At 64.7% G+C, this 57377-nt stretch carries 52 protein-coding genes, 1 tRNA gene and 1 pseudogene (1 of these 54 running past the window's edge); 17 read left to right on the top strand and 37 right to left on the bottom strand.

From position 1 onward, the window contains the following. The 8 genes from B7X49_RS02590 to B7X49_RS02555 all read right to left on the bottom strand — a co-directional run. On the bottom strand, positions 1 to 509 hold the 5' end (the start) of the coding sequence (locus B7X49_RS02590) for an RsmB/NOP family class I SAM-dependent RNA methyltransferase (RefSeq protein ID WP_286703760.1). 784 nt of this gene lie to the left of the window's left edge; 509 of the gene's 1293 nt are visible here — the first part of the coding sequence; it begins with the start codon at positions 507 to 509; its stop codon lies off the left edge, out of view. A gap of 174 nt (positions 510 to 683) precedes the next feature. Continuing rightward, a complete protein-coding gene (gene guaB, locus B7X49_RS02585) occupies positions 684 to 2183 on the bottom strand; it encodes an IMP dehydrogenase (RefSeq protein ID WP_286703759.1) in 1500 nt (499 codons plus the stop codon). A 121-nt stretch (positions 2184 to 2304) separates the two neighbouring features. Continuing rightward, positions 2305 to 3213 carry an energy transducer TonB gene (locus B7X49_RS02580; RefSeq protein ID WP_286703758.1) on the bottom strand — a complete coding sequence of 303 codons (909 nt, stop codon included), beginning with the start codon at positions 3211 to 3213 and terminating at the stop codon, positions 2305 to 2307. Continuing rightward, a complete protein-coding gene (locus B7X49_RS02575) occupies positions 3176 to 3691 on the bottom strand; it encodes a glycine zipper family protein (protein WP_286703757.1) in 516 nt (171 codons plus the stop codon). Before B7X49_RS02575 ends, B7X49_RS02580 begins: the two co-directional genes overlap by 38 nt. A gap of 117 nt (positions 3692 to 3808) precedes the next feature. Beyond that, positions 3809 to 4954 carry a molecular chaperone DnaJ gene (dnaJ, locus tag B7X49_RS02570; RefSeq protein ID WP_408734952.1) on the bottom strand — a complete coding sequence of 382 codons (1146 nt, stop codon included), beginning with the start codon at positions 4952 to 4954 and terminating at the stop codon, positions 3809 to 3811. A 107-nt stretch (positions 4955 to 5061) separates the two neighbouring features. After that, entirely contained in the window at positions 5062 to 6993 is a 1932-nt protein-coding gene (dnaK, locus tag B7X49_RS02565) for a molecular chaperone DnaK (RefSeq protein ID WP_029312204.1), read from the bottom strand. Positions 6994 to 7144: 151 nt separating this feature from the next. Further along, on the bottom strand, positions 7145 to 7750 hold the full coding sequence (locus tag B7X49_RS02560) for a nucleotide exchange factor GrpE (protein ID WP_286703756.1): 606 nt from the start codon (positions 7748 to 7750) through the stop codon (positions 7145 to 7147). 205 nt (positions 7751 to 7955) lie between these two features. Then, a complete protein-coding gene (locus B7X49_RS02555) occupies positions 7956 to 10211 on the bottom strand; it encodes a glycosyltransferase (RefSeq protein ID WP_286703755.1) in 2256 nt (751 codons plus the stop codon). Positions 10212 to 10240: 29 nt separating this feature from the next. Between B7X49_RS02555 and B7X49_RS02550 the strand changes: the two genes are divergently transcribed. Continuing rightward, the gene (locus B7X49_RS02550; RefSeq protein WP_286703754.1) at positions 10241 to 10678 is read left to right on the top strand and encodes a hypothetical protein; all 438 of its coding nucleotides are present in this window, start codon (positions 10241 to 10243) and stop codon (positions 10676 to 10678) included. Between the two features lie 13 nt (positions 10679 to 10691). On the opposite strand, the gene B7X49_RS02545 is transcribed toward B7X49_RS02550, so the two are convergent. Genes B7X49_RS02545 through B7X49_RS02530 form a run of 4 tightly spaced genes read right to left on the bottom strand, consistent with a single transcriptional unit; the run spans position 10692 to position 12665 of the window. After that, the gene (locus B7X49_RS02545) at positions 10692 to 10955 is read right to left on the bottom strand and encodes an SDR family oxidoreductase (RefSeq protein WP_286838176.1); all 264 of its coding nucleotides are present in this window, start codon (positions 10953 to 10955) and stop codon (positions 10692 to 10694) included. Between the two features lie 56 nt (positions 10956 to 11011). Beyond that, positions 11012 to 11371 (bottom strand): SDR family NAD(P)-dependent oxidoreductase, encoded by a 360-nt coding sequence (locus B7X49_RS02540; RefSeq protein WP_286838173.1) that lies wholly within the window; start codon positions 11369 to 11371, stop codon positions 11012 to 11014. Continuing rightward, positions 11368 to 12135: a class I SAM-dependent methyltransferase gene (locus B7X49_RS02535; protein ID WP_286703752.1), complete on the bottom strand. Its 768-nt coding sequence runs from the start codon at positions 12133 to 12135 to the stop codon at positions 11368 to 11370. The genes B7X49_RS02540 and B7X49_RS02535 overlap by 4 nt, the downstream gene beginning before the upstream one ends. Further along, positions 12132 to 12665 carry a hypothetical protein gene (locus tag B7X49_RS02530; protein ID WP_286703751.1) on the bottom strand — a complete coding sequence of 178 codons (534 nt, stop codon included), beginning with the start codon at positions 12663 to 12665 and terminating at the stop codon, positions 12132 to 12134. The genes B7X49_RS02535 and B7X49_RS02530 overlap by 4 nt, the downstream gene beginning before the upstream one ends. A 68-nt stretch (positions 12666 to 12733) precedes the next feature. On the opposite strand from B7X49_RS02530, the gene B7X49_RS02525 reads away from it, so the two are divergent. Both B7X49_RS02525 and rnhA read left to right on the top strand, forming a co-directional pair. Beyond that, positions 12734 to 13693 carry a homoserine kinase gene (locus tag B7X49_RS02525; RefSeq protein ID WP_286703750.1) on the top strand — a complete coding sequence of 320 codons (960 nt, stop codon included), beginning with the start codon at positions 12734 to 12736 and terminating at the stop codon, positions 13691 to 13693. Further along, positions 13683 to 14135 (top strand): ribonuclease HI, encoded by a 453-nt coding sequence (gene rnhA, locus B7X49_RS02520; protein ID WP_286703749.1) that lies wholly within the window; start codon positions 13683 to 13685, stop codon positions 14133 to 14135. The genes B7X49_RS02525 and rnhA overlap by 11 nt, the downstream gene beginning before the upstream one ends. Before the next feature lie 267 nt (positions 14136 to 14402). Here rnhA and B7X49_RS02515 read toward each other — a convergent pair whose 3' ends face one another. After that, complete coding sequence (locus B7X49_RS02515) at positions 14403 to 14792, bottom strand: tautomerase family protein (RefSeq protein WP_286703748.1); 390 nt, start codon at positions 14790 to 14792, stop codon at positions 14403 to 14405. 78 nt (positions 14793 to 14870) lie between these two features. Between B7X49_RS02515 and B7X49_RS02510 the strand changes: the two genes are divergently transcribed. After that, positions 14871 to 15374, top strand: a complete 504-nt coding sequence (locus B7X49_RS02510; RefSeq protein WP_286703747.1) for an OsmC family protein — start codon at positions 14871 to 14873, stop codon at positions 15372 to 15374. A 252-nt stretch (positions 15375 to 15626) separates the two neighbouring features. On the opposite strand, the gene B7X49_RS02505 is transcribed toward B7X49_RS02510, so the two are convergent. Further along, positions 15627 to 16520, bottom strand: a complete 894-nt coding sequence (locus B7X49_RS02505) for an N-formylglutamate amidohydrolase (protein ID WP_286703746.1) — start codon at positions 16518 to 16520, stop codon at positions 15627 to 15629. 83 nt (positions 16521 to 16603) lie between these two features. Between B7X49_RS02505 and B7X49_RS02500 the strand changes: the two genes are divergently transcribed. Further along, the gene (locus B7X49_RS02500) at positions 16604 to 16948 is read left to right on the top strand and encodes a YbjQ family protein (RefSeq protein ID WP_029312216.1); all 345 of its coding nucleotides are present in this window, start codon (positions 16604 to 16606) and stop codon (positions 16946 to 16948) included. A 23-nt stretch (positions 16949 to 16971) separates the two neighbouring features. On the opposite strand, the gene B7X49_RS02495 is transcribed toward B7X49_RS02500, so the two are convergent. From B7X49_RS02495 to B7X49_RS02485, 3 genes are all read right to left on the bottom strand, one after another. Then, on the bottom strand, positions 16972 to 18516 hold the full coding sequence (locus tag B7X49_RS02495; RefSeq protein ID WP_286703745.1) for a PEP-CTERM sorting domain-containing protein: 1545 nt from the start codon (positions 18514 to 18516) through the stop codon (positions 16972 to 16974). A 202-nt stretch (positions 18517 to 18718) separates the two neighbouring features. Next, complete coding sequence (gene mfd / locus B7X49_RS02490) at positions 18719 to 22165, bottom strand: transcription-repair coupling factor (protein WP_286703744.1); 3447 nt, start codon at positions 22163 to 22165, stop codon at positions 18719 to 18721. After that, positions 22162 to 22458, bottom strand: coding sequence for a succinate dehydrogenase assembly factor 2 (locus B7X49_RS02485; RefSeq protein WP_286703743.1), 297 nt, complete (start codon positions 22456 to 22458; stop codon positions 22162 to 22164). Before B7X49_RS02485 ends, mfd begins: the two co-directional genes overlap by 4 nt. 42 nt (positions 22459 to 22500) lie before the next feature. On the opposite strand from B7X49_RS02485, the gene recG reads away from it, so the two are divergent. Both recG and B7X49_RS02475 read left to right on the top strand, forming a co-directional pair. Further along, positions 22501 to 24561 carry an ATP-dependent DNA helicase RecG gene (recG, locus tag B7X49_RS02480; RefSeq protein WP_286703742.1) on the top strand — a complete coding sequence of 687 codons (2061 nt, stop codon included), beginning with the start codon at positions 22501 to 22503 and terminating at the stop codon, positions 24559 to 24561. Continuing rightward, the gene (locus B7X49_RS02475) at positions 24558 to 24980 is read left to right on the top strand and encodes an NUDIX hydrolase (protein ID WP_286703741.1); all 423 of its coding nucleotides are present in this window, start codon (positions 24558 to 24560) and stop codon (positions 24978 to 24980) included. The genes recG and B7X49_RS02475 overlap by 4 nt, the downstream gene beginning before the upstream one ends. Here B7X49_RS02475 and B7X49_RS02470 read toward each other — a convergent pair. The 8 genes from B7X49_RS02470 to B7X49_RS02435 all read right to left on the bottom strand — a co-directional run bounded on the left by B7X49_RS02470 (position 24933) and on the right by B7X49_RS02435 (position 33422). Further along, entirely contained in the window at positions 24933 to 26660 is a 1728-nt protein-coding gene (locus B7X49_RS02470) for a Na/Pi cotransporter family protein (protein WP_286703740.1), read from the bottom strand. The two genes, B7X49_RS02475 and B7X49_RS02470, sit on opposite strands and share 48 nt — an antisense overlap. 181 nt (positions 26661 to 26841) lie before the next feature. Next, complete coding sequence (locus tag B7X49_RS02465) at positions 26842 to 29280, bottom strand: TonB-dependent receptor (protein WP_286703739.1); 2439 nt, start codon at positions 29278 to 29280, stop codon at positions 26842 to 26844. Positions 29281 to 29544: 264 nt separating this feature from the next. Further along, positions 29545 to 30027: a 1,2-phenylacetyl-CoA epoxidase subunit PaaD gene (paaD, locus tag B7X49_RS02460; protein ID WP_286703738.1), complete on the bottom strand. Its 483-nt coding sequence runs from the start codon at positions 30025 to 30027 to the stop codon at positions 29545 to 29547. Between the two features lie 21 nt (positions 30028 to 30048). Then, complete coding sequence (locus B7X49_RS02455; protein ID WP_286703737.1) at positions 30049 to 31017, bottom strand: glycosyltransferase family 2 protein; 969 nt, start codon at positions 31015 to 31017, stop codon at positions 30049 to 30051. 11 nt (positions 31018 to 31028) lie between these two features. Then, on the bottom strand, positions 31029 to 31934 hold the full coding sequence (locus B7X49_RS02450; protein ID WP_029312226.1) for a polyprenyl synthetase family protein: 906 nt from the start codon (positions 31932 to 31934) through the stop codon (positions 31029 to 31031). Further along, a complete protein-coding gene (locus B7X49_RS02445) occupies positions 31931 to 32197 on the bottom strand; it encodes an exodeoxyribonuclease VII small subunit (protein ID WP_029312227.1) in 267 nt (88 codons plus the stop codon). The genes B7X49_RS02450 and B7X49_RS02445 overlap by 4 nt, the downstream gene beginning before the upstream one ends. 39 nt (positions 32198 to 32236) lie before the next feature. Then, the gene (locus B7X49_RS02440; protein ID WP_286703735.1) at positions 32237 to 33166 is read right to left on the bottom strand and encodes a histone deacetylase family protein; all 930 of its coding nucleotides are present in this window, start codon (positions 33164 to 33166) and stop codon (positions 32237 to 32239) included. Between the two features lie 7 nt (positions 33167 to 33173). Next, a complete protein-coding gene (locus tag B7X49_RS02435) occupies positions 33174 to 33422 on the bottom strand; it encodes a sulfurtransferase TusA family protein (RefSeq protein WP_029312229.1) in 249 nt (82 codons plus the stop codon). Positions 33423 to 33508: 86 nt separating this feature from the next. Here B7X49_RS02435 and B7X49_RS02430 point away from each other — a divergent pair, with 86 nt between their 5' ends. After that, entirely contained in the window at positions 33509 to 34402 is an 894-nt protein-coding gene (locus B7X49_RS02430; RefSeq protein ID WP_029312230.1) for an ROK family protein, read from the top strand. A 3-nt stretch (positions 34403 to 34405) separates the two neighbouring features. Here B7X49_RS02430 and B7X49_RS02425 read toward each other — a convergent pair whose 3' ends face one another. Then, a complete protein-coding gene (locus tag B7X49_RS02425; protein WP_286703734.1) occupies positions 34406 to 34777 on the bottom strand; it encodes a hypothetical protein in 372 nt (123 codons plus the stop codon). Between the two features lie 143 nt (positions 34778 to 34920). On the opposite strand from B7X49_RS02425, the gene B7X49_RS02420 reads away from it, so the two are divergent. The 6 genes from B7X49_RS02420 (at position 34921) to B7X49_RS02395 (ending at position 41194) form a co-directional block, all read left to right on the top strand. Further along, complete coding sequence (locus tag B7X49_RS02420; RefSeq protein ID WP_029312232.1) at positions 34921 to 35589, top strand: tetratricopeptide repeat protein; 669 nt, start codon at positions 34921 to 34923, stop codon at positions 35587 to 35589. Continuing rightward, complete coding sequence (locus B7X49_RS02415) at positions 35586 to 36944, top strand: PQQ-binding-like beta-propeller repeat protein (protein WP_286838163.1); 1359 nt, start codon at positions 35586 to 35588, stop codon at positions 36942 to 36944. Before B7X49_RS02420 ends, B7X49_RS02415 begins: the two co-directional genes overlap by 4 nt. After that, positions 36941 to 38311 (top strand): ribosome biogenesis GTPase Der, encoded by a 1371-nt coding sequence (der, locus tag B7X49_RS02410; protein WP_286703733.1) that lies wholly within the window; start codon positions 36941 to 36943, stop codon positions 38309 to 38311. Before B7X49_RS02415 ends, der begins: the two co-directional genes overlap by 4 nt. Positions 38312 to 38427: 116 nt before the next feature. Further along, positions 38428 to 39270: an undecaprenyl-diphosphate phosphatase gene (locus tag B7X49_RS02405; protein WP_029312235.1), complete on the top strand. Its 843-nt coding sequence runs from the start codon at positions 38428 to 38430 to the stop codon at positions 39268 to 39270. Then, the gene (locus tag B7X49_RS02400) at positions 39270 to 40442 is read left to right on the top strand and encodes an MFS transporter (protein WP_286703732.1); all 1173 of its coding nucleotides are present in this window, start codon (positions 39270 to 39272) and stop codon (positions 40440 to 40442) included. Before B7X49_RS02405 ends, B7X49_RS02400 begins: the two co-directional genes overlap by 1 nt. Beyond that, the gene (locus B7X49_RS02395) at positions 40442 to 41194 is read left to right on the top strand and encodes a GDSL-type esterase/lipase family protein (RefSeq protein WP_286703731.1); all 753 of its coding nucleotides are present in this window, start codon (positions 40442 to 40444) and stop codon (positions 41192 to 41194) included. The genes B7X49_RS02400 and B7X49_RS02395 overlap by 1 nt, the downstream gene beginning before the upstream one ends. A gap of 7 nt (positions 41195 to 41201) precedes the next feature. Here the strand turns inward: B7X49_RS02395 and B7X49_RS02390 are convergent, their stop codons facing one another. From B7X49_RS02390 to B7X49_RS02355, 8 genes are all read right to left on the bottom strand, one after another. Continuing rightward, a complete protein-coding gene (locus B7X49_RS02390) occupies positions 41202 to 42974 on the bottom strand; it encodes a glycoside hydrolase family 15 protein (protein ID WP_286703730.1) in 1773 nt (590 codons plus the stop codon). Positions 42975 to 43022: 48 nt separating this feature from the next. Further along, positions 43023 to 44312 carry a ribose 5-phosphate isomerase A gene (gene rpiA / locus B7X49_RS02385; protein ID WP_286703729.1) on the bottom strand — a complete coding sequence of 430 codons (1290 nt, stop codon included), beginning with the start codon at positions 44310 to 44312 and terminating at the stop codon, positions 43023 to 43025. After that, the gene (gene pgl / locus B7X49_RS02380) at positions 44300 to 45040 is read right to left on the bottom strand and encodes a 6-phosphogluconolactonase (RefSeq protein ID WP_286703728.1); all 741 of its coding nucleotides are present in this window, start codon (positions 45038 to 45040) and stop codon (positions 44300 to 44302) included. The genes rpiA and pgl overlap by 13 nt, the downstream gene beginning before the upstream one ends. Next, a complete protein-coding gene (locus B7X49_RS02375) occupies positions 45037 to 45858 on the bottom strand; it encodes a Cof-type HAD-IIB family hydrolase (RefSeq protein ID WP_286703727.1) in 822 nt (273 codons plus the stop codon). Before B7X49_RS02375 ends, pgl begins: the two co-directional genes overlap by 4 nt. Further along, positions 45855 to 47459 carry a glucose-6-phosphate dehydrogenase gene (gene zwf, locus B7X49_RS02370; RefSeq protein WP_286703726.1) on the bottom strand — a complete coding sequence of 535 codons (1605 nt, stop codon included), beginning with the start codon at positions 47457 to 47459 and terminating at the stop codon, positions 45855 to 45857. Before zwf ends, B7X49_RS02375 begins: the two co-directional genes overlap by 4 nt. A 2-nt stretch (positions 47460 to 47461) precedes the next feature. Then, entirely contained in the window at positions 47462 to 48460 is a 999-nt protein-coding gene (gene gnd, locus B7X49_RS02365) for a phosphogluconate dehydrogenase (NAD(+)-dependent, decarboxylating) (protein WP_286703725.1), read from the bottom strand. A 36-nt stretch (positions 48461 to 48496) separates the two neighbouring features. Continuing rightward, positions 48497 to 51325: a bifunctional transaldolase/phosoglucose isomerase gene (locus B7X49_RS02360; protein ID WP_286703724.1), complete on the bottom strand. Its 2829-nt coding sequence runs from the start codon at positions 51323 to 51325 to the stop codon at positions 48497 to 48499. A gap of 142 nt (positions 51326 to 51467) precedes the next feature. Further along, a complete protein-coding gene (locus B7X49_RS02355; protein ID WP_286703723.1) occupies positions 51468 to 52244 on the bottom strand; it encodes an ROK family protein in 777 nt (258 codons plus the stop codon). 163 nt (positions 52245 to 52407) lie between these two features. Here B7X49_RS02355 and lepA point away from each other — a divergent pair. From lepA to B7X49_RS02340, 3 genes and pseudogenes are all read left to right on the top strand, one after another. After that, a pseudogene (gene lepA, locus B7X49_RS02350) lies at positions 52408 to 54122 on the top strand (translation elongation factor 4). After that, entirely contained in the window at positions 54122 to 55513 is a 1392-nt protein-coding gene (locus B7X49_RS02345) for a DNA recombination protein RmuC (protein ID WP_286703722.1), read from the top strand. The pseudogene lepA and the gene B7X49_RS02345 overlap by 1 nt, the downstream one beginning before the upstream one ends. Positions 55514 to 55582: 69 nt before the next feature. Then, positions 55583 to 55672: transfer RNA gene (locus B7X49_RS02340), tRNA-Ser, on the top strand. A 449-nt stretch (positions 55673 to 56121) separates the two neighbouring features. Here B7X49_RS02340 and B7X49_RS02335 read toward each other — a convergent pair. The 3 genes from B7X49_RS02335 to B7X49_RS02325 all read right to left on the bottom strand — a co-directional run. Then, positions 56122 to 56460, bottom strand: coding sequence for a hypothetical protein (locus tag B7X49_RS02335; RefSeq protein ID WP_286838159.1), 339 nt, complete (start codon positions 56458 to 56460; stop codon positions 56122 to 56124). Between the two features lie 434 nt (positions 56461 to 56894). Then, the gene (locus B7X49_RS02330) at positions 56895 to 57161 is read right to left on the bottom strand and encodes a hypothetical protein (RefSeq protein ID WP_286838158.1); all 267 of its coding nucleotides are present in this window, start codon (positions 57159 to 57161) and stop codon (positions 56895 to 56897) included. An 11-nt stretch (positions 57162 to 57172) separates the two neighbouring features. Then, on the bottom strand, positions 57173 to 57377 hold a 205-nt coding region (locus B7X49_RS02325; protein WP_286838157.1), incomplete at its 5' end, for a hypothetical protein.

Genomic DNA, 57377 nt, shown 5'->3' with positions numbered 1-57377 from the left:
AGCAAATTCACCCGCATGTCGAGCGGAGCCGGCTGCATCAGCGCATCGGATTCGGCTTCCAGCCGATCACCGAAGCGGGCGCGCAGGAGCGGGACCACGAAATCAGGCATCTCCAGGCGGATGCCCTCGGTCATATTCGGGTGGTCGAGCGTGTGTTTGTCGAGTTTTTCCAGCGCGCGGCGTTCCTCGTCATCGAGCGCGGGCGGGGCGAAGCGCGAGCCGCCGAATTCGGCGGCGGCCCGATGCACCGTGATGCCGCCGAGCACCATCAGCGCCAGCACCATCAGCCGCGGCGTCGGCGCCGCACCGACGCGCTCGATCCACCAGCCGAGGCGGCGGCGGGCGCGCAGCACGCCCCAGACGGTCTCGCTGATATCGCGCCGGTCGCCGCCGCCGATGAAGCGGCGGGTGCGGAGGAATTCATTGGCGACGGCGTCGGCCGGGCGGCGATCGGATTCGATCGCCTCGAGCAGTTCGATCGCGGCTTGTAGGCGTCCGGCGGGGGTCAAGCTGGGGTCCTTTGGGTGGGGAGGAAGGAAGCACTTCTTTTTTTGTAAAAAAAGAAGCAAAAAAACGTCTCTTCCATTGGTCCATACCGGTGAAACCACCCGTGGCCCAAATCAATAAAAGTTTTTTGCTTCTTTTTTACAAAAAAGAAGTCTTCCTCTCCCCCTATCACAATCTCAATCCTGCCGATAATTCGGCGCCTCCCGCGTAATCGCCACATCATGCACATGGCTCTCGCGCAGGCCGGCCCCAGTGATGCGGCGGAACTTCGCCTTGGTCTGCAGTTCCGCGACAGTGGCGCAACCGGTGTAGCCCATGCCGGCGCGCAGACCGCCGACCAATTGGTGCACCACGGCGGCCATCGGGCCTTTGTAGCCCACCCGACCCTCGATGCCTTCGGGCACCAGTTTCAGCGTGTCCTTGATATCCTGCTGGAAGTAGCGATCGGCCGAGCCGCGCGCCATCGCCCCCAGGCTGCCCATGCCGCGATAGGATTTATAGGAGCGGCCCTGGTAGAGGAACACTTCGCCGGGCGCTTCATCGGTGCCGGCGAGCAGCGAGCCGACCATGACGCAATCGGCACCGGCGGCGAGCGCCTTCACCATGTCGCCCGAGGTGCGGACGCCGCCATCGGCGATGGCGGGCACCCCGGCCTCGCGGCAGGCGGCAGAGGTTTCCATTACGGCGGAGAATTGCGGCACGCCGACGCCGGCGACCACGCGGGTGGTGCAGATGCTGCCTGGGCCGATGCCGATTTTAATGGCGTCCGCACCGGCGCGGATCAGGGCGGCGGCGGCCTGCGGGGTGGCGACGTTGCCGGCGATGATCTGCACCGCGTTGGAGCGTTCCTTGATCTGGGCGACCGCGCGCAACACGCCTTCCGAATGGCCGTGGGCGGTATCGACCACAATGACATCGACGCCGGCGGCCATCAGGGCGGTAGCGCGGGCAGCACCATCCTCGCCGACACCGGTGGCGGCGGCGACGCGCAAGCGGCCGAATTCGTCCTTGTTGGCGAGCGGATGGGCTTCGGCCTTGTCCATATCCTTCACGGTGATCAAGCCGACGCAGCGATAGGCATCATCGACCACCAGGAGTTTTTCGATCCGGTGCTTATGGAGCAGGTGGCGCGCCATTTCGGGCGCGACATCGGCCGGGGCGGTGACCAGATTTTCGCGCGTCATGAGTTCGTAGACGCGCGAAGACGGATCGGTCGCGAAGCGGACATCGCGATGGGTCAGAATCCCCACCAGGCGGTTGGTATCGCGCTCGACAACCGGCACGCCGGAGATGCGGTACTGCGCCATCAGCGCCTGCGCCTCGGCGAGGGTCTGGTCAGGGTGGATGGTCAGCGGATTGACCACCATCCCGCTCTCGAATTTTTTCACCTGGCGGACGGCGGCGGCCTGTTCCTCGATGGTGAGGTTTTTGTGCACCACGCCGATGCCGCCCTGCTGGGCCATGGCGATCGCCATGGCACCTTCGGTCACCGTGTCCATCGCCGCTGAGATCAGCGGGATATTCAGGCGAATCGTGCGGGTCAGCCTTGTTTCGGTATTGACCGCAGCCGGCAGGACTTCGGAATAGCCGGGTACGAGCAACACATCGTCGAATGCGTAAGCCTCGGTGATGCGGCCGTTGCCGCTGGATGAAATATTCAGATCAGAGGGAGCCATGGTGCATCCTTATCGGTTTGCGAACCTTGGCGATCCCTACTATCGGCAGCGGCGGCTTCCGGCAAGGGTTGCGGCGCATTTCTGCTGCGCTGCGTGCGCGATGGTTCAGCCAACCGGCCGGTCAGTGGATCAGGATGTAATGAATCGTCGCGATCACCTCTTCCCGCTTGGCGGTCGAGCCGGCGGGGAACGGCGGGACTTTCACATCGCGGAACAGACCGTACCACGCCATGTCGAGCAGGGGCGCGCCGGAGCGCTTGATCAGGTGCAGATCGATCACCTTGCCGTTCGGCAGGACGGTGAAGCCAACCGTCACGCTGCCCGATTCGCCCTGATCGGCGGCGGATTGCGGGTAATATTTGTGCTCGTTCACCCATTTATTGAACGCGCTTTCCCAGTCCGGCCCGGCGTTGCCGCGGAACGTGATCGAGGGGGCGTTGCGCGCATCGTCCGATTGCGGTGGCGCGAGGTTGAGCGCGCCGGGGGCATGGTTGAGGATGGTGGTCGGGTGTTTACCGAACGACATGCCGTTGAGCACCATGAAATGCTGCCGCGGCGCAGGCGGGGCGTGATGCGCGACCGCCGCCTGTTTCGGCGGCGGCGCGGGGATGATTTCCTTCGGCATGGTGAACGGCACCGCATCGGGCGAACTGAGGTTAACCTCGGTCTGCGCGGTGGGCGGCGCGGCCTCGGGCGGTGGCGGAGGCGGCAGCGTCGTCATCGTGGGAGGGGCTTTGACGACGGCTTTAGGGGCGGCGTTATGGGCAGCGCTGTGCGGCAGGCCGGTGTTCTGGAACACGACGGCGATGCTCGATTGCGGCGAGGGTGAGATCAGCTTCTGCCGATGGACCGCATAGAGCAGCAGCAGAATGACAGCGACGTGAAACAGCAGGGAGACCGGCAGCGGGATGAACCAGTCATCCTGATCCAGCCGCCGCCGCGTCATCCCATGGTCGGCAACACCGATACCCGGCCCGAAGCCGGGTGCCGGGTCAGTAACCCGGTGCCGGGTAATAGCCGGGAGGCGCATAGCCGGGTGCGCCGTAGTTGTAAGAGGGGCCCGAACCGCCCGCATAACCTTCCATCTTGTTGCCATGGCCGACCATACACTGGGCGTAGGCAACGTTATACTGCGCCTGGATGGAATCGGCGGCACCCTGGGCGTTGCCGCCACCGGCCGCGCTGCCGAGCAACAGGCCCGAGCCCGCGCCGATCGCCGCACCCACGCCGGCATTGCCGCCCGCCGCGCCGAGCAATGCGCCCGCAGCCGCGCCGAGCAAGGTACCGCCGACGGCCGTGTTGGTCGAGGACTGGCTGGCCGCCGCCGCCGAACCGCCCGCCTGGCTGCGCTGGCTGGCGTAGTAGCGGCAGTAATTATCGTCCTGCTGGAACGTGTTAAACGTCACGCCCGGCCCGGGCATGGCGACCACGGTGGGCGCGCTTGGCGGGGCGACGGTGCAACCGGCCAGGCCGATCACGGCGACGGCGGCCACGGAAACTGCGAGCATGGGTTTCATATCTGGCGTCCTGAGCGTGTTGGTCGAACGGGTTTCAATTACAGCTTGATCGACGACAATCAACGGCTTGTTACACTCTATTATCTTAATTAACCGAACCGGTCCCGGTCATAGACCCTCGAAGAATTCCTTGACCTTGGCGAAAAACCCCTCGTGCTCCGGGCTGCCCGATGCGCTGCCGCCGGATTCCCGTTCAAATTCCTCGAGCAGTTCGCGCTGGCGCTTGGTCAGGTTCTGCGGCGTTTCGACCGCGACCTGAATATACATGTCGCCGCGCTGGGTGCTGCGCAGCACCGAAAACCCCTTGCCGCGCAGGCGGAACTGATCGCCGGTTTGGGTTCCGGCCGGGATTTTGACGCGCGCCCTGGTGCCATCGATCGCGGGGACTTCGATTTCGCCGCCGAGCGAGGCCTGGCCCATCCGCAGCGGCACGCGGCAGAACACGTTTGCCCCGTCGCGCTGGAAAATCGGGTGCGCGCGGATCGCGACATGGACATAGAGATCGCCCGCCGGTGCGCCCTTGCCGCCAGCTTCGCCTTCGCCGGACAGGCGGATGCGCGTGCCATCCTCGACGCCGGCGGGAATTGCGACCGACAGGTTGCGCTCGCGCGGCACGGTGCCGGCGCCGGCGCAGATGCGGCAAGGGTTGCGAATCGTGCGCCCAGCACCACCACAGGTGGGACAGGTGCGTTCGACGACGAAGAATCCCTGCTGCGCGCGCACACGGCCGGCCCCGCCGCAGGTGGGGCAATTATCGGCGCTCGCCTGTTTATCGGCCGAACCGGTCCCGCTACAGGCATCGCAGGTGACGCGGGTCGGCACCCGCACATCGACCTTGGTGCCCGCGAACGCCTGGGTCAGGTCGATCTCGACGCCGGCCCTGATATCCGCTCCGGCGCGCTCGGAGCGGCCACCGCCGCGCCGGCCGCCCATCGCCTCACCGAACATTTGTTCGAAAATATCGCCGATGCCGCCCTCGAACCCGAAGCCGCCACCGCCGAACCCGCCAGCACCGGCGCCGCCGTTTTCAAACGCGGCATGGCCGAACCGGTCATAGGCGGCGCGTTTCTGTTCGTCCTTAAGAACATCGTACGCTTCGTTGATATCCTTGAATTTCTGCTCGGCGGATTTGTCGCCCGGGTTGCGGTCCGGGTGATATTGCATCGCGAGTTTTCGATAGGATTTCTTTAGTTCATCGGCGGACGCACCACGCTGTGCGCCGAGAAGTTCGTAATAATCCGTCTTGGCCATGATGGCGGCTCAACCCCGAAATTCGATCGAACGACGACCTGTTTGAACAAGAACGGTCCCGGACCATCGCTGGTCCGGGACCGGGCACTCAATTTATGCGCGTCGCGCGATCATGCGGACTTCTTTTTGTCGTCGACATCTTCGAACTCGGCATCGACCACCTTGTCACCGGGCTTGCTGCCCGGTGCCTCGGCACCCGGCGCGGCACCGGCGGCACCCGCCGCCTGGGCGGCTTCGGCCTGGGCCTTGTACATCGCCTCGCCGATCCGCATCGCGACCTGGGTCAAGCGATCGGTCGCGGCCTTGATCGCTTCGAGGTCGCTGCCTTCAAGTGCGGTGCGCGCCGCCGCCATCGCGGCTTCGGCTTCGCCCTTGTCCTGCTCGGAGACCTTGCCTTCGCTGTCCTTCAAGGTCTTTTCAGTCTGGTGCACCAGGCTATCCGCCTGATTGCGGGCATCGACCAGTTCGCGCTTGGCCTTGTCGGTCGCGGCGTTGGCTTCGGCGTCCTTCACCATCTTTTCGATATCGGCATCCGACAGACCACCCGAGGCCTGGATGCGGATCTGCTGCTCCTTGCCGGTCGCCTTGTCCTTGGCGGAGACCGACACGATGCCGTTGGCGTCGATATCGAACGTCACCTCGATCTGCGGCACGCCGCGCGGGGCGGGCGGCAGGCCCATCAGGTCGAACTGGCCGAGGATTTTATTGTCCACCGCCATTTCGCGCTCGCCCTGGAACACCTTGATGGTCACGGCGGTCTGGTTGTCGTCCGCGGTCGAGAAGGTCTGGCTCTTCTTGGTCGGGATGGTGGTGTTGCGGTCGATCAACCGGGTGAACACGCCGCCGAGGGTTTCGATGCCGAGCGACAGCGGCGTGACATCGAGCAGCAGCACGTCCTTAACGTCGCCCTTGAGCACCGCACCCTGAATGCCGGCGCCGATCGCGACGACTTCATCGGGGTTGACGTTGCGCGCCGGGTCCTTGCCGAAAAAGGCTTTGACCGCCTCGATCACCTTGGGCATGCGCGTCATGCCGCCGACCAGGATGACCTCGTCGATTTCACCGGCGGTGACACCGGCATCCTTCAACGCGGCGCGGCACGGGCCGAGGGTGCGCTCGATCAGATCATCGACCAGCGATTCCAGCTTCGCACGGGTCAGTTTCATCACCAGATGCTTCGGCCCGGAGGCGTCGGCGGTGATGAAGGGCAGATTGATCTCGGTTTCCTTCGAGGAGGACAGCTCGATCTTGGCCTTTTCGGCGGCTTCCTTCAGGCGCTGGAGGGCGAGCTTGTCCTTGCGCAGGTCGATACCCTGTTCGCGCTGGAACTCGGCCGCCAAGTAATCGATCACGCGCTGGTCGAAATCTTCACCGCCGAGGAACGTATCACCATTGGTGGATTTCACTTCGAACACGCCGTCGCCCAGTTCGAGCACCGAGACGTCGAACGTGCCACCGCCCAGATCGTACACCGCGACGGTGCCGGCCTGCTTTTTATCCATGCCGTAAGCCAGAGCCGCGGCAGTCGGTTCGTTGATGATGCGCAGCACGTCGAGACCGGCGATCTTGCCGGCGTCCTTGGTCGCCTGCCGCTGCGCGTCGTTGAAATAGGCCGGAACGGTGATGACCGCCTCGGTCACGGTTTCGCCGAGATAGGCTTCGGCGGTCTCTTTCATTTTGGTCAGGATGTAGGACGACACCTGGCTCGGCGCGTAACGCTGGCCGCGCGCTTCCACCCAGGCATCGCCATTGTCGCCGCGCACGATGCCGTAGGGCACCAGATCCTTGTCCTTGGCGACCGTGGGGTCGTCGTAGCGGCGGCCGATCAGGCGCTTGACCGCGTACAGCGTGTTGGTTGGGTTGGTGACCGCCTGGCGCTTGGCCGACTGGCCGATCAGACGCTCGCCGTTCTCGGCGAACGCGACCATCGACGGCGTGGTGCGCGCGCCTTCGGCGTTCTCGATCACGCGGACATCCTTGCCCTCCATGACCGCGACGCAGGAATTGGTGGTACCGAGGTCGATACCGATGACCTTGCTCATAGAAACTTCTCCTTTGCAGCGGATGTGCCGGACCCGAAGCATCGGGCGCATCCCTTTTGTTTCACACCCTTCATGTATTGAACCGAACCCCAGGGCACAAGGGTTTTCGTCACGAGCCAGATTAATTTATCCGGCGATGGTTAAGGCGGGCTTAAGCCTCGATATCGAGCGGCTGGGACACCGGCGGCTGCGATATCGGCGCCTTCGCCACCACGACCATGGCGGGTTTCAACAACCGGCCGTTCAGCATCCAGGTCCGGCTCCAGGACTGGATGATGGTGCCGGGCGGCGCGTCGGTGGTTTCCTGCTCGGACATCGCCTGATGGCGGTTGGCATCGAACGCGCTGCCGACCGGCTCCTCGGCCTTGACGCCGTTGCGCTCCAGCATTGCAACGAAGCTGCGCTCCACGCCGGCGAAGCCATCGCGCATCTTGGTCAACAACGGCGATTCATCAGGGGCCGGCGGCGGTAGCGTGTCGAGCCCGCGGCGCAGGTTTTCGGCGGTCTCGGCAACGTCGGCCGCGAATTTCTGCACCGCGTACTGCCGCGCGTCATCGACGTCGCGCCGGGTGCGGGTGCGCAGATTTTCCATATCGGCCTGCGCGCGCACCCATTTGTCGCGATAATCGGCGACCTCGGCTTCGAGTGCGGCGATGCGCGCCTCGGGCGACTCTGTTTCCGGCGCGGCGGCATCCGATGCCGTGACGCTGGGATCGGTTTCGGATGAGGCGGTTTGGGGCGGATTTTCTTCGGTCATGGCAATGGAAATAGGACGAGAGTCCGCGTGAGACAAGCGGGGGATCTTGGAGATGAAGTAAGGGAAGGCGAGCACTGCTTTTTTGAAAAAAAGCAGCAAAAAACTTTTATTTATCTGGGTCGGGGGTGGTTTCGCGGGCATGGGCTCAATGGGAGTGAAGTCTTTTTGCTGCCTTTTTGTCAAAAAAAGCAGGGCTTGCTTGACCTTACGCCAGGACGGCATCGAGCACCGACTGGGCATAGCGGGCCATGCTCCTCTGCGCCATGAATTCGGCGCGCAGGGCGGCGATATGCTCGCGCCCCTGATCGAGCGCCGTGGCGATGGCGGCGGCGATCGTGGCCGGTGCTGCGTCATCGGCAATTGCGGTCACATAGGAAGGCGGTTCCAGCGCGGCGACCAGTGTCGCGGCGGCGACGCAGGGCAGACCGGCGGCAATCACATCGGCCACCGCGCCCGAAATGCTGCCGGGCGGGGCGCGGCGGAGCTGGACCGCGACATCGGCGGCGGCGAGATAGTCGCGGTAGCGCGATTCGGGCACCTGTGCCGCATCGAGATCGAGGGTTTCGGGCGCGATGCCGAGGGCGGTTGCGGTGGCCCGCAACTCGGCGATCAAGCTGGGGTTGCCGCCGCCAACCATCGCGAAGCGGCAGGCGCGGCTGGGTGCCAGCCGGCCGAACGCCGCGATCGTCGTCTCCGGGTCCTTACCGGCGTGGACATGGCCGAAACTCGCGATCAGGGTTTGATCGGCCGCAATGCCGAGGCGGGCGCGCGCGGCGGCGCGCGCGGCCGGGGTGAGGCTGGCCGGATCGGGCACGCGGTAAGGCGCGAAGGGCAGGAATTGTGACACGATGCCGTGGCGCGCGGCGATGAAATCGGCGCTAGCCCGCGCGTGCACGATCAGCGGCGTGGCGGCGGAGGCGACTTCGCCGAGAAAGCGCAGTGGCATGGTCGCTTCGTCGCGGCTCCAGGAATCGAGATCGGCGAGGCTGACATCCGCACCGATTTCAGCCGCGGCGACGCCGAGCGCCCGGGCATCGCCCAGCAGATCGCGGTAGAATTCGATCAGGCGGGCATCGTGCAGGATGGCGGCGGCACCGTAATCGAGCAGGAGTTTCGTCTCCGTGACGTGAAAAGAGGAATTGCCGAGCACCGTGATGATCGCATCGAACCGGGCGGATCGCATGACATTGGCATCGGCCGCGCCGCCGAAGGCAATGCCGGGCGGCAGGCTGGGTTGGCGCGTGTCGCTGAAGGCGGTGATGGTGGCCAGCGGGCGGAGTGCGGCGAGCAGGCTGGCGGAGTGGTCGGCGCAGCCCGAGGTCGCGGGCGGCAGCGGTGACAGGAACGCGATGCGGGGTAGCACATGGGCCATGATGGCGGGGGATGTGACGACGGCGTTCGCCAACGCCTCGATCGGCGCCCAGAAGCGCGCGGCGACGGCCGCGGCTGTGAAGGCATCGGCGATGCCGGTCTGGCGCATCTGCGCCTCCTGCCAGCGCGCGGGGTCGGCGAGCAGGAGTGCCGCTTTTTCGCGCAGGGTTTTGGTATCGTCCGGCGGAAACCGGAACGCCGGATCGAGCAATTCGGCCTGCGCCGGTTCGTCGGCCGCGAGCACCGGCGTGCCCTGGGCGATCGCCTCGATCACCGGCATCGAAAAGCCCTCCGCCCGCGAGGGTGCGATGACCAGGCGGGCGGCGGCGTAGGCCGCGGCCAGTTCGGCATCGGTCAGCTGCGGCAGGAAGATCAAATTGTCTGGATCGCCGCCGGCTTCCGCGTGCAGCGTGGCGAGGTTGGAGCGCGCACCGGGATCGTGGATGCCGACGAAACTGATCGTGACACCCACCGCGGCGCGGATGGCGATGGCAGGGTTTTTGCGGGGATCATCGCCGCTGACCACCAGAATGCCGGCGCGGGCGGTGAACGGCGGGGCGGCGCCGGCGCGGATCAGGCCGGGCCGGATCGCGACACCGGTGACCTCGCTATGGCCGATACTGGCCGGGACGAGCTGGTGCAGGCGGCGCTCGGTGGCGTGCGAAATCGGCAGGAAATGATCGTAACGGCGCAGGGCGGCGCACTGGGCGGCGTAGGCGCGACGGGAGTGCGGCGTGGTCAGATATGTCGCGGGATCATCGTGGGGGATGAAATCCAGCACGATGGCGATGCTGCGGCGGGCGGTAGTTTGCAGCAGGCGGGCGATGCGGCCAGGCGGCAGGGAGAGCGGCGCGGGTTGCAGAAAAACACCCGGCGTGCGGCTGGCGGCATAGGCGGTCATGGTCGCGGCCTCGCCGAGCATCGCAAGATCCGGGTCGGGCGGCGGCAGGGCGGGGTCGAACAGCAAAGTGATCGCGAAGTCTGCGGCCTGCGGTGCGGCGAGCATCGTGCCCAGATGCACGCCTATGCCGCGCCGCGCGAAATCGGGCCGTTGCAGACAGCGCGCATCGATCAGAAGCTGTGATTTCATCAAAGACCACAACCGTGTAGACTGTTCTTATGGAACAGGCGGACGTGCGGCCTGTCGGGCTGGACCAGCTGCTGCGGCGGATGGTGGTCGATCGGCAGGTCAGGATTGCGGTACTGGAACAGGCGGTCGCGGCGCGCGACGGCGCGATTGCCGCGCGTGATCAGGCGATTGCGACGCAGACCGATATGCTGGGCGATCAGGTGGCAATCATCGAAGCGCAGCATCGCCAACTTGAAGGTCTGCGCGGCATCATCGCGGATCAGGCAGCGCGCCTGACGGCGAGCACCGCGCTGATCGCAGCGCGTGAGCAGGAAATTGCGGCACTGCGCGATACGGTCGCTGACCTGACCATCGCGGCAGCCCGGCTGCCGGCGGTGGCGGCAAGCCTTGCCTGGCCGGACGGGCCGCGCGCGATCCGCATCGTGCTGCCGCTGGCACGGCTGATCCGGACCCTGACACGGCGCTGACCATCCGGCCGGATCAGGCCGCGTTGAACGAGACATCGCGCTGCCTTCGCATCAGATGCTCGCCGGCATCGACCAGCAGGGTCGTGCCGGTGATCGATGGCGTTTCGATAATGAACATGACCGCCCGGGCGATGTCCTCCGGTGCCGAGCCATGTTGCAACGGTGTCGCTTGCTGGCCGCGCGCGAAATTCTCCGGGCTCTGTTTGGCACCGATCATGGTCAGGCCCGGCGAGATGCCGCAGACGCGAATGCGCGGCGCCAGCGCCATTGCCAGCATTTCAGTCGCTGCCGCCAGAGCGGCTTTCGAGAGCGTGTATGCAAAGAAATCCGGATTCAGGCGAGGATCACGGGCGCGGTGAGGTTGGGGGCGATATGCGCCGCAATCGAGTCTGACGTGACGGTGGCGGCCTGATCGAAGATGAAATGCGAGGCGTTGTTGACCAGCACATCGATCGGGCCGGCAAGCGCTTCGGCCCGTGCGATCAGGCTGCCGACCGCCGCGTTATCCGCCAGATCGGCGCCGATCGTGTAAGCGGCGCCGCCGGCATCGGTAATGGCGCGGGCCAGCGCCTCGGCTTCATCGGCAGCACTGCGGTAATGGATGACCACGGGCGTGCCCCCGCCCGCGATGGCGCGGGTGATCGCCGCACCAATGCGCTTGGCGCCGCCGGTGATCAAGGCGGCGCCACTCATCGGCGCGCACCGGGAAACAGGGCGGCGCGCAGGGCGGCCGGGTCGTCGAGCAGACGGGTCGGATGCGGCGCCAGCAGGTCGAACAGGCGCGCGGTGCCGTAGCTTGCGAGATCGACCGCCATCATCGCATCGACCATGGTCTGATAGTGCTCGTTCAGGCTGCCGTTGGCGGGATCGAGCCCGGTGATCACGATCAGCCCGGTCGGCGGCGCATCGAAGGCGATCATGGTAAGGTCCGGGCGGAAGCGCTTGAGCAGGACCGGCACTTTCCAGACGTCGCCCGCCCACCAGCCGGGCACGACGGCATCGACCCGGTGGTGTTCGTTCTGCTCGCGATGGGTGATGCGCGGGTCGATCGGCAGGCAGTCGTGCAGCACGATCGCGCTGCCGGGGTGGCAGACCCGTTCGGTGTTGGCGAAGTCGCGCAGCAGGAACTCGAAATTATGCATTCCATCGAGGAAGGCGAGGTCGACCGGGCCGCCGAGCCGCTCGATCGGGTCCTCGGTCGCGAAAAACGCGTCGCTGCCGGTCTGGAACAGATGGCAGGAAGGTTTGCCGTCCATGATGTTGCGATCGATCAGGAAATGCGGATCGACGCCGATGCTGGCGGCGCGCGACAATGCGAGCGACTCGCCGCGCCAGACGCCGATTTCGAGGTAGCGCGCAGGCTCCAGCACGTCGTGCAGCCGGCTCAGACAGTCTAAATACTCCATGCCCGCGTGATAGGGCATCACCGCGATCGCCCGATCGGCGGTCTCGCTCATGGTGCGGCGGCCGGCTCGCCGGTGCGATCGAGCTCCGCTTGGTTCATCTGGAATCCGACCAGCACCTGCTGATGCGCGCTGCGCGGCGCGCGCGGGAATTTCAAAGTGATCGGCGTCGTGCTGGCAATCGCCTGATCGGCGCCGTTCTTGAAGTCGAAGCTGACCGGAAACACCCGCTTGCTGATGATGTTATCCCCCTGCACGATGGCGATGAAATAGGGCAGCGTCTGCTCCGCAAGGCGCGAGGCCGGGCCGTTGGTGGCGGCGAAGCCGATGCGGAAGGTCACGGTTTCCATGTCCTTGCCGGCTTCGTGGCATGTGCCGGCCACGCCGGTAATCCGCCCATCGAGCGTCTGCGCCGCGATATCGTTGCTGTTGGCGTTGGCCAGGATGACGCGGCTGGCCTGTTGGAGCACCGCGACCTGCGGGCAATAGAGTTCCGGCGCCTTGCTGCCGGTGCAGGCCGAGACGGTGAGGGTCGCGAGCAGGATCGGGGCAAGCCGAACGAGGTGATGGGCGGGTCTGGTCACGAGCGTCTCCTGAAGAATGGTCCAGCCTCCCTTGCCATCAAATCGCCGATCGGTCATCTCCACCGTCCATGGCAGTCTATACCGAAGTGACCGACGATGCGTTGGCGGGGTTTCTTGAAGCCTATGACATCGGCCGCGTCGTCGCGTTTCGCGGCATCGCCGAGGGGGTCGAGAACAGCAATTATTCGCTGCGCACCACCGCGGGCGATTTTATCCTGACGCTGTACGAAAAACGGGTCGATCCGGCGGAACTGCCGTGGTTTCTGGGATTGATGGAGCACCTCGCCGCGAAATCCCTGCCCTGCCCGCTGCCGGTGCGCGCGCGCGATGGCCGCAACCTCAATCCGCTGGCCGGGCGAATCGCCGCGATCACCACGTTTCTGCCCGGTATCTGGCCACGCCGGCCGACCGCCGCGCATTGCGCACCGCTCGGCGCGGCGCTGGCGCGGCTGCACGTCGCCGGGGCGGATTACCAGGCCGAACGGGTCAATGCGCTGGGCCCGGCCGGCTGGCGGCCGCTGCTCGAACGCTGCGGCGACAGCGCCGACCGCGCCGAGCCAGGATTGGGCGGCGCGCTGGCGGCGTCACTGGATGATATTCTGGATCAATGGCCGCAGAGCTTGCCGCGCGGGCAGATCCACGCCGATCTGTTTCCGGACAATGTGTTCTTCCTCGATGGCGCGATCTCCGGCCTGATCGATTTTTATTTCGCGGCAACCGATTTTTTCGCCTACGATATCGCGGTCTGCCTGAACGCCTGGTGCTTCGAGGCCGATCTGAGTTTTAACATCACCAAATCGCAAGCCCTGCTGCGCGGCTATCAGAGCGTACGGCCGCTCGGCGCCGAGGAAGGCGCGGCATTGCCGGTGCTGAGCGCGGGGGCGGCCATGCGGTTTCTGCTGACGCGACTGTATGACTGGATCAACACACCGGACGGCGCGCTGGTGACCCGCAAGGACCCGATGCCCTATTACCGCCGACTGCGCTTTCACACCCAAACCACATCGGCGACCGATTATGGACTCTGAAACCGAACGTCTGGTCGAAATCTGGACCGATGGCGGCTGCAAACCCAACCCAGGCGCCGGTGGCTGGGCGGCGGTTCTGCGATTCGGCGATCATGAGCGGGAATTATCCGGCGGCGAACCCGCGACCACCAACAACCGGATGGAACTGACCGCCGCCGCTGCCGCGCTGGAATCGCTGAAACGCCCGTGCAAGGTGCGGCTGCACACCGACAGCGAATATCTCCGCAACGGCATCACCCGCTGGCATTCCGGCTGGGTGCGGCGCAACTGGCGCAACGCCAAGGGCGATCCGGTCGCGAATTACGAATTATGGCAGCGCGTGCTCACGGCAGCGAAACCGCACAGCATCGAATGGCTATGGGTGCGCGGCCACGCCGGCGATGCGATGAACGAACGCGTGGATGTGCTGGCGACCAAAGCGCGGGAAGTCATCGCGCCATAAGAAAGAACCAGCGGTCATAATTGGCCGCTGGTTCCTCTGTGGCGGCGGGGGTGGGGAACCCGCGCCGTATCGGGCCAGCCTGATGTTACGGCATCATAAGGCGGCTGGAACCCGAATCGAATTCGATTATCGGCTGTTGGGCTCCAGGCATTACCTGTCAAGTCAGACAGGGCCCCTGGCGGTTATAGGCCGGAACCCAGCATAAAGCGATAGCACCCTCGCAAGCGTGTCGAATGCCATCGTGGATCGTGAGCGCGACAACGCGCCTTACAGCGCACCGGTCAGGAATTGCGCCTCGCCATTGCCGAACGACCAGTCCTCATCGGCATTTTCGGTGATCGAGATCATCACGTCGGCCGGCGCGATGCCGCACCGCTCCTGCAACGCCGCACAAAGCCCGGTATAAAACGCCTCTTTTTCAGCCCGCGTGCGCGGACGCGAAGTAACCTGGAACACCACCACCCGATCAGTGCGCGCAATGCCGAGGCCGGTGTCCTGCACGATCAGGCGCGACGGTTTGTGCTCATGAACAATCTGGTAACGATCGCGCTCGGGAACACCGAACGCCGCCAGCATCGCGCCATGGGTGGCATCCAGCAGGGTTTCGAGTTCCGCATCCGTGCGCCCCTCCAGCATATCGATTCGCAGCAGAGGCATGATACTCTCCTTCAATTGGTTCGCCGCGATATGGTGCGCCGCAACATGATTGACCAGACTGCCGCAAGGGGAAACACCATGAACGCCACAGAACTGCGCGCCATGCAGGCGCCGATCAAACAAGCCTACCGCGACCACCCGGAAACCGCCGTGATCCCGGCACGCGCCACGGGACGGATCGATCAGGCCGCCCTCGCCTGCGTGGTCGAAACCAAACACGCCACAATCAAGGCCGGACTGCACCCCGCCGCCGGCGGCGATGGCAGCCTGGCCTGCTCGGGCGATATGCTGCTCGATGCCGTGGTTGCGTGCGCCGGCGTGACCCTCGCCGCCGTGGCGACCGCCATGGGAATTACCATCCATCACGGCACAGTCACCGCCGAAGGCCATTGGGACGCCCGCGGCACCCTGGGCACCGACCGCACCGCACCCGTCGGCGTCACTGACATCACCCTCCGATTCGCCCTCGATACCGACGCCGATGCCGCCACCACAACACGACTGATCGCAACCACCGAACGCTACTGCGTCGTGCTGCAAACCCTCCGCAACCCACCGCAGATCACGGTCGATCCGGGTTAGACCGGGGCTGGGACGCTGCTGAGAGCAAGCAAGCCGGGGGGCTTTGCCCCCTCGACCCCCACTAAGGGCTCAGCCCTTAGAACCCGCTAGTTTTAGGCAAGGGGAGGGCGACACAGGCCAGATCAGCGGAAAGTCCGAGGCAGCGCCCTCCCCTTACCTAAAACTAATGGATTTTAAAGGCTCCGCCTTTAACGGGGTCCAGGGGCAGAGCCCCTGGCCTTGCTTGCTCTCAAGAGCGCCCCAGCCCTGGTCTCACACGAAGCTCGCCGCTGATTGTGCGATGGTGGCGATGGCGCGGGTGAGGCTGGCTTGGACGTTCGGGAAGTTTTCGTGGCGGGTGATGGTACGTTCGTCCATGTAGAGTGGTTTGGCGATTTCGATCTGGAGGACGTGGGTGCGTTCGCGGGGGCGGCCGTAGTGGCGGGTGACGTAGCCGCCGGCGTAGGGGTCGTTGCGTTTGACGAGGTAGCCTTCGGCGCGCAGGGACTGTTCGACGAGGGTGACGATGGGTCGCGCGCAGGCGGCGCCGTGGGCATCGCCGAGCACGATATCGGGGCCGTGGCCGTTTGTGGTGCCGTAGGGTGTCGGCATCGAGTGGATGTCGAGCAGCAGGCAGGCGCCGAACGCCACGCGGGTTTCGGCCATCAGGGCGGTCATGGCGTCGTGGTAGGGTTGCCAGCAGGTGGTGATGCGTGACGAGGCTTCGGCGAAGGTGAGTTTGCGGCGGTAGATTGGCTCGCCGGAGGCGACGACGCGGGCGATGGTGCCGAGCCCGGCGGCGACGCGGGGGCTGGTGGTGTTGACGTAGTCTGGCAGTCGATCCTCGAACATGGTGGGGTCGAGTTCCCAGGGTTCGCGGTTGGCATCGCAATAGGCGCGGGGGAATGCGGCGGTGATCAGCGGGATGCCGAGGCTGGGGGCGGCGGCGCAGAGTTCATCGACGAAACTGTCCTCGCTTTTGCGGAGCGAGCGCGCATCAAGGCGGGAGGCGGCGAGGAACGCCGGCGTATAGAGGTTGCCCGAGTGCGGCGATGCGATCACGATCGGGGCGGTCTGGCGGAGCGGGCGGGTGATGGTGAAGGTTTCGTGCGGCAGCGCCTCGGTTTGCGGGGCATCTTCTGACCGGTGCGGGGCGCTTACATCCATGACCATTTCTGTGCACCATAAAGCCGATGCAGAGCGCGCTGGTCAATGTTATGTGAAGCAACGAATCAGGGGGAGTGCAGAAGATGCCCGATATTCTCGTCGTCACCGTCAACGAGGTCGCGAATGCCCAGATCAGCCGCGTGATCGGGCCAGTCTACGGCACGTCGATCCGCAGCCGCACCATCATCGGCAACATGCTCGGCGGCATCCGCGCGATTTTCGGCGGGTCGCAGGGCGGCTACATCGCGATGGTCAATCAGACGCGTGATGAGGCGATCGAGGCGCTGAAGGCCCACGCCGCCTCGCTGGGCGCCAATGCCGTGGTCGGCATGCGATTCGATTCCAGCGAGTTCGACGCGGGACAGGGTCAGGCGATGAACGAGGTGACCGCCTATGGCACGGCGGTGTTGATTCACCCGATCAACTGATCCCGCCGTGCCGAAGGCGCGGTTCAGCGCTGGCGGCGGCGGCGGATGAGCGCGAGCATGCCGAGCACGCCGGTGCCGAGCAGAGCGAGCGAGCCGGGTTCGGGGACCGGGGTGTAGGAGACGCCGCGATTGACGACGCCGAGCACCGGCGCGACCAGCGTGCTGAAGCTTTCGTTGGCCGGCAGGGTCATTGCGGCGAGGTTATCAGTGATCTGGAACACCGCATTCGGATCGGCGCCGGGATCACCATCGAGCGGGTTGGTGCCATAGGTGGCGCCGATGCCGAACAGGCTGACCGTACCATCGGCGTTGACCCGGCCGGTGATGTCGCGCAGGCCGGTGTTGGCGATATCGTAGCCGAGACCGGCGACGGTGTAGGATTGATCGAGGTTGAGCCCCGATTGAAGCGTATAATCGAGCTGCCATGCGCCGTTGATCAGGCTCCATTTCTGAAGGCCGGCGTTGGGATCGAAATTGAGATCCTGCGGCCCTTCGTCGCCAACATAGAGCGTATCGGCATTGGCGAAGAACATGCCGAAGGAATAGAGGCTGCTGTCGGTGGCGTTCTTGGCGGAGGCGACCGGAAAGCCGGGTAGCAGCGTCATGGTCGGCGTGCCGGCGGCGAGGGCTGAGTTGACCGAGGCTGCGGTGGGCAGGGTGCCGGCGGTGCCGACCTGATAGACGCCATTGATGCCATTACCGCCGCTGCCCTTCGAGACATAGAGCGTGTTGTTAGCGATGGTAACGCCGCGGAAGTTGTTGTCTTTGCTGGTCTTATCGGCGGGCAGGCCGTTCTGGGTAATGTTATAGACGCCGGCCTGCTGGGTGCCGGGGGTGCTGGCTGTGGCGTTGACGCCGGGGGTGATGATCTGCGCACCGGCGCTGTTCACCACGGCGCTAGGCGGTTTTTTGGTCTGGCCCGCATTGCCCGCCGCATAGATCAGCCCGTTGTTCGCTACGATCGCGGCACGGCCGTTATCGCCGCTGAAGGCGTTGGTGGTGGTGGTGCTGATGCTGCCATCGGCAGCGACCGAGGTGACCACGCGATAGCTCGGGCCAGCGGTGTCGGGGTTGTTCGGGTCGATCGCGCCGGGCGTGTTGTCGTTTGAGATATCGAGTTGATTGACGCCGGCCTGATAGCCGATGAAGCTCAGAACCTGGCCGTTCTGCGACAGGTTGAGCGAAAGCTCGGATTTGGAGCTGAAGCTCGTGACCACATCACTGGTCGGCACGGCAAGAACGCCGGCGACGGCACCACTGTTCGGATCGATTTCGGTCAGGTTGATCGGCGAAGTGATACCGAAGGTGCCATCGACACTGGAATTGAGAAACACGCCGGGAAAGCTGCCATCGTTGGTGGCGGTACCACCGCCGGGCAGCGCCTGCCCAACCGTGACGGTGCTGGTAGTGCCGGCATACGTCGAGCTTGAGACAACGATGTCGTTCGCTGTGAAATTGAAGGCGCCGGCGAACGCCGGGCCGGCAGCAAGCAGGCAGGCGGCGAGGCCGATGCCGCTTAGCAGATACGGCAGGTGGCAGCGTGGCGGCGATTGGTATCCTGGGGTCATGCGGTCCGTTCCTTTTTTGCTGTGCATCGATATCAGCATCTTGCAAAAATCGGCGTTGCAAGTTTCGGACCAAATATTAACAGCCTGATTTCATTGTAGAATACATATGACATGCAGATGACTGTAAAATACCCTGACAGTTTCGACTGTCAAAAAACCGTCATTTCTTTATGTTTGACTTGAAACTGACACAAATCCTGGATCACGCCGCCTTGGCCTGATCGATGATGCGCTGGAGATTCGCGACGATATCCCGCGCCGCCGCTAGTCTTGCCTGCACGTCCATCTCGCGGGCCATCACCAGCTTGTGGTCCGGCCGCAGGCGCAGCAGGCCGGCGCGGGTGGCGAGCCAGGCGATCAGGCCGCCGGGGTTGGCGAAACTGTTGCCGCGGAAGCCGATTACCATGCCTTTCGGGCCGGCTTCGAGTTTTTCCACGCCGATGTCGCGGCAGGCGCGCTTGAGGGCGACGGTGGCCAGCAGGTTCTCGACCTCGGCCGGCAGCGGGCCGAACCGGTCGACCAGCTCGGCGGCGAGCGCTTCGCTCTCGGCATCGGTGCCGAGCGAGCCGATCCGGCGATACAGGCCGAGGCGGACCGGCAATTCCGTGACATAGGCTTCAGGGATCAGCACCGGCAGGCCGAGGCTGATGTTGGGTGTCCAGTCGCGGGCGGATTCGCGTTCGGTCTTACTGCCGGATGCGCGCAGATCGGCCACCGCGTCCTCGAGCATCTGCTGGTAAAGCTCGATGCCGACTTCGCGGATATGGCCCGATTGTTCATCGCCCAGCAGATTGCCGGCACCGCGCAGATCGAGATCGTGCGAGGCGAGGGTGAAGCCGGCACCCAGCGTATCGAGCGTCTGCATCACTTCGAGGCGTTTCTGCGCGGAGGCCGCGAGTTTATGGGTCGCGGGCCAGGTGAGATAGGCGTAGCCGCGCTGCTTGCCGCGCCCGACCCGGCCGCGCAGCTGGTACAGCTGGCCGAGGCCGAACAGATCGGCGCGCCAGATCAGGATGGTGTTGACCGCCGGCATGTCGAGCCCGGATTCGATGATGTTGGTCGCGAGCAGGACATCGTATTTGCCCTCGCTGAACTCGGTCATCACCCGTTCGATTTCGGTGGGGGCGAGCCTGCCGTGGGCGGTGGCGCAGCGCAGGTCGGGCGCGATTTCGGCCAGGCGCTCGCGCATCCGGTCGATATCCTCGATATGCGGTACGACGCAGAACAACTGCCCGCCGCGGAAGCGTTCGCGCGCGATCGCCTCGCGGATCACCAGCGCATCCCACGGCATGATAAAGGTGCGGACCGCGAGGCGATCGACCGGCGGGGTGGTGATCAACGACAGGTCGCGCACGCCGGTCAGTGCGAGTTGCAGGGTGCGCGGAATCGGCGTGGCGGTCAGCGTCAGCACATGGACATCGGCCTTGAGCTGTTTCAGCCGTTCCTTGTGGGCGACGCCGAAATGCTGTTCCTCATCGACGATCAGCAAGGTCAGATCGGCGAATTCGATCGATTTGGCGAGGACCGCATGGGTGCCGACGATGATGCTGACGGTGCCATCCGCCAGTTCGGCGCGGGTCTTTGCCGCGTCCTTGGCGGTAACCAGGCGCGAAAGTTGCGCCACCTTGATCGGCAGGCCGGCGAAGCGTTCGGCGAACAGCCGATAATGCTGGCGCGCGAGCAGCGTGGTCGGCACCACCACCGCGACCTGGGTGCCGGCCATGGCGGCAACGAATGCGGCGCGCAACGCGACTTCGGTCTTGCCGAAGCCGACATCGCCGCACACCAGCCGGTCCATCGGTTTGCCGGAGGCGAGGTCTTCCAGCACATCGGCGATGGCGCGGGCCTGATCCTCGGTTTCGGTGTAGGGGAAGCGGGCGCAGAATTCGCCGAACGCGCCATCTTCGGCGGCGAGCAGCGGCGCGTCGTGCAGCTTGCGTTCGGCCGCGATGCGGATCAGGCCGGCCGCCATGTCGCGGATACGGTTTTTGGCCTTCGCCTTGCGCGCCTGCCAGGAGGCGCCACCCAGCCGATCGAGCCCGACGCCGCCGGTTTCAGTGCCGAAACGCGACAGCAGATCGATGTTCTCGACCGGCAGGAACAGCTTGTGGTCGCCATCATACAGCAGGCGCAGGCAGTCGTGCGGCGCGCCATCGACGCTGAGGGTAACCAGCCCGTCGTAGCGGCCGATGCCATGCTCCTGGTGGACCACCAGATCGCCCTCGGCAATTTCGGTCGCATCGGCGATGAACTGGTCAGCGCGCTGGCGGCGGCGCGGCGGGCGGGCGATGCGCGCGCCAAGCAGGTCCTGTTCCGCCACGATCGCGAGATCATCGGCGACATAGCCGCGTTCGAGCCCCAGCACCGCGAGCAGCACGGCGTCGCCCTGGGCGATGCGGGCTTCGGCCGCGTTGTCGATCGGGATCGAGCGCATGCCGTGGTCGCGCAGCAGGGCGGCGAGCCGGTCGCGCGAACCGGCACTCCAGGCGGCAAGCACCACTTTGCGGCCGGCTTCGCGCCAGCGCGATGCGAGCATCTTGAATTCGTCATAGACCGAGACGCCGGACTGGCCGGTCGCCAGAATCGCACCCGGCCGGCCTCCGGCTTCCACGCCCGCCGCGCCATCAGGCCGGCCGAACGGCGAGAAGCTGGTCGCCTGGCGCTTGGCGAGGGTCTGCTCGAAGCCTGCCGCATCGAAATACAGCAGTTCCGGCTTGATCGGGCGGTAGGGCAGATCACCAGGCCGGGCGGGTGCCAGGCGGGCCTGATAATGATCGGTGATCATTTCGAACCGTGCGGCGGCGGCGCCCTCGGCCTGATGATCGAGGGTGACGGCGGCGTTCGGTACATAGTCGAAAATGGTTTCCATCGCACCGGCGAACAGCGGCGCGAAATGCTCCATGCCGGGCTGGCGGCGGCCATCGGAAATCGCCTCGTAGGTCGGGTCCTTCACCGCATCGGCGCCGAACAGGTCGCGGAACGCGGTGCGGAACCGGCTGACCGAGGCGGTGTCGAACGGCAGTTCCGAGGCCGGGCGGAACACCAGAGCCGCCACCGTCTCGCCGCTGCGCTGGGTGCCGGGATCGAACCGGCGCAGGGTTTCCACCACATCGCCGAACAGATCCATCCGCGTCGGTGCGGCCTCGCCGGAGGGCCAGACGTCGAAAATACCGCCGCGGATCGCGAAATCGCCGGGCTCCATCACGGTGCCAACCCGGTGATAGCCGTGCTGTTCGAGGAAGCGGGCGAGGTCTTCGGGGGCGATGCTACCGCCGGGCGCGATCGCGAGGCTGGCACCCTTGAACTGGGCGCGCGGCGGGGTGCGCTGCACCGCCGCGTTCACCGTGGTCAGCACGATGCGCTGCCCGCCTGATTGCGCATGGGGCGCATCGAGCAGCCGGGCCAGCGCCGCGACACGCTCGGCCATGATCGCGGGATTGGGTGAGACGCGGTCATAAGGCAGGCAATCCCAGGCGGGGAATTTGATGATCTCGGCCTTGGGCGCAAAGAAGGTCAGCGCATCGGCGAGCCGCGCGAGGCGGGCATCGTCGCGCGCGATGTGCAGGATCGTGCCGGTTTCCTCGGCGCGGCGGGCAATCAGTGCGGCATCGAACCCTTCGGGCGCGCCGTAGACATTCAGCAGGCTCATCGTCCCTGCTTGGCCTGCGCAACCTCGGCCGCCTGATCGCGGATGCTGCGGAGCATCGGGCTATCCACCTCGTCGGGAATCGGCAAGCGGCCGGTCAGCCAGTCGGCCAGCTCGGCGTCCGGATGTTCCATCACCGCCTCGAATTCATCGAGCGAAACCTCGTCCATCGTGGCGATGTGTTTATGGGCATAACCGCCGATCATCAGGTCGTTCTCGTAGGTGCCGCGGTGCGTGGCCCGATAGAGCAGGCGGCGGCGGCGTTGCAGCAACGCGTCGGTGGGATCGGTGTGCATGATGGCTTGCGATATAGAGGACGGCCGCGCCACTGTCAGCCCGTGACGACCGATCCTGCCGATTCGCTTGCATTTTTTCGCGCGCCACTGACCAGCCTGCCCGGATTGGGGCCGCGCCTGTCGGTGCTGCTTGCGCGCGCGGTGGGCGGGGCCACCATCCGCGATCTGTTATTTCACCTGCCGGAGCATTTCATCGACCGGCGGTCGCGCTACCTGCTGAGCAACGCCATACCCGGCGCGATCGGCACGTTCACGGTCGAGGTGATGCGCCACGACAAGGGCGAGCGCGCGAAATCGCCCCAGCGGGTGGTGATCCGCGATGCCAGCGGCTTCGGCGAGATCGTGCTGTTCCATGCCGGGCGGCTGGCGCAGTTTCCGATCGGCGCGCGACTGACGGTTTCGGGCAAGGTCGAGCGGTTCAACGACCGGGTCTCGCTGCCGCATCCCGATTACGTGGTGCCGGCGGAAGCCGAGGCCGGGTTGCCGCTGGTCGAGCCGGTCTGGGGGCTGACCGCAGGATTGGTGCCGAAGGTGGTGGCGCGCGCGATGAACGCGGCCCTGGCCCGGTTGCCGGACCTCGCCGAATGGCAGCAGGACCAAATTATGCGCGCGCGGGGCTGGCCAGGCTTCAACGCCGCTTTGCGCGCGTTGCAGGCACCCACGGACATCCCCGATGACAAGCCGGCCCGCCGCCTCGCGTATGATGAATTTCTGGCCCGCCAGATCGCCTTCGCGCTGATCCGCCGCCGCCGGCGCAAGCGGCCGGGCCGGTCGTTTCAGGGTGGGGCGGAATTGCGGCGCACCGCCCTCACCCGCTTCGGCCATCGGCCGACCGAAGCCCAATTATCGGTGCTCGCCGAGATCGACGCCGATCTGGCGGCACCGCACCGGATGCTGCGGCTGCTGCAAGGCGATGTCGGCTCAGGCAAGACGCTGGTGGCAATGCTGGCGATGCTGCGCGTGGTCGGCGCCGGCGCGCAGGTCGCGTTGCTCGCGCCCACCGAGTTGCTCGCGCGCCAGCATTTCGCCACGCTGTCGCGGCTCTGCCCGGTGCCGGTGGCGCTGCTGACCGGGTCGCTGAAAGCGGCCGAACGGCGGCGGACGCTGGCCGGCATCGCCGATGGTGCGATCCCGATCGTGATCGGCACGCACGCGATCTTTCAGAAATCGGTGCAGTTCCATGATCTGGGCCTCGCGGTGATCGACGAGCAGCACCGCTTCGGCGTCGATCAGCGGTTCGCGCTGGGTGCCAAAGGTGTTGCGACCGACATGCTGGTGATGACCGCGACGCCGATCCCGCGCACCCTGCTGCTGTCGCATTGGGGCGAGATGACGATCAGCCGGATCACCGAAAAACCCGCCGGGCGCACGCCGATCCGCACCTCGCTCCACCCGATCGACAAGATGCCTGATGTGATCGAGGCCATCGAGCGGATGATCGGCCAGGGCGGGCGCGTCTATTGGGTGTGCCCGCTGGTGTCGGAGAGCGAGATGCTCGATATCGCCGCCGCCGAGCTGCGCCATGCAGCGCTTGCCGAGCGGTTCGGCAACCGGGTGGCGCTGGCGCACGGGCGCCAGACGATCGAGGTGCGGGCCGCGGCACTCGATGGGTTTGCGCGCGGCGCCGTCGATATCCTGGTCTCGACCACGGTGATCGAAGTCGGCGTCGATGTGCCGGATGCCAATGTCATGGTGATCGAGCACGCCGAGCGGTTCGGCCTCGCGCAGCTGCACCAGCTGCGCGGCCGGGTCGGGCGTGGCCGGGCAGCGAGCTTCTGCTTGCTGCTGCACGACAAGCTGACCAAGCCAGCGCGCAAGCGCCTCGCCATTCTGCGCGAGACCGAGGATGGGTTTCGCATCGCCGATGAGGATTTTTCACTGCGCGGCGGCGGTGATGTGCTGGGCGCGAAGCAATCCGGCCTGCCGGGGTATGTGCTGGCGGATGCCGAGCGCGACGGCGATCTGATCCCGATGGCACACAAGGACGCGACCATGCTGATCGATGCCGACCCCACCCTCGCCTCGCCGCGCGGACTCGCGGTGCGCACGCTGCTGCATCTGTTCGACCAGGCGCGCGCGATCCGCGCGCTGGTGGCCGGATGAGCCGGCGCTACCCCGATGCGCCGCGGGTGGGCATCGGCATCGTCGTGCTGCGCGGCGAGGCTGTTCTGCTGGTGCGGCGCGGCCAGCCACCGGCACAGGGCGCGTGGAGCCTGCCAGGCGGCGGGCAGGAATTGGGCGAAACCGCCGAGGCCGCGGCGCGGCGGGAATTGGTCGAGGAAACCGGGCTCACGGTCGGGGCATTATGGCTCGCGGGCGCGGTCGATTCGATCCATCGCAACACCGAGGGCCGCATCGAATACCACTACACCATCCTGGATTTCGCCGCTGACTACCAGGGTGGCGACGCACGGCCGGGCGGCGATGTCAGCGCCGTCGCCTGGGTCGCTGAGGCTGAGTTCGATGCGTATGAATTATGGGCCGAGGCGCGGCGGATCATCGCCCTCGCCCGCCGCCGCTAGATCAGGCCCCACGCCGGAGGGCGCATGGTCGGGTCGATCGCGGATGCGGCTCGGCAGCAATTCGCCCTTGCTTTCCAGTACCGGATAGGCGGCGGCCGCGACCAGATGGGTGTTGACCCGCTTGAGGTCGCGCAACATGTCGAGATGCAGCGAACTGGTCTCCGTGCTGTCGAGCCGGCCGGCGCGCAGGCGCTGGAAATGCGCCTCGGTCGCGCTCGCCTCGATATCGCGGAACTCCTGTTTCTCGGCGGCGAGGCGGCGGGCCAACCGCGCATCGTCGATCACGAACAGCGAGGCCGCGGTGCGGACATTGCTGAGCAGCCGGTCGATCGCGCCCAACAGCTCGGCTTCGCCCTGCGGTGAAAAGGCAAGGCCGCGCTTGATCTTTTTCGAAACCAGCCCCAGCAGATTGCGATCGACCACATCGCCCGCGTGCTCCATGTTGGTGGCGAACCGCAAAATCTCCATCGCACGACGATGATCATCCTCGGTCATCGCCGCCGGATCGAGGCCGACGACATAGGTCTTGATCGCGCCGTTCAGCCGGTCGAGCACGTCGTCGAGCGCCTTGGTCTCGGCCAGTTGCCTGCGGTCGCCCTTTTCGATCAGCAGGCGCAGGGCGATGAGCATGGATTCCAGCACATCGGCGAGCCGCAGCGATTCACGCGCCGCGCTGCCGAGCGCCACAAAGGGTGTTTCGACCGCCGAGGCATCGAGGTAGCGCGGCCGCGAAGGATCGGCGGCGTTGATCCGCGAGGGCAGCAGGCGGCGCAGCAGGCCGGCATAAGGGGCCAGCAGGGGCAGAAACACCAGCGCGAGCCCGATGTTGAACAGCGTGTGGAAATCGGCCACGGCGCGCGCCGGATCGGGCTCGATCGCGCTCATTTCACGGGCGATCCACGGCAACAGCGGCACAGCGATCGCAACGCCGAGGGCGCGGTTCAACACATTGCCGAGCGGCAGGCGGCGGTTGGCCGGATCATCGCCCTCCGGCCCTTCGATCAGCGGATTGATCGCGGTGCCGAGATTGGCGCCGAGCACCAGCGCGAGGGCGGCTTCGACCGGAATTGCCCCCCTGGTCGCAAACGACATGACCAGCAGCACAATGGCGACCGAGGAATGCGCCGCCCAGGTCAGCGCCGCCGCGATCAGCACATCGAGCACAGGATAGGCGGTGATCGCGTGCAGCGCGACGCGTAGCCCGGCGACATGTTCATAAGGGCTGAGCAGGCTGAGGAATTGATGCAAGGCGAGCAGCACGAGGCCGAGGCCGATCAGCACGCGGCCGAAATCGCGCGGCCCCTGCGTCATCCGGCGGAACATGGCAACGCCGGCCAGGATCAGGATGGGTGCGACGGCGCTGACGTTGAACGACAACACCTGCACGATCAGCGTGGTTCCGACATTCGCACCCAGCATGACCGCGAGCGCCGGCAGCAGGCCGACCAGGCTGTCCGCGGCGAAACCCGTTACCATCAGCCCGGTCGCGGTACTGCTCTGCAACACGGCGGTCACGCCGAGTCCGGCGATGAAGCCGGAAAACCGGTTGCGCAGGGCGGTATCGAGAAAGCCGCGCAGCCGGGCACCGAAGGCGCGCTGCACGCCGGTCTGCACCATTCTGATGCCCCAGAGCAGCAGGGCGACGGCGCCGGCCAGATCGAGCAGGGTGAGGAGAATCATGCTTGATCTATAAATTAGCGACGCGGTGGGACAAGGGGGATCGTAAGGGGAGGAAGCACTTCTTTTTTTGCAAAAAAAGAAGCAAAAAAACTCTCGTTTATCTGGGCTATGGCGTTGACGCGGGTGTAGTCCCAATGAATAGAAATTTTTTTGCTTCTTTTTTACAAAAAAGAAGCGCTCCCTAAAACTTAACCTTAACCCCCACAATCCCCGCAATCGGCGCCGCAATACTATAGCTGCGCGGATTGCTGAAGCCCGGATCCTGCGCCACGTAGACACCGCCGGCCGGCGAGAACGTGCCGTAATTATAGTAGGTGGTATCGGTGATGTTATCGACCACGCCGAACAATTCGAGCTTCGGGGTTAGTTTGTAGCGCGTGGTCAGGTTCAGCACGACATAGCCGGGCAGCGGCGGCGTCAGGTTGGCGGCATCGCCGTACAGAAACGACGACGTTTGGGCGACGCCGGAAAGCCCGATCGACCATTTCGGCGTGACATCGTAGCTGCCGCCCGCTTTGAACAAATTGCGTGGAATGCCCGGCAGGTAATCGCCGGGCAGGATGGTGATATTGCCGTTGGCATCCGCGGCGGGGTTGTTGGATTGTGTGGTGAAGCCGTTCTGATAGGTCGCATTGACACGCGAATAGCCGAAATACGCGTGCCAACGTGTCGCATCGAGGCGCAGTTGCAAGTCGAACCCGGCGCGCTTGACGTTGCCGATATTGCTGAAATAGCCGGTGCCAAGCGGGTTGTACGGCGATTGCAGGAACTCGATGTCATCGTTTGTGACGGTATGATAGTAATCAGCATTATAGCTGAAGGTCGACCCGCCCGGCCCGATCGTGGCACCGCGCAGCCCGAGCGCGAATGTGCGCGCCACGATCTGGCGCAGGTTGGGATCGCCCGACAGGAAATTCGCCAGCGCACAGCTATCGAGCGGACTCGCGCACGACAATTCGGCCGGCGTCGGCGCCGCATTCGCCTCGGAATAGCCGCCGTAGAGCGTCGTCAACGGCGTGATGTTGTCGGCAAAGCCGAGGGCGGGGTTCAGATGTTCGTAATAATGCCGCCCGCTCAGACCAACGCCGGGGGCGTTCGGGTCGATCGGGTCCTGGTCGTGCAGCGCGATATTGGCAATGTTGAAGCGCGCACCGGCGGTGATCGAAAACGTGTCGGTCAGGCTCAGCGTGTCCGAAACATAGGCACCGTAATAGGCATTGCGGATCACCACGCCGACCGGCACGGTGCCCGGCTGATCCACCTTGTAGCCCGGATCAGGAATGCCGGGCGGGGTGTAGAACACGCGCGGCAGGCTCACGATGCCGCCATCATAGGCGGCGGCATCATATTTCGTGAAGCCGCCATCGTAGCTCAGACCGGCGATGATATGGTTATGCAGACCGAACACCGGCGTGGTGTTGGAAATCTGGATCGATCCGCCATAGCCGTTCGTATTGGTCGAGTTCAGGTTGAGTTGGCCGTACCGGTAGTAACCGCCCGGTCCGGGCTGGGGCAGGAAATTCGGGATCGGGGCACCGCCGCGCATGGTCGCAACCGGATTGCCGGGCCCGCCCTGGCAAAGATATCCCGCATCCGGACCCGGCCCGCAGGGCAGGTCGCTCGGGCCGTTGCCGTTGACCAGATGCTCCAGCAGGTAATCGTAATAGAGCACGCCCTGCACCGAAGTGGTCTTGCTGAGCGCGGTGTTCAGCGTGGCGCTCAGCTTGGCGTATTTATCGGCGATCACGTTCGGCCCGGTGAACTGGGCCGATGGCGCGACGCTCAGAATCTGCACCGGCACCGTCCCCGGGCCGTTGAGCACAGAATTGGCGATGGTGGCATTGACATGCAGCGTCGCGTGCGGACCGCGCCAGCCCAGATCACCATAGAAATTCTGCAGATCGGAGGATTGCAGGTCGCGCCACCCCGCCTCGTGGCGTTCCTGCAGATCGACATAGGCGGCAACATTGCCGTGCTGGACACCGTATTGCAGATTGGCGTCGATCTTGCCGAACGAGCCGCCGGACAACTCGATCTCGCCGCCGTGATAATCGAAGCCCGTCTTCATCGCGATATTGACCGCACCACCCAGCGCGTTCAGCCCGAACAGCGGATTACCGTCCTCGACGCTGAGCGTATGGATCGCGCTGTCAGGCAACGCGCTCATGATCGCGAGATCGCCGAACGGCAGGTTGAAGCGCGCGCCATCGACATAGACGCTCAGCCCGGCCGGCGTGCCCTGAATCGGGGAGAGTTCGAAGCCGTGATAGAGAATGTTGGGCTGGTAGGGGTTGGCCTGACTGTTCACCAGATTGACGCCGGCGGCCTGGCGGTTGAGCGCCTGCGCCGCATCCGCCGTGCCGCCGGCGCTGATGTCCTTCGCATCGAGCACCTGCACCAGGGCGGGAAATTTGGCGATGTTGATGCCGGTGTCGGCCAGAGGCGAGGCATCGACCACGATTTTCCGGATGTGGATGCTCGATTTCGGTGCGGCCGGCAGCACGATGATCGGCGCTTGCGGCACGGTTTGCGCCCGCGCTGCGGACGCCGCCAGCAGAACCGCAACACCCGGTATCAGCCAGCCCGACCGGTGCTCATCACCCCTGAAAAGCCTGATCATGTGTTCGTTTCGTCCCCGCCCGGCCTTGGCTCGATCGTTGCCGGATGGCGCGAGTGTAGGGGGGCGGGATCGATGGGACAAGCTTGCTGACCAGCGGTCCGGGACGCAAAGGCAAGCGAAGGTCTTCTTTTTTGTGAACAAAAAAGAAGCAAAAAAAACTTTGTTAATTTGGGCCCGTGCCGTTTCAAACGCCCGTGCCCCAGAGTCAGAAAGTTTTTTGCTTCTTTTTTACAAAAAAGAAGCCTTCCCTTTTCTCCAAGCACCTCAATGGCACTTGAACCGATCGAACCCGGTGTCGCACGCGGTGCAGCGCCAGATCGCGCGGCAGGCGGTCGAGCCGAACGGGTTGACCTCCTCGACCGCGGGCGAGAGGCATTTCGGGCAGACCACCGGCTTGTTGCGTTCGGGCGGCGCGATGCCGGAAGCACTCAGTTTGCGCAGCGCATCGGGCGACATCATGTCGGTGCTCCAGTCCGGGCTGGTCACCATGGTGACCTTGACCGGAAAAATCCCGGCCGACGTCAGGGCGCCATTGATTTCAAGCGCGATCATATCGAGCGCGGGACAGCCCGGATAGGTCGGCAGCATCAGCACCTCGACCCCGCCGCGATAGGGCAGGATGTCGCGCAAGATGCCGAGATCGACGATGCTGAGCATCGGCAGTTCGGGATCGGAAACGGCTTCGAGCACAGCGCGCGCGCGCAGCACGATCGGGTCGTTATCGTCCTGTTGAATATCGGCGCTCATCGGGACCTCCGTATGGCGTGTTCAAAATAGAAATCGTCGCTCGGCGTTCCAGGCGGTGACGATCTGCCTGGCTTCCGGCGAGCGATCCTGCAAGGCGCCGTGCTGGCGGGCGAGCTGCTCGGCGTAGTGCAGGGCAAGCATGAAGGCCTTGCGCGCCGGATCGTTCGCCTTGGTATAGCGCAAGGGGCCGCCGCGATAGGTGATCGGCGCCAGGATGGCGCCCTCGTGATCGACCGGCGGTGCCAGATAGCCGGTGTTGACCAGCAGCGTGCCCGGCGCATCGCGCATCCGTTCGAACGGGGCGCGGTAGTGCGCGGACCTGCCCTGATCGACGGTTGCCTGACCGGCGGCGAGCACCTTGAGCCAGCCGATCGCCGATTTCTGCATGTCGTGCCAGCCGGAGCGGCGCGGGTAGTGCGCGAGGGCGACGTTATGCGCGCGCGGCGTCGGCACCGGCCGGCCATCGAGCGTGCCGCCGTGATTGCCGGCATCGATCGTGATCCGGGTGCCGAGCCCGCCGCGGACGATCATTTTGGTGACACCGGTCGGCACGCGCACCCGCCAGCGCAGGCGCACCGGCACGATCAGTTCGGCCGCATCGTCTTCCACTGTGTCAAAATAATGCATCAGCGGCACCGCCACCGCACGGTCCTGCACCGGCCGCGCGGCCAGCAAATCGGCCAATGGCGCATCGGTCGTGGTGATGAACTCATCGGCATCGAGAAACACCACAAAGTCGGCGCGATGCATCTGGTCGGCCATGCGGTAGAGCCATGTGTTCACCGCAACCTCGTCGAACCCCGCGGCAATCGTCTGAAACACCGACAGGCGCAGCCCCTCCGCCTGCAACTGGCGCAGGATGTCGAGCGTCGCATCGGTGCTGCCGTTGTCGAGAAACACCATGTGATCGAGGCTGGCGTGATTATGCCGCACGAACGCCTCGACGATGTCGTCCTCGTTCAGGATGCGCGTGACCGATACAAGGCGCATCGCAGCGATACTCAGTTCCGGCGCGTGACCGTATAGGCCGCGAGTGCCCGCAGCAGCGCAGCCTTTTCGCCGAAGCTGTCCAGATAGGTCGCCGCCTGCTTGGCCAGATGCTCCGCCTGCATCCGCGCGCGTTCGATACCCATCACCGACACCATGGTCGCCTTGCCCTGGGCAGCGTCCTTGCCGGCGGTCTTGCCGAGGGTGGCATCCGACCCTTCGGCATCAAGGATGTCATCGGCGATCTGGAAGGCGGCCCCCAGATCACGCCCATAAGCGGCGATGAAATGGCGCTGCGGGCCGGAGGCGCGGCCGAGAATGGCGCCGGCCTCGGCGCTGTACTGGATCAGCCGGCCGGTCTTCAGCGCCTGCAACCTGGTGATCAGGGGTGGCGCGAGGTCCTTGCCCTCGGAGACGATATCGATCATCTGGCCGCCGACCATGCCGCGCGAACCCGAGGCCGCACCGAGTGCGAGCACCAGTTCGCAGCGCACCTCGGCATCGGAATGGGTGTCGGGCTCGGCCAGAACCTCGAAGGCGCGGGTCTGCAGCGCATCGCCGGCCAGAATGGCGGTGGCCTCGTCGAACGCCTTGTGGCAGGAGGGTTTGCCGCGCCGCAGATCGTCATCATCCATCGCGGGCAGATCGTCATGGATCAGCGAATAGGCGTGCAACATCTCGACCGAGGCGGCGACGCGCGCGGCACAGGTGATGTTGACCGAGAACATGCGCGCGGTTTCGATCGCAAGGAAGCCGCGCATCCGCTTGCCGCCGCCCATCACGGCGTAGCGCATGGCTTCGACCAGGCGGTGCTCCTCGCCCTCCGGCACCGGCAGCAAGGCATCGAGCTCGGTTTCGATCAGGGCGGCCGCGCCGTTCAACCCGTCGCGCAGTGCGACGGTCTGCATGACTTCACTCATGATGAGGCATCCTTCAATCCGAGCGATCCATCGGCTTTCGCGACGATCGCCTGCACCCGGCTTTCCGCCTCGGCGAGGCGCGCGTCGCAGTGGCGTTTCAGCGCGGCGCCGCGCTCGTAGGCGGCGATGGCGTCCTCGAGTTTCTGCGACCCCGATTCGAGGCCGCGCACGATGCGCTCGAGCTCGGCCAACGCGTCCTCGAAACTCAGCGCGCCGATGTCAGCGACCGCATCCGCCGCCGCCCCTGGTTTGGTAACCGCCATGGTGAAAACTCCTCGGTTTTGGCCACCGATAGCGGCGGATCAGATGCGCATCAAGGCACGGACATGCGCGGCGGTGCCGGCGGCGAGCGCAGCCAGATCGTAGCCGCCTTCGAGCAGCGAGACGATGCGGCCGCCGCAATGGCGGTCCGCGACCTCCATCAGCGCGGTGGTCAGCCAGGCGAAATCCTCGGTCTCGACATTGAGCTGCGCCAGCGGATCGGCGCGATGAGCATCGAACCCGGCCGAGATGATCAGCAGTTCCGGGGCAAACCGGTCGAGTGCCGGGATCAATATGTCGCGCCACGCGGCGCGGAACTCGGCCGAACCCGATTCGGGGGGCAGGATGGCATTGACGATATTACTCGCGATCCCGGTCTCGCTCGGCCCGCCGGTGCCGGGATAGCAGGGAAACTGGTGCGACGAGGCATAGAACAGGTCGGGGTCGTTTTCGAACATCGCCTGGGTGCCGTTGCCGTGGTGAACATCGAAATCGACCACCGCGATGCGGCGCAACCCGTGGGCGCGGGCGTGATTGGCGGCGATCGCGGCATTGCCAAACAGGCAGAAGCCCATCGCGCGGTCCGGTTCGGCGTGATGGCCGGGCGGGCGGGTGGCCACGAAGGCGCAGCGCGCCCAGCCTTCCTGCACCGCATCGACCCCGCGCATCGCGCCGCCCGCGGCCCGCAGGGCGGCGCGCAGGGTACCTTCGCTCGCGATCGTATCGGCATCAAGGTGGATTTTTTCGTCGCTGGCCGGGGCGAGGGCGAACATCGCATCGACATAGGCGTCCTGATGCACGCCGCGAATCGCCGCTTCCGGCGCTTCCGGCGCGGCTTCGCGCAGCAGGGGTTGGAACTCCGGCTGTTCGAGGGCGGCGAGCACCGCCCGCAACCTTGCCGGCCGCTCGGGATGGTGCGGCCCGGTGTCGTGGTCGAAGCAATCCGGATGGGTGATCAGGGCGACGGGCATGTCAGGGTCAGACCTTTGCGGGCGATGGCGGGGCGGCGCATTTGATGGTGAAGCTCAGCACACCTTTCAACTCGCTCCACGAGACCAGGGCGTGGCCGGTATCGCGGCAGAAATCGCGGAAATCGACCACCGCGCCGGGGTCGGTCGCCAGCACGCGCAGCCGCTCGCCGGGCGCGAGACCGCGCAGTGCGCGCGCGGCGCGCAGCACCGGCATCGGGCATTTCAGGAATCGCGCGTCCACCATCGCATCCGCCATGGCCTGTATGGTGGCGTGTCGGCCCCTCTTGAGCAAGAGCGTCATACGGGAGATAGAGGCGATAATAAAAACCCACAGGACGGACCATGACGTATCGTATCGGCATCGATCTCGGCGGCACCAAGATCGAAATCGCGGCGCTGATGGACAGCGGCGACCTTGAACACCGGGTGCGGGTGCCGACGCCGCCGGATTACCGGGCGACGATCGAGGCGATCGCGGAGCTGGTGGCGGGCACCGAGCGCGCGCTCGGGCGGGCCAACGGCATCGGCATCGGCATCCCCGGCACCATCAGCCCGGCCACCGGTTTTGTGAAGAACGCCAATTCCGAGCGGCTGAACGGCAATCCGTTCGACAAGGACCTCGAGGCACGGCTGGGAAGGCCGGTGCGTGTCTCCAACGATGCGAACTGCTTTGCGATGAGCGAAGCATCCGATGGCGCGGGCGCCGGCGCGCATTGCGTGTTCGGCGTGATCATCGGCACCGGCTGCGGCGGCGGCATCGTGGTCGGTGGTGCCGTGCTCGAAGGGCGGCATCGGATCGCCGGCGAATGGGGCCACACCCCCCTGCCCTGGCCACGCAGTGAAGAGGTGCCGATGCGGCGCTGCTGGTGCGGCAAGGTCGGCTGTCTTGAAACCTATCTCGCGGGTCCGGCGCTGGCGGCGGAGGCCGATGGCATCGGCGCGCGCGATGCCGGCGGGCTGCCGGCGCGGGCGGCGGCCGGCGATGAGCGGGCGATCCGGGCGCTGGCGATCCATGCCGAGCGGCTGGCACGCGGCCTCGCGATGATCGTGAACATCCTCGACCCCGATGTAATCGTGCTGGGCGGCGGGCTTTCCAACCTCGATCATCTGTACCGCGACGTGCCGGGCCTGATGAAACCCTTCGTGATCAGCGACACGTTCGACACGCCGATCCGCCGCAACAAGCATGGCGATTCGTCGGGCGTGCGCGGCGCGGCCTGGCTGTGGCCGGCCTGAGGGTCAGGGCCAGCTGCGGTCGCGGTTCGCGAGTTGCAGCGGGCTGAGCTGATCGGGTCCGGCGGCAACCTGCGGCGCGTGGTCCGGCAATTGCGAGGGATCGGCCCAGCACGTCGCGTTACCGAGCGTCTGCGTGCAATAGGGAACCGGCGGCGGCAGCGGATGCGGGTGGCGGCAGTAGGATTTGTTCTGGTCGAGCCGGACCATCGAGCAATCCTTGCCGGTGACCAGCGAGATCACCGCATCCGGAATGGTGCGGTGAATCGTGGTGATGGCCAGCACATTGGCACCGGCGGCGACACCGAGGCCGCCACCAGCGCCGAGGCCGCAGCCGGCGAGCGGGATCAGGCACAGCAGGGCGATGATGAAGCGCATGATCACTCAATGCCATGAAATAGTGAAAATCCGGTTACGTTGCCCTGAAACGCGCGCGCCGCTATGGTCCGGCCGCGTCAACCCCGAAATCGGCGCGCCGCCGCCCTGCCGGCAGCGCGCGCATTCCTGAAGCGAGACCCTGCGTGCCCGATATTTTCGACGAAGTTGCCGATGATCTGCGTGCCGAGCGCACCCGCAAGTTCATGGTCCGCTATGCCGGTGTGTTCATCGCAGCGGCCGGGCTGGTGCTGATCGGCATCGGCGGGTGGAAGACGCTGCAATGGTATCACCAGCGCGAGAATACCCGCGCGGCAACCGCCTACCTCGCGTTGACCGACCGGATCGCCGCGGCCGGCGCCGGCGCTACCAAGGCGAGCGATCTGGCGGATGCCAAATCGCTGGTCGCGTTCGCCGCGAAAGCCCCCGCCGGCTACGCAGCACTCGCGCGCTTCCGCGCCGCCGCACTGTATCAGGGCGCGGGCGATACCAAGGATGCCGAAGCGCTCTGGAGCCAATTGGGCGCGGCGGATAGCGGCGCCGATGCAACCTTGCGCGGCCTCGCCAACCTGCTCTGGGCGCAGCACGCGATGGGCACGGTGCCGAACGCGACGGTGATGGCGCGGTTGCAGCCCCTGATGGCGGGGTCCAACCCCTGGCACGACATGGCGCAGGTGAGTGCCGCGGTGCTCGACATGCAGGACGGCAAGACCAGCGCCGCGACCACGCTGCTGGGCGAGGTCACCGCCGATCCGGCGGCACCGGCCAATGTGCGGAATCTGGCCGAAGGGCTGATGGCGAAACTGAACGGATGACCGAACATACCATGACAACACCACGCGCCATTTCCAACATCGGGCGGCGCGGCGCGCTGCTGATGTCGGCCGCCCTGCTTTCGGGCTGCAGCCTGTTCGAGGGTTCGGACAAAAAGCCGGTGCCGGGCATCAAAATTCCGGTGCTGCCGCCGCACGAGCCGCTCTCGGTCGACGACAACGCCCCGCCGGTCGGGCTGCCGGCGCCGACGCCACGCGCCGACTGGCCGCAGGCCGGCGGCAATGCCAAGCACAACACCGGCGTCGCCGCGCTGCCCGAACGGCTGACCGAGGCATGGCGCACCAGCATCGGCGCCGGGGCGAGCTATCGGCGTTCCCTGCATGTGCAGCCGGTCGTCGCGGCCGGCAAAGTCTTCACGATCGATGCCAACGGCTTCGTCGATGCCGTAATGTTCGCCAACGGACAGCATGTCTGGCGCCAGAAGATGCGCCCGAAACACGATAGCAGCTTCGCCTTCGGCGGCGGCCTCGCCTACGCTGAAGGCGCGCTCTATGTCGCGACCGGCTTTGCCGAGTTGCGCATGCTCGATCCGGCAACCGGGGCAACGCGCTGGACCCGCAAGCTCGGTCAGCCCGCGCGCTCGGCCCCCACGGTCGGCGGCGGCAACATCTATGTCGTGCTGATCGACAACACGCTGGTCGCGCTCGATGCGAAAACCGGCAATCTGGTGTGGCGGTTTCCGACCGGCTCGTCGTCGAACTCGATGTTCGGCGCCGGCGCGCCGGCCTACGACCAGGGCGTGGTGGTGGCCGGGTTCGGCACCGGCCTGGTGGCCGGAATCAATGCCGCGACCGGTTCGGCGGTGTGGGAGCAGAGCCTGGCGGCCGGATACGACACCGCCAATCCGCTCAATGTCTCGAGCATCGTCGCCAATCCGGTGATCGGCAATAATCTGGTCGTGGTGACCGGGGTCGCCGGCACCACGGTCGCGTTCGACCTGCGGTCCGGCCGGCGGATCTGGGGCAAAGGCGCGGGTGGCGCCGAGACACCGGCGATTGCCGGCGAATGGCTGTTCCTGCTGACCGATGACCAGCGCCTCGCCGCGATTCATATGGCGGAGGGCTACGTGTCGTGGGTGACCGACCTGCCCGCCTTCAAGAACCCCAAGAAATCCTACGGCCCGCTGCGCTGGCATGGGCCGGTGGTGGCCGGCAACGGCCTGATCCTGACCGGGTCGGACCAGCGAATGATCGTGGTGGATGCGCGGACCGGCGTGCTGCTCGCCAGACCCGAAGACAGCATCGAACTGCACGGCGTCGCCGATGAACCGCCGATCGCGGTGGGCGGCACCTTGCTGGCCATGACCCGCGATGCGGTGCTGACCGCGTACCGATGAGCGACATCGAGGCGCCCCTCCCCGAAAACCGGGCGCCGCGGGTTGCGATCTGCGGGCGGCCGAATGTCGGCAAATCGACCCTGTTCAACCGCCTCGCCGGCAAGCGCATCGCGCTGGTCGCCGATGAGCCGGGGGTGACGCGCGACCGCAAGGAGGCGTGGGGCGAGCTATACGGCCGCAAGGTTCAGCTGATCGACACCGCCGGGCTGGAAGAGGCACCGCCGGACAGCCTGCCGGGGCGGATGCGCGCTTCCACCGGCACCGCCGTCGAACAGGCGGATCTGGTGCTGTTCGTGATCGATTCGCGCGCCGGCCTGCTGCCGGAAGATCGGCATTTCGCGGCCTGGCTGCGGCGCGCTGGTAAGCCGGTGATCGTGGTCGCCAATAAATCCGAGGGGCGCGGCGGTGGCTCGGCGGCGCTCGAGGCCTATGCGCTCGGGCTCGGCGAGCCGGTGGCGATTTCGGCCGAACATAACGAGGGCGTTTCCGACCTGATCGACCAGATCCTGGATGCCCTGCCCGCGACGATCGGCGATGGTGAGCCCGAAGGCGAGCGGCCGCTGCATCTGGCGCTGGTCGGGCGGCCGAACGCCGGCAAATCGACCCTGCTCAACCGGCTGCTGGGCGAGGAACGCTCGATCACCGGGCCGGAACCGGGGCTGACGCGCGATGCGATCGCCGCCGAACTGACCGATGGCACCGGCACGCGCTACCGCCTGTTCGACACCGCCGGGCTGCGCAAGCGCGCGCGGGTCGAGGCGGGGCTCGAGAAACTATCGACCTCCTCGACGCTCGAAGCCCTGAAATTCGCCGATACGGTGGTGCTGGCGATCGATGCGCATGAGGGCATCCACGATCAGGATTTGCAGATCGCCCGGCTGGTCGAGCGCGAGGGGCGGGCTTGTGTGATTGCGTTGACGAAATGGGATCTGGTCGAGGATCGCGACAAGACGCGCCGCGCAATCAAGGATCGGCTGGAATCCTCGCTGTCGCAGTTGAAGGGGATCGTCACGGTCCCGCTATCGGCCGAGACCGGCGAGGGCATGAGTAAATTGCTGCCTGCGGTGCGCGAGGCCGATGTGATCTGGAACAAGCGCGTCTCGACCGGCGCGCTGAACCGCTGGTTCGAGGGCGCGCTGGAGCGGTTTCCACCGCCCCTGGTCGAAGGCCGGCGGTTGAAACTGCGCTATATCACCCAGGTGAAGGCGCGGCCGCCGAGTTTCGCGATGTTCGGCACGCGCTGCGAAATGACGCCGGAGACCTATCAACGGTACCTGATGAATTCGTTGCGCGAGCAGTTTCATCTGGAAGGCACGCCGCTGCGGCTGTCGTTGCGCGGCACCAAGAACCCTTACGCGGATGATTGAACGTCAGGCGCGCGGCGCTGATCAAAGCGCCGCGCCGCCGTTCATGCCGATTGCCTTTTCCGCCATGCTTGGCCAGAGAGAGGCGGCGTAGCGACAATCACGCCTGAGGAGTTTGCATGACGCCGTTGATCGCCGTTCTGTTCGCCATAATGCAGGGAGCGACCGAACTGTTTCCGGTCTCGAGCCTCGGTCACGCGGTGATCGTCCCTGCCCTGCTGCACTGGCACATCGACCAGCACGCGCCCTCCTTCCTGCCGTTCGTCGTCATGCTGCATGTCGGCACCGCAACCGCCCTGCTCGCCTATTTCTGGCGCGACTGGTGGGACATGCTGATGGGCCTGCTCGGCCGGGGCACCGGCGTAAACGAGCAGCGCGGCCTGCTGCTGCGCCTAGTGGTCGCGACGATTCCAGCCGTGGTGATCGGGTTCATTCTGAAAAAACCGATCCAGCATCTGTTCGCGAGCCCGCTGATTGCCGCGGTCTTCCTGATCGTCAATGGCGGCCTCCTGCTCGCCGGTGAACAATTACGCCGGCGCAAGGCCGCGCGCGGTATGGGCATCGCGCAACTCACGCTGGTCGATGCCTTCGTGATCGGTCTGTTTCAGTGCCTCGCGTTCCTGCCGGGTCTGTCGCGCTCCGGGGCCGCGATCGTCGGCGGCCTGACCCGCGGCATCGACCATGAGGCGGCAGCACGCTTCGCCTTCCTGATGGCGACACCGGTGATTGCCGGCGCCACCGTGGTGGAAGTACCGAAACTGCTGCACCACCACAGCGCAAGCCACGGCATGTTCGGGCTGGCCGTGCTCGCGGCGGTGGTGGCCGGGCTGGTCGCATTCGGTTCGACCGCGTTCCTGATGCGCTATTTCCGCGATCACGATCGCTGGGCGCTCGGCCCGTTTGCCGCCTATTGCGCGGTGTTCGGCGTGCTGAGCCTGGTGCTGCTCACCGCCGGCATCTGATGCCGCCGATCCGCCCGGAGGCGAAAAAGCTGATGGGCGCGCGGCTTGCCCGCAGCATTGCCCAGGGCGCGCTGGTTGTCGATTTCGCACTTTATGTCACCAAGCTCGGCTGGAGTGCGACGTTTCTGGGCGTGGTGTTCGCCTTGGCAATCCTGTTCGCCGTGTTGCTCACCGCAACGATCGGGCCCGCCAGCGACCGGTTCGGCCGCAAGCGATTCGTGTTGATTTTCGAAGCCATCTCGATCATCGCCTCCCTGCTGGGGCTGTTGAGCCAGGCGCCGCTCGCACTCGCCTGTGCCGCGATCATCGGCGGCTTCGGCCGCGGTGCGAACGGCGCCGCCGGGCCGTTCGCGCCCGCCGAGCAATCCTGGCTGTCCGGCTACATCGACAAGCGCGATTTCGGTGCCGTGCTATCGCTCAACATCGCCATCGGCTTCTTCGGTATGGCGATCGGCGCGGTTCTGGCCGGCGTGATCGGCGCGCGGCAACCGCTGTTCATCCTGCCGCTCGCGGTATCGCTGGTTGCCGCGACGCTGCTGATCATCACGCCGGATCGCGCCCGCAGCGTGGAGGTGGTACGAAACAATGAAGCCGCAGCCAGCAAAGTCGAGAACGGCCTACTCTGGCGGCTCGCCGGGCTGAACGTGCTGAACGGCACCGGCATCGGCCTCAGCGGGCCGTTCATGTCCTGGTGGTTCGCCGCGAAATTCCACGCCTCCGCATCATCGATCGGGCCGGCGCTGGCAATCGGCTTCATCGCCGCCGGAGTGGCCTCGCTCACCTCCGGCCATCTGACGCGGCGGCTGGGCACGGTACGCACCGTGGTGCTGATGCGCGGCATCGGCCTGGTCAGCCTGTTCGCGCTGCCCTTCGCACCAAGTTTCGCGGTGGCAACGTTTATCTACGCGGTCCGCTCCGCCTTCAACCGCGGCACCGCCGGTGCGCGCCAGGCGGTGGCGCTCGGGCTGGTGCGCGGCGACCGGCGCGGCCTCGCCGCCAGCGTGAACACGATTTCGGTGCTCGTGCCCCGCGGCATCGCCCCCGCCCTGGCCGGAGTGCTATTCGAAACCGGTGCCCTCGCCGCGCCATTTCTGCTCGCCGGCTTGTTCCAGGGCGCCTACCTGTTCTTCTACCCGCGCGTGTTTGCCGCGCATGATCCATCGAGGTCCTGATGCTCAATCGTCTGCTGCTGGTCTTTGCCTTGCTCGCCGCCCCCGGCATTGCCGCCGCGCGTGTCAATCTGGCGGCGGCGCCGATCGGGCGGATGGATCTGCCCTGGTGGCGCGCCGGGTTCGATGCCACGCTGGCGCAGGCCCGGACCGATCGCAACGCCCAACTCGTCTGGCTTGGCGATTCGATCACCTATTACTGGCAGCGGACCGGCGCCGCACCGTTCGAACAGATCAAGCCGATCTGGCAGCGCTACTACGGGCGCTATCATCCGCTCGATTTCGGCCTGATCGGCGATACCACATCGAGCGTGATCTGGCGGATCGACCATGGCGAATTCAACGGCCTGCACCCGAAACTGGTGATCGTGCTGATCGGTGCCAATAATCTGGGTGCCACGCATTGGGGCGCGCACCTGACCGTGCCGGGCATCGAGGCGGTGGTGACCGACCTGCACCGCCACGTGCCGCACGCCAAAATCCTGCTGCTCGGCGTGCTGCCCTCGATCCGCTCGGCCTGGATTTCCGCAGAGACGGTCAAGATCAATCGCGACCTCGCACAGATCTACCAGCACAACACATTGGTCACGTTCCGCAACGTCGGCGCCGTGCTCGAGCATGACGGCAAACCCGAAGCGTCGCTCTACGTCGACCCGCGACTACAACCGCCGCAGCCGCCGCTGCACCCCGATGCCACCGGGATGCAGCGGATCGCCGCCGCCCTCGCGCCGACCGTTGCCGCGCTGATGAAATAACTTCGCGTTATTGCCCGGCGGATAACCGCAACGCTGAGTTCACCAGCGCGACATGGGTGAACGCCTGCGGAAAATTGCCGATCATGCGGCGGTTGATGGTATCGTACTCTTCCGAGAACAGCCCGAGATCGTTGCGTAACGCAATCAGTTTTTCAAACAGCGTTTCGGCATCGTGCCGCCGGCCCATCATCGTGTAGTTATCGACCAGCCAGAAACTACACGCCAGAAACACGCCTTCCGTGCCGCTCAGCCCGTCGTTGCCGCCCGCCGTGTTATAACGCCGGACGAAGCCGTCCTGCATCAGGTCCCGCTCGATCGCGGCGACGGTGCCGATAATCCGATGATCGGTTGGCGGCAGAAACCCCACCACCGCCAGCAGCAGCAGGCTCGCATCGAGCAGTTTTGAGCCATAGGCCTGCACGAAACTACCCAGCGCGGCGTCGTACCCCTCGGTACACACCTGTGCGTGGATCGTATCGCGGATCACGCGCCACCGATCAGCCGGGCCGTTGTAGCCGAACTCCTCAACCGAACGGATCGCCCGATCGAACGCCACCCAGGCCATCACCTTCGAATGAACAAATTGCTGCCGGCCGCCACGAACTTCCCAAATCCCTTCATCGGGGAGCGACCAGATGGTCTCCAACTGTTCGAGCAGATTGACCCGCACGCTCCAACTGTTCTCGTCATGAAGCAGCCCGCCCTTGTGGGCCTGATAGAGCGTATCGAGCAACTCGCCGTACACATCGAGCTGCGTCTGACCTGCGGCGGCGTTGCCGATCCGCACCGGCTTCGAGCCCTCATAGCCGCCGAGCCAATCAACCTCCCACTCCGCCAGCCGCCGCTCGCCGGCGACGCCGTACATGATCTGGATATCGGCCGCGTTACCCGCCACCGCCCGGTCAAGCCAGTGACGCCAGGCCGAAGCCTCGTCGCGATACCCCGCCGCCAGAAACGCCTGCAGCGTGAAACTCGCATCGCGCAGCCAGCAATAGCGATAATCCCAGTTCCGCTCGCCGCCCAATTCCTCAGGCAAGGATGTGGTGGCCGCGGCAATGATGCCGCCGGTCTCCCAATGCGTCAGCGCCTTGAGCGTGATCAGCGAGCGCTTGATCACATCCACCCAGTGATTTTTAGCAGGCACCCTTCCGACCCATTTCTGCGATCGCTCGGCAGCCAGCGCAATGCCGTGCTCCGCATCGAAGGCGTGCGGGATGCGATGATGCGATTGCAGCCACGTCATCGAAAACGTCACCGTTTCACCAGCCTTGACGGTAAATTTCGCCTCGGTGTGACGGTTGCGCCCTTCCAATGGCACGTCGGACCAGATCACGACCATATCCGGCCCGGCCACCGCAACCAGCCCTTCACCGTGCGGCAGGCGCTGCACCCAGGGGATGATCTTGCCGAAGCCGAAGCGGAATACCAGCTCCAGCTGCATATCCACTTCACCGTCGAGCCCGGTCACCTGCCGCACCAGGCGCGATGTATCGTGCGGGTGCGGCACCATGCAATCGGTCAGCCGGACCCTTCCGGCCGATGTCGTCATTTCGGTTTCGAGCACCAGCGTATCGTCGCGATAATACCGATGCGTATGAGCAACGGGATCAGCCGGTGCGATCAACCACCGGCCGTTCTCGCGCGTGCCGAGCAACGCCGCGAAACACGCATCGGAATCGAAACGCGGCAGACACATGAAATCGATCGAGCCATCCCGCCCGACCAGCGCCGTCGTCTGCCGATCACCGATCAGCCCATAATCCTCGATCCGTAAAGCCATGCGGACCCTCCTTCATCTCTGGTGACTGCGTGCCGCCAATCGGCGCGCTCAGACGCCCTCGGCAAGACGCTGCATGATCGAGGTGACAATCGCGATCGGCGATGCGTCAACGTCGATATTCATCACGGTTTCATCGGCACCGGGTGGTTCCAATGTCGCAAACTGGCTGTCGAGCAGATCAGGCGGCATGAAATGCCCGTGCCGCCCCGCCGCGCGCTTCGCCAGCAGATCGCGCCTGCCGGTCAAATTCACCAAAATCAGGCCCGCACAGCCGGAGCGGACCAGATCGCGATAATGACGCGTGAGCAACGAACTCACGATCACACCGCCGCAACCCGCATCACGCCATCCACGCAGCGCGCCGGCAATACGGTGTAGCCACGGCAGGCGATCATTGTCGTTCAGCGGATGCCCCGCGTGCATTTTTGCGCGATTGCTCTGCGGGTGCAGATCATCGCCATCGATGAACGCAACCCCCAGGCACGCCGCCAGCAGAGCGCCGATGGTCGATTTTCCCGAAGCCGAAACCCCCATCACCGCGATCACCGGCTTGGGATGCGGCAGCGGTAGACCCATGCTGCGCAGCGTTGCCACATGCGATGCCACACCAGCCCGCGCCCAGGGGTCACCATCGAAACGCCGCGTGCTGCCATCCGTCATGCCGATGATCGCCGCGGCACAGCCATGGGTGAACAGGCCGGTCTCGACCACGCCGGCAATGGTCTTCAGCGTCGCCTCCAACACCGGCGGCGTCATCTCCACCGCAATGGTACAGTCAACGATCTGATTACCATTGTCGGTCCGATACGGCGTCGCCGCATCGCTCATGCGGAGCACACCCGGCAAGCCGATATCGCCGATCCGCGCGATGGTCCGCTCGACCGCGAAATCCACGATCTCGACCGGCAGCGGCGTGCGCTCGCCAAGCCAGCGCACCAGCTTGCTCTCATCGGCAATCACCACGAACTGGCGGGCGGATTCGGCAATCTGCTTTTCGCGCAGCAGCGCCCCGCCCAATCCCTTGATCAGATGCAGCGTACCGAACGCGACCTCGTCCGCGCCATCGATCGCAAGATCGAGCATGCCGCTCAGCGGCACAACCCCAATGCCGAGTTCAGCCGCGCGACGCTCGGTCGCGAGCGAGGTCGCAACACAAGTGATCGACAAACTCTCAGCCTTTATCCGTTCCGATAACGCATCAAGAAAATACCCGACGGTCGAACCCGTGCCGAGCCCCAGATACATCCCCGTCTCGACCAGCAGCGCCGCCTCACGCGCGGCGGCGCGCTTCTGCTGATCGGGTGTGGCGATCATCGTCGCGCCGGTCACTGCGCCCATCGTCCCGCCGCATCCCGATCGACCAGCCACAGCACCCGCCCCGATGGCCTGATGCGCGCGGCCGGCACCGATGTCTCCGCACCGCTCAAAATACCATCCAGCATCGATCGCTTGCCGCTGCCAGCAACAACAAAGACAACCAGCCTTGCGCTGTCCAACACCGGATAGGTCAGCGTCACCCGCGCCTCGGGGCGTCCCTCGGTCACCGGCAGCACCCAGCGTGTGCGCTCCTCCAGCAGCCGCTGCTGCCCCGGCAACAACGATGCCGTGTGTCCGTCATCGCCCATGCCGAGAAAACAGAGATCGAAAAACGGCCGCTCCGGGCTGAGCGTTTTGGCACCATACAAAGCCTGCAGTGCCTGTTCATAACGCTCCGCCGCCTGCGCCACCGTCAGCCCCCCATAGGGCACCGCGTGAACCCGCGCCGGATCATGCTCGACATGATCGAACAACGCCCGATCGATCATCCGCATATTGCTATCAGGGTCGTCCGGCGCGACAAACCGCTCATCACCGAGCACGAAATCAAGCGCATTCCAGCGGACCTGATGATGATAGGGCGACGACGCCAGACGCTGATAGATCGATTTCGGGGTCGAGCCCCCCGCCAGCCCGATCACGCACCGCGCACCCGCCGTCGCTGCCGCATCGGCCAACAATCTAGCCCCGGCCTCCGCGAAAGCCTCCGCATCGGGCACTACCAGCAGCTCACCGAACGCCGGTTTCATGCGCCGAGCCCATCGAGAATGAAGCGCTCGATCGCCTTGGCAAACCCCTCGTCCTCATTGCTGTCGGTGGTGAATTTTGCGTGTGATTTCACCTCGTCATCGGCATTGCCCATGGCGATCGCAACGCCGCTGCGCCGAAACATCGTCACGTCGTTCGGCATGTCACCAATCGTCGCTATCCGCTCGCGGGGGATGTTCAGCAATTCGGAAAGTTTGTCGACCACCGCACCCTTGTTAGCCTTCGCGTTGGTGATGTCGAGGTAATAGGGCTGCGAGCAGGCAGCCGTCACGTGGTCGCCGAATTCTTCCGTCGCGGCGGCCAGGGCAGCCTGCATCTTCGCCTTGTCATCGGTGACGCCAACGATCTTGACGACAGTCTTCAAATCGTCGACCGAAAAATCATCCACCACCTCGGCATCGAACTGCACCGTGCTGGTCTCGCGCGCCACATGCGGCGCCGCGGCATCCCGGATCAACCAGCGCGTCTTGGTATAAATCCAGACATCGAGCCCATGTTCACCAAGCAGCGCAACCGCCTTGCCGATCACGTCTTCCGGCAGATCATAGGCGTTCAGCACGGTCGTCATATCCGGTGCGAGCAGCACGCCACCATTGAACCCGGCAATCGGCGTGTCGATCGCGAGCGGCGTGCTCACCATCGCCATGCCGCGCGGGGGACGACCGCTGGTGATCGCGAATTTGATGCCGGCGCGCCGCAAATCCGCGACCGCGCGCTGCGCCCGCTCGGTCAGGCGTTTCTCATTGGTGACCAGCGTGCCATCCACATCGGCCAGTACCAGATCGATCCGGGCGCTCATGCGCGATCATCCTTCGCCGGCACGCTGACCGGGCGCCAGTGGCGCGTCCTGTCATCATGCGACAGCAGCGCATCCGATGCCGCCGGACCCGCACCGCCACTCTCGTAATTCGGGAAATCGGCAGGTGTGGTCGAAGCCCAATGGTCGATCACCCCCTGCACCACCCGCCAGGTTTCCTCGACCATGTCGGCCCGCTGAAACAGCGTCTGATCCCCGATCATGCAATCATACAGCAGCGTCTCGTAGCCGACGTTCGGCTCCGGCTTGAACCAGTCACTATAGCGGAACTCCATATTCGCCGGTGCCAGGCGCATGGTCTGCCCGGGCCGCTTGACCTCGAATTGCAGGGCAATCCCTTCATCGGGCTGAATGCGCAGCACCAGCCAGTTCGGCGGCAGGGTTTCGAGCGAGGTGTCCTGAAACGCCGCCAGCGGCGCCTTCTTGAACTGGATCGCAATCTCGGTCATCCGGCACGTCATGTGCTTGCCGGTGCGGATATAAAACGGCACGCCGGCCCAGCGCCAATTGTTGATCTTCAAGCGCATCCCAACATAAGTCTCGACCGCGGACTCCTTCGCGACATCCGGCTCATCCCGATACGCAATTACTGGCTTGCCGGCGACAGTGCCGGCGCCGTACTGGCCGCGCACCGCATCGTCATCCGCCAATGTCTCGATCGAGGCGAACAGATCGTATTTCTTGTCGCGGATCGCTTCGGGCTTGAAGCCCACCGGCGGCTCCATCGTCACCATGGCGAGCAGCTGAAACACATGGTTGGGCACCATGTCGCGCAGCGCGCCGGTCTGCTCATAAAATTTTCCCCGCCCCTCGACCCCGACGGTCTCGGCAACCGTGATCTGCACATGATCGATCCGATCGCGATTCCAGATCGGCTCGAACATACCATTGCCAAATCGCAACGCCATGATGTTCTGCACCGTTTCCTTGCCGAGGAAATGATCGATCCGATAAACTTGTTCCTCCTTCAGTACCGCAAGCACCTGCGCGTTCAGCGCTTTGGCCGAATCAAGGCTGTGGCCGAACGGCTTTTCGATCACCACCCGCCGCCAGGGCGCACCCTCGTCGCCCTTCTGCTCAACCAGCCCGGCCGCACCTAGATGTTCCACGATCGTGCCAAAAAACCGATCCGCGACTGCCAGATAAAACAGCCGGTTGCCGCCGGTGCCATGCTGCGATTCCAGCGATTCCAGCTCGGTCTTCAGCGATTGATAGAAACCCGCATCGGTGAAATCACCCTGCACATACGACATATGCGCGGCCAGTTTCGACCAGTTCGCTTCGTCGATCGCCTTGATCTGATCTTCCGCATTCGGATCGCCGATGAAGCTCTCCAGCGTCTTGTGCAACGAGGCTTTCCAGTCATCGGTGCTGCGCTTAGCGATATCCGCACCGATCAGCACGAATTTCTCGGGGGTCAATCCGGTATTCGCCAGATTATACAACGCCGGCATCAACAGCCGCTTGGTCAGATCACCGCCGGCCCCGAAAATAACGATGCTGCACGGTCCAGGCGGCTTGGCCGAAGCAGGCTGCGCCGGCGTCGCGGTTTCACCATGCGGATGGTTCATCAGATCGGCCATGATCAATCGCCTTTCGAAACCGGCGTATGCCCCTGCTCCAGATGACCGCCGAAGCCCTGGCGCATCGCTGAGAGCATTTTCTCGCCGAACGTGTGTTCCTGGCGGGACCGGAATCGCGCGAACAGCGATGCGGTCAGCACCTCCGCCGGCACCGCTTCCTCGATCGCCGCCTCAATCGTCCAGCGCCCTTCACCGGAATCCTCGACATACCCGGTATAGCCAGCAAGCTTCTCATCCTTGGCCAATGCGGAAGCGGTCAGATCGAGCAGCCACGATGATATTACGCTGCCGCGCCGCCACACTTCGGAAATATCGGCGAGGTTGAGGTCGAACCGCTGCGCCGCCGGCAGATCGGTCGAGGCCTTATTGCGCAGAATATCGAACCCCTCCGCATAGGCCTGCATCAGCCCATATTCGATGCCATTATGCACCATTTTCACGAAATGCCCGGCGCCGACCGGGCCGGCATGAATATAGCCCTGCTCCGCCCGCGGATCATGCCCCTTGCGATCCGGCGTCTTGTCGATCGTGCCGATGCCGGGTGCCAGCGTCTTGAAGATCGGGTCCAGATGATCGACGATCTCGGTCTCGCCGCCGATCATCATGCAATACCCGCGATCGATGCCCCAGATCCCGCCCGAGGTGCCGACATCGACATAGTGCAGCCCCTTCTCCTTCAGGCTGGCGGCGCGGCGGATGTCGTCCTTATAGAAACTGTTGCCGCCATCGATGATGATGTCACCCGCCGACATCGCGCCGGCCAGCGCCTCGATCGTATCCTCGGTAATCTTGCCGGATGGCAGCATCACCCAGATCGCCCGCGGCGCATCGAGCGCCTTGACCATCGATGCCAGATCAGCCGCACCGGTCGCGCCATCCTTCTCAAGTCCCTTGACCGCGTCGGTCGATTTGTCGAACACGACGCATTCGTGCTTATCACGCATCAAGCGGCGCGTAATGTTAGCACCCATACGGCCAAGGCCGATAATTCCGATTTTCATGTGCCGGCTTTCCTTGTTGAGGTCCGTTCGGTCGTCTCAGTGAAACGCGTGCTCCATCGCATGGGCAAGATCCTTCAGCCCGCTCGCGACATCCTTCAAATGAACGCGGATCACCCGCCGCTCGCGCTCGACCAGCACGCTCAAATCACCCTCGGCCTGCGCGGCCTTCACCTGGCTGAAACTGTATTTATGGTCGGGCACCGGCAGATCATGCGCATCGTCCGTCGTAATCTGCAGAAACACGCCGCTGTTCGGCCCACCCTTGTAGGCCTGGCCTGTGGAATGCAGGAACCGGGGCCCGAAGCCGAGGCAGGTCGCAACCTTGCGGTGGGTCATCAACCGCTTGCGCACGCCCTCCAGCGCCGCAAGATGCGCCTTGTCGCGTTCGATATAGGCAAGAATCGCAATGTAATCGCCCGCCTCGGCGCGCCCGAAATGCTGCTTCAAATAAGCCGACAGCGAATTATGCCGGCCCAGCGCCGCTGCGTTTGCCGCATCGGCAAACACCGCAATGCTGTTCTCGCGAAACACCGGCTCACCCTGCGGGGCCGATCCGCCCTGCTCATAGGCATCGGTCAAGGCGCGCGTCTTGATCTTGCTCGCCTCGACATCGGGCTGGTCGAACGGATTGATCCCGATCACCGCACCGGCGATTGCCGTTGCTATTTCCCAACGGAAAAACTCCTGCCCGATGCTCATCACATCACGCACCATGATCCGCACGACAGGATGCCCCGCCCGCGCGAGTGCGGCCACATGCGCCGCCTGTCCCTTGTGCTCGTCACCGGCGAGGCAAAGATAGGCGAACACCCGGTCCTTGCCATAGACGCTGACATCCTCAAGCGGTTCGCCATCCACCGGGATCAACCCATGCCCCAGTTTGCCGGTCGATTCGGCGATCAATTGTTCGAGCCACGCCCCCAGATCGGCAATACCGGGCGAGGCGATGATCGTCACCTTGTCGCGCTTGAACTGCTTCGCCGCAACGCCGAGCAGCAAGCCCAGTTGCGCCCCCGGATTCTGATCAACCGGCACGCTCGCGCTGCACGATTTCACCATATGCGCCGTATGCGTCAGGAATGTTTCGACATCGATGCCCATGGCCGCCGCCGGCACCAGGCCGAATTTCGACAGCACGGAATACCGCCCGCCGATCGATTTCACGCCGTGGAACACATGCGCGAAACGATCATGCTGTGCCACACGCTCCATCGCCGACCCCGGGTCGGTCACCGCGGTGAAATGCTTCGCCCAGTCGGCCGCACCGACCGTCTCGATCATGCGCGATTTGAAATAAGCGAGGAATATGTTGGGCTCCAGCGTCGAGCCCGATTTCGACGACACGATGAACATCGTCTTCTTCAAATCCAGCGCGGCTTCCAGCGTGCGGATCTGCGCCGGATCGGTCGAATCCAGCATATGAAACTGCGGCCATCCCGCCTTGTGGCCAAAGCTCCGCGCCAGCACTTCCGGCCCGAGGCTCGAGCCCCCCATGCCGAGCAGCGCGATATGGCTGAAACCCTGCGCCTTGATCGATTCCGCGAAGCGCGCGAGCGTGCCGACATGCGCATGCTCCTGGCCAACAATATCGAGCCAGCCGAGCCATTTGTCTTCATCCGCGCCGGTCCACACCTGCTTGTCGCCGGCCCACAGCTTGCGGATCGTGCCTTCCGCCAGCCAGTGCTTGCTGGCCTCGGCAACCGCCGCCTTCAACGCGCCATCGGCTTCGATCGTGGCTTCGTTCACCGGCACCAGCGCCGAACGCTTGACCGCCACCGCGCCGAGCAGTTGATCGAACGCCGTCGCGAACTGGCGCACCCCATCGATCACCAGATCATCCGTGACGGTCTCAAGCGAAATACCGTGCTGTTCGAGCGATTTCAGAATAGCCAGCGCGCCGTCAAGGTCCTGCTCCACCGCATCCGGCGTCGCCTTGCCATGGTCGCGGAACGCATCCATCGTCGCCGGCGGCATGGTGTTCACCGTATCACGGCCGATCAATGTCTCGACATAGAGCGTATCCGGATAGGCCGGATTCTTCACGCTGGTGGAAGCCCAGAGCAGGCGCTGGCTATGCGCGCCTTTCGCTTCCAGTGCTTGCCATTTCGCACCTGAAAACAACTTCTTATAGGCAGCATAAGCAACTTTCGCATTCGCGATCGCCGCCTTACCCAGCAACGGCTTCATCGCCGCATCGCCGCCGGCATCGATCTTGCCCTGCAACTGCTTGTCGATCACATTATCAATCCGGCTGACGAAAAAGCTCGCGACACTCGCGATTTTCGAAACATCGCCACCCTGTGCAGCGAAATGCTCCAGCCCATCGATATACGCATGCGCCACCGCCTCATACATCGGCACCGCGAACAACAGCGTCACATTGATCGAAATCCCCTCGCCGATCAGCGTGCGGATCGCGGGAATTCCGGCGGTGGTCGCCGGCACCTTCACCATCAGATTGGGCTTGTCGACCGCCTTGTGCAGCCGCCGCGCCTCGATGATCGTCGCCTCGGTGTCCATCGCGAGATACGGCGAAACCTCGAGGCTGATATAACCATCCCGCCCGTTGGTCGCCTGATACACCGGCAGCAGCACATCGGCCGCCGCCTTGATGTCACCGATCGCCAAATGCTCGTAAATCGCCATCGGCTCATGATCGCCATGCTGCACGAACCGCTCGAACGCCGCGCCATATTCCGGCGCATGCGCAATCGCCTTTTCAAAGATCGATGGGTTGGACGTCACGCCCTTCAGCCCGTCCCGCTCGATCATCCTGGCCAGCTCGCCGCCCTCGATCAGGTCGCGCTGAACGAAATCGAGCCAGGGGGCCTGGCCGGTTTCAGCGAGTTGTTTGAGCGGGTTCATAGCAGAATCTCCTGAAGTTGGTCGTGGATGATGATCGTTTCAGTGCAGGCCGAGACATCACGATGCCGGTCATCCATGGCGGCAGGTGGTGCGGCATCGGCCGGAAGTCACGCCCATGCGGCCGGTTGTGACCGCATCGTGATCACGCCCGGCGCCGGAACACACCGTCCCACAGGCGCACACCGCCGGTGATGCCGGTCTCGTTCGACACCAGATGAACATCGGCCGGCAGCGCAAAATTGATCGCGGTCACGTTGCCGCCGCCGATATAGAGCAGATCGAAATTGACCAGCACCCGCAGCGCATCGACGGTGCGCAGCACGTGCTTATTCCATTTTTTGACCCCATCGCGGATCAGCGCCGCATGGCCGATATATTGGTCATAGCTGTATCGCTTATGCGCATTGTGCTGCCCCATCTCCAGATGCGGCGCCGGCTTGCCGTCGGTGAACAGCGCAAATCCCATGCCGGTGCCGAGCGTAATGGTGCATTCCAGCCCCCGCCCGGCAATCGCCCCCAGCCCCTGCACCGTCGCATCATTGGCCAACCGCACCGGCCGCGTCAGGCGCGCCGCCAGCCGCTCGGCCAGCTTGAACCCGTGCCACAAATCGTTGCCAAGGTTGGGCGCGGTCAGCACCGTGCCCTCGCGCGTCGCCCCGGGAAACCCGACCGAAACCCGGTCGAACCGCCCGAGCGGTGCGACCAATGCGCTGATCGTATCCACAATCACGTCCGGCTTGCGCCCGAGCGGCGTCACCACGCGCTCATAATTGGTCAGCAGCGCGCCATCGGGTGCCACCAGCGCCGCCTTGATATGGCTGCCGCCCACATCAATCCCCAATGTCACCAAGTCGCTCTCAGTGGCACCCGGGGGCTCGGTGGCACCTGGCGGCGCGGCGGAATGCAGCGGAACATCCATTCGGTCGTCTCCGGCTAAAGGCCCTTTCCGCCGATGTGGCGCGAGCGATCGGGGTTTTCAATCGCACCACGAAACTGTCGCATAAACGGCCGCCCCGTTGAAGCCCCCCGCCCAGTCCGACCGGAGCGCTGACACGGCACGGTTTTTCGACTATGACGGCAGCATGACCTCGACCCCCACCGAACTGATCCGCAATTTTTCGATCATCGCCCATATCGACCACGGTAAATCCACCCTGGCTGACCGGCTGATCCAGGCCACCGGCGCGCTCACCGCCCGCGAAATGACCGAGCAGGTGCTCGACAACATGGATATCGAAAAAGAGCGCGGCATCACCATCAAGGCGCAGACCGTCCGCCTCTCCTATCCCGCCAAGGACGGCAAGACCTACATCCTGAACCTGATGGACACGCCCGGCCATGTCGATTTCGCCTACGAGGTCAGCCGCAGCCTCGCCGCCTGCGAAGGCTCCCTGCTGGTGGTCGATGCCTCGCAAGGCGTCGAAGCCCAGACCCTCGCCAATGTCTATCAGGCGATCGACGCCAATCACGAAATCGTGCCGGTCCTCAACAAAATCGACCTGCCCGCCGCCGAACCCGACCGCGTCAAACAACAAATCGAAGACGTCATCGGCCTCGATGCGTCCGATGCGGTTGAAATCTCGGCGAAAACCGGCCTGAACATCGAAGCCGTGCTCGAAGCCCTGGTCACCTGGTGCGCATCAAAAACGGCCGCCTGCGCAAGGGCATGCGAATCCGCATGATGTCCTCCGGCGCCGTCCACACCGTCGAACAGGTCGGCGTCTTCGCCCCCAAACTCCGCCCGGAGCCCGATCTCGGCCCCGGCGAAATCGGCTTCATCACCGCCGCCATCAAAACCGTCGCCGATTGCAACGTCGGCGACACGATCACCGATGATCGCCACCCCGCCACCGAAGCCCTCCCCGGCTTCAAACCGTCAATCCCCGTCGTCTGGTGCGGCCTCTACCCGGTCGATGCCGATGATTTCGAAAAACTGCGCGAGAGCCTCGGCCGCCTGCGCCTGAACGATGCCAGCTTCCACTACGAGGCCGAAACCTCCGCCGCTCTGGGCTTCGGCTTCCGCTGCGGCTTCCTCGGCCTGCTGCACCTCGAAATCGTGCAGGAACGCCTCTCGCGCGAATTCGACCTCGACCTGATCGCGACCGCCCCCTCCGTGGTCTACCGCCTGACCAAGACCAACGGCGAAACCATGGATTTGCACAACCCGGCCGACATGCCGGATGGCTCCCTGATCGACCATATCGAGGAACCCTGGATCAAAGCGACCATCATGGTGCCCGACGACTACCTCGGCGCGGTCCTCACGCTGTGCAACGAGCGGCGTGGCCACCAGGTCGATCTTACCTATGTCGGCAATCGCGCAATGGCGGTCTATCGGCTGCCGTTGAACGAGGTGGTGTTCGATTTCTACGACCGGTTGAAGTCGATTTCGCGCGGCTACGCCAGTTTCGATTACCAGATGGACAATTACCTCGAGAGCGACCTCGCCAAAATTTCGATCCTGGTCAACCTCGAACCGGTCGATGCGCTGTCGTTCATCGCGCATAAATCGGTCGCCGAGACCCGCGGGCGGGCGATCTGCGCCAAGCTGAAGGATCTGATCCCCAAGCAATTGTTCAAAATCGCGATCCAGGCCGCCATCGGCGGTCGGGTGATCGCGCGCGAAACCATCAGCGCGCTGTCGAAAGACGTCACGGCGAAATGCTACGGCGGTGATATTTCCCGCAAGCGCAAACTGCTCGACAAGCAAAAAGAAGGCAAAAAGCGGATGCGCCAGTTCGGCAAGGTCGAAATTCCGCAATCCGCCTTCCTCGCCGCATTGAAAATGGACGCCTGATGCTGCCAATCGTGGTGGCGCTGGCCGTCCTCGGCCTGCTGCTGCTGATCGTCCTGGTCCTGCTGGTCGAACAAAATCGACGGATCGAGGCATTGCGCCTGTCGATCGACGCAGTGCCGCAGGCAATGACCGAACCGGCACGCCAGGCACTCGCCGGCGGCATCGAACGTCTGCAGGACGGCGCACGCGGTCAGGCCGAACACCTCGCCCGCAGTTTCGGCTCGATCAACGCAACGATCGGTGATTTGTCGTTGATGATCACGCAACGCCTCGGCGAAGCCGAAAGCGCCGCCCAATCCGGCCGCGCCCAAACCCTCAGCGAAACCCTCGCCGTGATCGCCCGCCTCACCGAAAGCCAGACCAGCCTCGCCGACCGCGTCAGCCGCGACCTTGCCGCGGTCTCGGTCACCCTGCGCGACGAACAGGAAAAACTCCGCACCCAGGTCGAAGCCAAGCTCGAGACGATCCGCGAAGGCAACGAGGCCAAGCTCGAAGCCATGCGCGCGGCCGTCGATGAGCAATTGCAATCCGCACTGGAAAAACGCATCGGCGAAAGCTTCCAGCGCGTCTCCGAGCAATTCGCCCAGGTGCAGCAGGCAATCGGCCAGGTGCAGAACGTCGCGGTCCAGGTCGGCGACCTCAAACGCCTGTTCGCCAACGTCAAATCCCGCGGCGGCTGGGGCGAGGCGCAGATCCGCCAGACCATGGAAGACACCCTGCCCCCCGGCACGTTCGAGGCCAATTTCCGCCCCGATCCCGCCAGCGCCGAAACCGTCGAATTCGCACTCCGCATGCCGGTGCGCGAAGCCGACCAACCCGTCTACCTGCCGATCGATGCGAAATTCCCCACCGAAGACTACGACCGCCTGCTCCTCGCCGCCGAAGCCGGCGACCGCGCCGCCGAGGACACCGCAATCGCCGCCCTCGCCACACGCATCCGCAACGAAGCCAAAAAAATCGCGACCAAATACATCCGCCCGCCCCGCACCACCGACATCGCCATCCTCTATCTGCCCAGCGAAGGCCTGTTCGCCGAAGTCGCCCGCATCCCCGGGCTGATCGAAACCATCCAGCGCGAAACCCGCGTGCTGATCCAAAGCCCCAGCCTGCTGCCCGCCCTGCTGCACACCATCCGCGTCGGCCATTTCACCGTCCAGCTCGAACGCAAGGCCGGCGAAATCGGCAAAATCCTCGGCGCCGTCAAAGCCGAATGGGGCAAACTCGGCGACGCGATGGACAAACTCGCCAAACGCGCCACCGACATGACCGGCGAAATCGACAAAACCCAAATCCGCATCCGCGCCGTCGGCCGCACCCTGCGCGAAGTCGAAGCCATCGATGACACCCAGGCCGCCCCCCTGCTCGGCCTGCCCCCGCAAGCCGAACCGTAATACCTGCCAACCACCCCCGCCCGAAGCCCTTGTTCCCCCTGAACTTGTTGGCTATGAACCGCCCACGCGGGAGGGATGGCCGAGCGGTTTAAGGCGCACGCTTGGAAAGCGTGTGTGCGTGAAAGCGTACCGTGGGTTCGAATCCCACTCCCTCCGCCATGTATTTCCAGAAGTTCCAGCATATAAGCCATAAGTTCGATTGTCAGCATGTATCTTGGATACGTATATCAGGATACAACGCGATGCCGCACGTTCATGGATAGCGATGGACTCCGCCCCCGATTATCACGGATACGTGTTCTGCATATCGTTTCGATATGATGCTGGATAGTTCGTAGGCTATTCCTGCATCGTGAGCGGTCTCTATAAAAAGATGATGATATATCCTATAATAATAATAATATGACAGTAGTACTGTCCTATTTTCTTTTTGTTTTACGCGCGCGCGTGAGCACGGCGGGGCCATGCTGAAAAGTGGATATGAGAGGGTACCCCCTGCTAAAGTTGCTAATCCTGCTAATCCGGGGCGTCGGACATGCTGATATCTGGGTAAGGGTGGCTGCTAAAGTCGCTAATCCTGCTAAAGTTGTGCCGCCGCCCCATGCAGATCACGGAAATGCGAGATAAAGCCCGGTTGTGCTTTGGCTGGTCGAGGTCTGGCAACGCGAGGGCGTGGCGCGGCTGATGCGGCCAGGACGCAGCGGCGATATGCCGGCGATGGCGTCGAGAACTGTTCCCTTATCGAGTTCGGTCCCCTTGATCTCTGACAGGACATCCGCACTGATATTGGAGCCTCGATGGGCGTCTCGCTGTACGGCGCGCTCGGACTGGCCGGTGCGGGTTGCGGTGTCGGCGGTGAAGCGGTCGGCAGATTTCAAGTTGCCAAATTGGCGACTTGATTCCGACTTGTGATCGCCCCCATGCTTCGTCTCCGGATGCAGCGCCACATAGGCTTCCTTGCGGCGCTGGGTGAACAGGGCGCGCTCGGAGGGGTCCGCACAGTAAGCGGACCCTTGGAGGGTGTGCGAGTGCCGCACATCCTTAGAAACGCAAAATTGCGCTGGCCTGTAAGCCGTCACGCGACGTTGCCGAAATCTGTCTTTTATCGGTAAATTACACGCGCACGATGGCTTCGACGGCGCTGCCCGGCTTTCCCCCCGTGACAGGCGCAAGATACCCACGCACCCTGCCGCCCCCCTCCCGCCACTGCGCCCGACGCCACGCCGTGCCCTTCATGAGCCGCCCGATATCATGCGCCGATAGATCGCGTAGTGCGGATAACGTGTGGCAACCGGCGAGCAGGTCATTTACGGGCACCCGATCGCGCCGGGTCGCGGCAACGATCACGCGGGCGATCATCGAGACCGCGCGTTGTCGTGGATCAGGTGCCGGCATGACGGGCAGCGGTGGCGCGCATGTGGGCCTTTACCGTACCCCGCGCCGCGCCGGCCTCTGGGTCATCGAGCGCGCCGTTGCTGATCAGCCCCCCGATCTCATGCACGGCGTCGGTGACCATCTGGGCGGCACGATCGGGGTGCGCTTTCACGTCCGCTGCCAGCGTCTTCCATTTCGCATCAAGCGTGCGGATCGCTGCGTCGTGGAATCGGCGCGCGGCGACAATGCGGGCGCGCAATTCAGTGATATCCATATCAATTCTCCTTATGGCCCGGTAAACGCCGGTGTGCCGAAGGCGGATGCGCGCCCGTTAAATCCGGTCGTGCTGCCTTGGTTTTGGTTAAGGGACGCGGCTAGGCCGTGTTTGATTGCCTTGCTGCCATCGCCCCAGTTGCCGATATTCACGGTGGGGATGAGGCCGTTGTCAGCGCTGGATGGATGTAGAGGGGGCACTGCCGCTTGACGGTGG

It is taken from the genome of Acidiphilium sp. 34-64-41, from assembly GCF_002282635.1.
Lineage (GTDB): Bacteria > Pseudomonadota > Alphaproteobacteria > Acetobacterales > Acetobacteraceae > Acidiphilium > Acidiphilium rubrum.
The sequence above is the reverse complement of the archived record's forward strand: the minus strand, read 5'-3'. Positions and strand labels throughout refer to the sequence as shown.

Coding starts and splice junctions, on each gene's coding strand:
- guaB (WP_286703759.1), bottom strand. CDS start 2,183: ATGGCTCCCTCTGATCTGAATATTTCATCCAGCGGCAACGGCCGCATC.
- B7X49_RS02580 (WP_286703758.1), bottom strand. CDS start 3,213: ATGCGCCTCCCGGCTATTACCCGGCACCGGGTTACTGACCCGGCACCC.
- B7X49_RS02575 (WP_286703757.1), bottom strand. CDS start 3,691: ATGCTCGCAGTTTCCGTGGCCGCCGTCGCCGTGATCGGCCTGGCCGGT.
- dnaK (WP_029312204.1), bottom strand. CDS start 6,993: ATGAGCAAGGTCATCGGTATCGACCTCGGTACCACCAATTCCTGCGTC.
- B7X49_RS02560 (WP_286703756.1), bottom strand. CDS start 7,750: ATGACCGAAGAAAATCCGCCCCAAACCGCCTCATCCGAAACCGATCCC.
- B7X49_RS02555 (WP_286703755.1), bottom strand. CDS start 10,211: ATGAAATCACAGCTTCTGATCGATGCGCGCTGTCTGCAACGGCCCGAT.
- B7X49_RS02550 (WP_286703754.1), top strand. CDS start 10,241: ATGGAACAGGCGGACGTGCGGCCTGTCGGGCTGGACCAGCTGCTGCGG.
- B7X49_RS02545 (WP_286838176.1), bottom strand. CDS start 10,955: ATGCTGGCAATGGCGCTGGCGCCGCGCATTCGCGTCTGCGGCATCTCG.
- B7X49_RS02540 (WP_286838173.1), bottom strand. CDS start 11,371: ATGAGTGGCGCCGCCTTGATCACCGGCGGCGCCAAGCGCATTGGTGCG.
- B7X49_RS02535 (WP_286703752.1), bottom strand. CDS start 12,135: ATGAGCGAGACCGCCGATCGGGCGATCGCGGTGATGCCCTATCACGCG.
- B7X49_RS02525 (WP_286703750.1), top strand. CDS start 12,734: ATGGCAGTCTATACCGAAGTGACCGACGATGCGTTGGCGGGGTTTCTT.
- rnhA (WP_286703749.1), top strand. CDS start 13,683: ATGGACTCTGAAACCGAACGTCTGGTCGAAATCTGGACCGATGGCGGC.
- B7X49_RS02515 (WP_286703748.1), bottom strand. CDS start 14,792: ATGCCTCTGCTGCGAATCGATATGCTGGAGGGGCGCACGGATGCGGAA.
- B7X49_RS02510 (WP_286703747.1), top strand. CDS start 14,871: ATGAACGCCACAGAACTGCGCGCCATGCAGGCGCCGATCAAACAAGCC.
- B7X49_RS02505 (WP_286703746.1), bottom strand. CDS start 16,520: ATGGATGTAAGCGCCCCGCACCGGTCAGAAGATGCCCCGCAAACCGAG.
- B7X49_RS02500 (WP_029312216.1), top strand. CDS start 16,604: ATGCCCGATATTCTCGTCGTCACCGTCAACGAGGTCGCGAATGCCCAG.
- B7X49_RS02495 (WP_286703745.1), bottom strand. CDS start 18,516: ATGACCCCAGGATACCAATCGCCGCCACGCTGCCACCTGCCGTATCTG.
- mfd (WP_286703744.1), bottom strand. CDS start 22,165: ATGAGCCTGCTGAATGTCTACGGCGCGCCCGAAGGGTTCGATGCCGCA.
- B7X49_RS02485 (WP_286703743.1), bottom strand. CDS start 22,458: ATGCACACCGATCCCACCGACGCGTTGCTGCAACGCCGCCGCCGCCTG.
- B7X49_RS02475 (WP_286703741.1), top strand. CDS start 24,558: ATGAGCCGGCGCTACCCCGATGCGCCGCGGGTGGGCATCGGCATCGTC.
- B7X49_RS02470 (WP_286703740.1), bottom strand. CDS start 26,660: ATGATTCTCCTCACCCTGCTCGATCTGGCCGGCGCCGTCGCCCTGCTG.
- B7X49_RS02465 (WP_286703739.1), bottom strand. CDS start 29,280: ATGATCAGGCTTTTCAGGGGTGATGAGCACCGGTCGGGCTGGCTGATA.
- paaD (WP_286703738.1), bottom strand. CDS start 30,027: ATGAGCGCCGATATTCAACAGGACGATAACGACCCGATCGTGCTGCGC.
- B7X49_RS02455 (WP_286703737.1), bottom strand. CDS start 31,017: ATGCGCCTTGTATCGGTCACGCGCATCCTGAACGAGGACGACATCGTC.
- B7X49_RS02450 (WP_029312226.1), bottom strand. CDS start 31,934: ATGAGTGAAGTCATGCAGACCGTCGCACTGCGCGACGGGTTGAACGGC.
- B7X49_RS02445 (WP_029312227.1), bottom strand. CDS start 32,197: ATGGCGGTTACCAAACCAGGGGCGGCGGCGGATGCGGTCGCTGACATC.
- B7X49_RS02440 (WP_286703735.1), bottom strand. CDS start 33,166: ATGCCCGTCGCCCTGATCACCCATCCGGATTGCTTCGACCACGACACC.
- B7X49_RS02435 (WP_029312229.1), bottom strand. CDS start 33,422: ATGGCGGATGCGATGGTGGACGCGCGATTCCTGAAATGCCCGATGCCG.
- B7X49_RS02430 (WP_029312230.1), top strand. CDS start 33,509: ATGACGTATCGTATCGGCATCGATCTCGGCGGCACCAAGATCGAAATC.
- B7X49_RS02425 (WP_286703734.1), bottom strand. CDS start 34,777: ATGCGCTTCATCATCGCCCTGCTGTGCCTGATCCCGCTCGCCGGCTGC.
- B7X49_RS02415 (WP_286838163.1), top strand. CDS start 35,586: ATGACCGAACATACCATGACAACACCACGCGCCATTTCCAACATCGGG.
- der (WP_286703733.1), top strand. CDS start 36,941: ATGAGCGACATCGAGGCGCCCCTCCCCGAAAACCGGGCGCCGCGGGTT.
- B7X49_RS02405 (WP_029312235.1), top strand. CDS start 38,428: ATGACGCCGTTGATCGCCGTTCTGTTCGCCATAATGCAGGGAGCGACC.
- B7X49_RS02400 (WP_286703732.1), top strand. CDS start 39,270: ATGCCGCCGATCCGCCCGGAGGCGAAAAAGCTGATGGGCGCGCGGCTT.
- B7X49_RS02395 (WP_286703731.1), top strand. CDS start 40,442: ATGCTCAATCGTCTGCTGCTGGTCTTTGCCTTGCTCGCCGCCCCCGGC.
- B7X49_RS02390 (WP_286703730.1), bottom strand. CDS start 42,974: ATGGCTTTACGGATCGAGGATTATGGGCTGATCGGTGATCGGCAGACG.
- rpiA (WP_286703729.1), bottom strand. CDS start 44,312: ATGGGCGCAGTGACCGGCGCGACGATGATCGCCACACCCGATCAGCAG.
- pgl (WP_286703728.1), bottom strand. CDS start 45,040: ATGAAACCGGCGTTCGGTGAGCTGCTGGTAGTGCCCGATGCGGAGGCT.
- B7X49_RS02375 (WP_286703727.1), bottom strand. CDS start 45,858: ATGAGCGCCCGGATCGATCTGGTACTGGCCGATGTGGATGGCACGCTG.
- zwf (WP_286703726.1), bottom strand. CDS start 47,459: ATGGCCGATCTGATGAACCATCCGCATGGTGAAACCGCGACGCCGGCG.
- gnd (WP_286703725.1), bottom strand. CDS start 48,460: ATGAAAATCGGAATTATCGGCCTTGGCCGTATGGGTGCTAACATTACG.
- B7X49_RS02360 (WP_286703724.1), bottom strand. CDS start 51,325: ATGAACCCGCTCAAACAACTCGCTGAAACCGGCCAGGCCCCCTGGCTC.
- B7X49_RS02355 (WP_286703723.1), bottom strand. CDS start 52,244: ATGGATGTTCCGCTGCATTCCGCCGCGCCGCCAGGTGCCACCGAGCCC.
- B7X49_RS02345 (WP_286703722.1), top strand. CDS start 54,122: ATGCTGCCAATCGTGGTGGCGCTGGCCGTCCTCGGCCTGCTGCTGCTG.
- B7X49_RS02330 (WP_286838158.1), bottom strand. CDS start 57,161: ATGGATATCACTGAATTGCGCGCCCGCATTGTCGCCGCGCGCCGATTC.